This window comes from Streptomyces sp. NPDC002884 (genome assembly GCF_040295245.1).
Taxonomy (GTDB): domain Bacteria; phylum Actinomycetota; class Actinomycetes; order Streptomycetales; family Streptomycetaceae; genus Streptomyces.
On record NZ_JBEOVB010000030.1, the window covers coordinates 35211 to 92881 of the forward strand.

At 69.1% G+C, this 57671-nt stretch carries 39 protein-coding genes and 1 pseudogene (1 of these 40 only partly in view); 19 read left to right on the forward strand and 21 right to left on the reverse strand.

Going from position 1 to position 57671, the window contains the following annotated elements; genetic code table 11:
• Positions 1-1198: FG-GAP repeat domain-containing protein (locus ABT070_RS36615; protein WP_351767218.1), on the forward strand; the 1198-nt coding region annotated here is incomplete at its 5' end.
• Positions 1199-2081: 883 nt separating this feature from the next.
• Positions 2082-2789 (forward strand): TetR/AcrR family transcriptional regulator, encoded by a 708-nt coding sequence (locus ABT070_RS36620; RefSeq protein ID WP_351767219.1) that lies wholly within the window; start codon positions 2082-2084, stop codon positions 2787-2789.
• 27 nt (positions 2790-2816) lie between these two features.
• On the opposite strand, the gene ABT070_RS36625 is transcribed toward ABT070_RS36620, so the two are convergent.
• Positions 2817-4346: a monooxygenase gene (locus tag ABT070_RS36625; protein WP_351767220.1), complete on the reverse strand. Its 1530-nt coding sequence runs from the start codon at positions 4344-4346 to the stop codon at positions 2817-2819.
• Between the two features lie 299 nt (positions 4347-4645).
• Between ABT070_RS36625 and ABT070_RS36630 the strand changes: the two genes are divergently transcribed.
• The 3 genes and pseudogenes from ABT070_RS36630 (at position 4646) to ABT070_RS36640 (ending at position 6696) form a co-directional block, all read left to right on the forward strand.
• Complete coding sequence (locus ABT070_RS36630; protein ID WP_351767221.1) at positions 4646-5008, forward strand: peptidase inhibitor family I36 protein; 363 nt, start codon at positions 4646-4648, stop codon at positions 5006-5008.
• 275 nt (positions 5009-5283) lie between these two features.
• Positions 5284-5334 (forward strand): annotated as a pseudogene (locus ABT070_RS36635) (hypothetical protein); the annotation flags it as partial.
• Between the two features lie 426 nt (positions 5335-5760).
• Complete coding sequence (locus tag ABT070_RS36640; RefSeq protein ID WP_351767272.1) at positions 5761-6696, forward strand: Rossmann-fold NAD(P)-binding domain-containing protein; 936 nt, start codon at positions 5761-5763, stop codon at positions 6694-6696.
• Positions 6697-6815: 119 nt separating this feature from the next.
• On the opposite strand, the gene ABT070_RS36645 is transcribed toward ABT070_RS36640, so the two are convergent.
• Positions 6816-7289 carry a MarR family winged helix-turn-helix transcriptional regulator gene (locus tag ABT070_RS36645; protein WP_351767222.1) on the reverse strand — a complete coding sequence of 158 codons (474 nt, stop codon included), beginning with the start codon at positions 7287-7289 and terminating at the stop codon, positions 6816-6818.
• Between the two features lie 47 nt (positions 7290-7336).
• Between ABT070_RS36645 and ABT070_RS36650 the strand changes: the two genes are divergently transcribed.
• The 3 genes from ABT070_RS36650 to ABT070_RS36660 all read left to right on the forward strand — a co-directional run bounded on the left by ABT070_RS36650 (position 7337) and on the right by ABT070_RS36660 (position 10813).
• Positions 7337-8332, forward strand: coding sequence for an SDR family NAD(P)-dependent oxidoreductase (locus ABT070_RS36650; RefSeq protein WP_351767223.1), 996 nt, complete (start codon positions 7337-7339; stop codon positions 8330-8332).
• A 250-nt stretch (positions 8333-8582) separates the two neighbouring features.
• The gene (locus ABT070_RS36655) at positions 8583-8768 is read left to right on the forward strand and encodes a hypothetical protein (RefSeq protein ID WP_351767224.1); all 186 of its coding nucleotides are present in this window, start codon (positions 8583-8585) and stop codon (positions 8766-8768) included.
• Positions 8765-10813: an ATP-binding protein gene (locus tag ABT070_RS36660; RefSeq protein ID WP_351767225.1), complete on the forward strand. Its 2049-nt coding sequence runs from the start codon at positions 8765-8767 to the stop codon at positions 10811-10813. Before ABT070_RS36655 ends, ABT070_RS36660 begins: the two co-directional genes overlap by 4 nt.
• Before the next feature lie 443 nt (positions 10814-11256).
• On the opposite strand, the gene ABT070_RS36670 is transcribed toward ABT070_RS36660, so the two are convergent.
• The 3 genes from ABT070_RS36670 to ABT070_RS36680 form a co-directional block, all read right to left on the reverse strand.
• Positions 11257-12030, reverse strand: coding sequence for an SDR family NAD(P)-dependent oxidoreductase (locus ABT070_RS36670; protein ID WP_351767226.1), 774 nt, complete (start codon positions 12028-12030; stop codon positions 11257-11259).
• A 246-nt stretch (positions 12031-12276) separates the two neighbouring features.
• Positions 12277-24372, reverse strand: coding sequence for a non-ribosomal peptide synthetase/type I polyketide synthase (locus ABT070_RS36675; protein WP_351767227.1), 12096 nt, complete (start codon positions 24370-24372; stop codon positions 12277-12279).
• Between the two features lie 241 nt (positions 24373-24613).
• The gene (locus tag ABT070_RS36680; RefSeq protein ID WP_351767228.1) at positions 24614-25474 is read right to left on the reverse strand and encodes an SGNH/GDSL hydrolase family protein; all 861 of its coding nucleotides are present in this window, start codon (positions 25472-25474) and stop codon (positions 24614-24616) included.
• Positions 25475-26192: 718 nt separating this feature from the next.
• On the opposite strand from ABT070_RS36680, the gene ABT070_RS36685 reads away from it, so the two are divergent.
• Together ABT070_RS36685 and ABT070_RS36690 are read left to right on the forward strand one after the other, a co-directional pair.
• Positions 26193-29543 (forward strand): S8 family peptidase, encoded by a 3351-nt coding sequence (locus ABT070_RS36685; protein ID WP_351767229.1) that lies wholly within the window; start codon positions 26193-26195, stop codon positions 29541-29543.
• 83 nt (positions 29544-29626) lie between these two features.
• Positions 29627-30811: a Clp protease N-terminal domain-containing protein gene (locus tag ABT070_RS36690; protein ID WP_351767230.1), complete on the forward strand. Its 1185-nt coding sequence runs from the start codon at positions 29627-29629 to the stop codon at positions 30809-30811.
• Here ABT070_RS36690 and ABT070_RS36695 read toward each other — a convergent pair.
• The gene (locus tag ABT070_RS36695) at positions 30772-31707 is read right to left on the reverse strand and encodes an MBL fold metallo-hydrolase (protein ID WP_351767231.1); all 936 of its coding nucleotides are present in this window, start codon (positions 31705-31707) and stop codon (positions 30772-30774) included. The two genes, ABT070_RS36690 and ABT070_RS36695, sit on opposite strands and share 40 nt — an antisense overlap.
• A gap of 11 nt (positions 31708-31718) precedes the next feature.
• The gene (locus ABT070_RS36700; RefSeq protein WP_351767232.1) at positions 31719-32969 is read right to left on the reverse strand and encodes an MFS transporter; all 1251 of its coding nucleotides are present in this window, start codon (positions 32967-32969) and stop codon (positions 31719-31721) included.
• Positions 32970-33171: 202 nt separating this feature from the next.
• On the opposite strand from ABT070_RS36700, the gene ABT070_RS36705 reads away from it, so the two are divergent.
• The 3 genes from ABT070_RS36705 to ABT070_RS36715 all read left to right on the forward strand — a co-directional run bounded on the left by ABT070_RS36705 (position 33172) and on the right by ABT070_RS36715 (position 35444).
• Positions 33172-33381, forward strand: coding sequence for a hypothetical protein (locus ABT070_RS36705; RefSeq protein WP_351767233.1), 210 nt, complete (start codon positions 33172-33174; stop codon positions 33379-33381).
• On the forward strand, positions 33368-34777 hold the full coding sequence (locus ABT070_RS36710) for an amidase (RefSeq protein WP_351767234.1): 1410 nt from the start codon (positions 33368-33370) through the stop codon (positions 34775-34777). The genes ABT070_RS36705 and ABT070_RS36710 overlap by 14 nt, the downstream gene beginning before the upstream one ends.
• 106 nt (positions 34778-34883) lie before the next feature.
• A complete protein-coding gene (locus ABT070_RS36715) occupies positions 34884-35444 on the forward strand; it encodes a TetR/AcrR family transcriptional regulator (protein WP_351767235.1) in 561 nt (186 codons plus the stop codon).
• 51 nt (positions 35445-35495) lie between these two features.
• On the opposite strand, the gene ABT070_RS36720 is transcribed toward ABT070_RS36715, so the two are convergent.
• A complete protein-coding gene (locus tag ABT070_RS36720; protein WP_351767236.1) occupies positions 35496-35798 on the reverse strand; it encodes an SCO4225 family membrane protein in 303 nt (100 codons plus the stop codon).
• Between the two features lie 320 nt (positions 35799-36118).
• On the opposite strand from ABT070_RS36720, the gene ABT070_RS36725 reads away from it, so the two are divergent.
• A complete protein-coding gene (locus tag ABT070_RS36725; protein WP_351767237.1) occupies positions 36119-36832 on the forward strand; it encodes a helix-turn-helix transcriptional regulator in 714 nt (237 codons plus the stop codon).
• Positions 36833-36895: 63 nt separating this feature from the next.
• Here the strand turns inward: ABT070_RS36725 and ABT070_RS36730 are convergent, their stop codons facing one another.
• Positions 36896-37816 (reverse strand): oxidoreductase, encoded by a 921-nt coding sequence (locus tag ABT070_RS36730; RefSeq protein WP_351767238.1) that lies wholly within the window; start codon positions 37814-37816, stop codon positions 36896-36898.
• 280 nt (positions 37817-38096) lie between these two features.
• Between ABT070_RS36730 and ABT070_RS36735 the strand changes: the two genes are divergently transcribed.
• A complete protein-coding gene (locus ABT070_RS36735; protein ID WP_351767239.1) occupies positions 38097-38672 on the forward strand; it encodes a TetR/AcrR family transcriptional regulator in 576 nt (191 codons plus the stop codon).
• Between the two features lie 48 nt (positions 38673-38720).
• Here the strand turns inward: ABT070_RS36735 and ABT070_RS36740 are convergent, their stop codons facing one another.
• The 4 genes from ABT070_RS36740 to ABT070_RS36755 form a co-directional block, all read right to left on the reverse strand.
• Positions 38721-39419, reverse strand: a complete 699-nt coding sequence (locus tag ABT070_RS36740) for a response regulator transcription factor (protein WP_351767240.1) — start codon at positions 39417-39419, stop codon at positions 38721-38723.
• Positions 39420-39459: 40 nt separating this feature from the next.
• A complete protein-coding gene (locus tag ABT070_RS36745; protein WP_351767241.1) occupies positions 39460-40659 on the reverse strand; it encodes a sensor histidine kinase in 1200 nt (399 codons plus the stop codon).
• A gap of 268 nt (positions 40660-40927) precedes the next feature.
• A complete protein-coding gene (locus tag ABT070_RS36750) occupies positions 40928-41371 on the reverse strand; it encodes a DoxX family protein (RefSeq protein WP_351767242.1) in 444 nt (147 codons plus the stop codon).
• Between the two features lie 101 nt (positions 41372-41472).
• A complete protein-coding gene (locus ABT070_RS36755) occupies positions 41473-43701 on the reverse strand; it encodes an MMPL family transporter (protein WP_351767243.1) in 2229 nt (742 codons plus the stop codon).
• A gap of 332 nt (positions 43702-44033) precedes the next feature.
• Between ABT070_RS36755 and ABT070_RS36760 the strand changes: the two genes are divergently transcribed.
• Both ABT070_RS36760 and ABT070_RS36765 read left to right on the forward strand, forming a co-directional pair.
• A complete protein-coding gene (locus ABT070_RS36760) occupies positions 44034-44459 on the forward strand; it encodes a MarR family winged helix-turn-helix transcriptional regulator (protein WP_351767244.1) in 426 nt (141 codons plus the stop codon).
• 318 nt (positions 44460-44777) lie between these two features.
• On the forward strand, positions 44778-45785 hold the full coding sequence (locus ABT070_RS36765) for a formylglycine-generating enzyme family protein (RefSeq protein WP_351767245.1): 1008 nt from the start codon (positions 44778-44780) through the stop codon (positions 45783-45785).
• A gap of 195 nt (positions 45786-45980) precedes the next feature.
• On the opposite strand, the gene ABT070_RS36770 is transcribed toward ABT070_RS36765, so the two are convergent.
• Positions 45981-46727: a DUF998 domain-containing protein gene (locus ABT070_RS36770; RefSeq protein WP_351767246.1), complete on the reverse strand. Its 747-nt coding sequence runs from the start codon at positions 46725-46727 to the stop codon at positions 45981-45983.
• Between the two features lie 257 nt (positions 46728-46984).
• On the opposite strand from ABT070_RS36770, the gene ABT070_RS36775 reads away from it, so the two are divergent.
• The gene (locus ABT070_RS36775) at positions 46985-47458 is read left to right on the forward strand and encodes an acyl-CoA thioesterase (protein WP_351767247.1); all 474 of its coding nucleotides are present in this window, start codon (positions 46985-46987) and stop codon (positions 47456-47458) included.
• On the opposite strand, the gene ABT070_RS36780 is transcribed toward ABT070_RS36775, so the two are convergent.
• Positions 47430-49520, reverse strand: a complete 2091-nt coding sequence (locus tag ABT070_RS36780; RefSeq protein ID WP_351767248.1) for an AAA family ATPase — start codon at positions 49518-49520, stop codon at positions 47430-47432. The two genes, ABT070_RS36775 and ABT070_RS36780, sit on opposite strands and share 29 nt — an antisense overlap.
• A gap of 913 nt (positions 49521-50433) precedes the next feature.
• Here ABT070_RS36780 and ABT070_RS36785 point away from each other — a divergent pair.
• A complete protein-coding gene (locus tag ABT070_RS36785) occupies positions 50434-52464 on the forward strand; it encodes an ATP-binding protein (protein WP_351767249.1) in 2031 nt (676 codons plus the stop codon).
• Positions 52465-52513: 49 nt separating this feature from the next.
• Here ABT070_RS36785 and ABT070_RS36790 read toward each other — a convergent pair whose 3' ends face one another.
• The 6 genes from ABT070_RS36790 to ABT070_RS36815 all read right to left on the reverse strand — a co-directional run.
• A complete protein-coding gene (locus ABT070_RS36790; RefSeq protein WP_351767250.1) occupies positions 52514-53512 on the reverse strand; it encodes an RICIN domain-containing protein in 999 nt (332 codons plus the stop codon).
• Between the two features lie 274 nt (positions 53513-53786).
• Positions 53787-54185 (reverse strand): cupin domain-containing protein, encoded by a 399-nt coding sequence (locus ABT070_RS36795; protein WP_351767251.1) that lies wholly within the window; start codon positions 54183-54185, stop codon positions 53787-53789.
• 72 nt (positions 54186-54257) lie between these two features.
• Positions 54258-54719 (reverse strand): cupin domain-containing protein, encoded by a 462-nt coding sequence (locus ABT070_RS36800; protein WP_351767252.1) that lies wholly within the window; start codon positions 54717-54719, stop codon positions 54258-54260.
• Positions 54716-56155 carry an amidohydrolase family protein gene (locus tag ABT070_RS36805; RefSeq protein ID WP_351767253.1) on the reverse strand — a complete coding sequence of 480 codons (1440 nt, stop codon included), beginning with the start codon at positions 56153-56155 and terminating at the stop codon, positions 54716-54718. The genes ABT070_RS36800 and ABT070_RS36805 overlap by 4 nt, the downstream gene beginning before the upstream one ends.
• A gap of 38 nt (positions 56156-56193) precedes the next feature.
• The gene (locus ABT070_RS36810) at positions 56194-57252 is read right to left on the reverse strand and encodes an ABC transporter permease (RefSeq protein WP_351767254.1); all 1059 of its coding nucleotides are present in this window, start codon (positions 57250-57252) and stop codon (positions 56194-56196) included.
• Positions 57249-57671, reverse strand: partial view of a sugar ABC transporter ATP-binding protein gene (locus tag ABT070_RS36815; protein ID WP_351767255.1) — the final stretch only. 1161 nt of this gene lie beyond the right edge of the window; only the last 423 of its 1584 coding nucleotides appear in the window; its start codon lies beyond the right edge, outside the window — the gene reads right to left on this strand; it ends in the stop codon at positions 57249-57251. The genes ABT070_RS36810 and ABT070_RS36815 overlap by 4 nt, the downstream gene beginning before the upstream one ends.

Sequence of the window (57671 nt, forward strand, 5' to 3'; positions counted from 1 at the left end):
CTACCTCGCCGTGGCGAACGACGGCTCGGTGCATGCCTACATCAACAACGACAAGTCCGGCGGAAGTCCCCGTTGGACTGACTACGGGCAGTGGGCCTCTGCCACCGGCGTAACCAGCGCCGACCAGGTCCGCATCGCCGACATCAACAACGACCGCTACGCGGACTACCTCGCCGTGGCGAACGACGGCTCGGTGCATGCCTACATCAACAACGACAAGTCCGGCGGAAGTCCCCGTTGGACTGACTACGGGCAGTGGGCTTCCGCCACCGGCGTAACCAAGGCGAGCCAGGTGCGGTTCGAAGACATCAACGGTGACGGCTACGAGGACTACCTCGCGATCAACACCGACGGGTCGGTGAAGGCGTGGCTGAACAACGACGTCAATGGCGGGAACCCGCACTGGACGGACTACGGGCAGTGGGCCTCAGGGAACGTCGCCCAGCCCGGCTCAGCCGTCCTGTTCGCTGACCTCAACGGAGACGGCCGCTCCGACTACAACCTCGTCGGCAGCGACGGATCCCTCTACAGTTGGCGCAACACCAAGGGCGCCAACGGAGCGATCACATGGTCCTACCGTGGGAAGGTCGCCGACGGATTCGGTGGCACCGCGACCCAGGTCCGCCTCGCAGACTGGAACAACGACCGCCGCGCTGACTACTTCCTCGTCGGGGTTGACGGATCTACCAAGGCGTGGACCAATACCGCAGGCAGTGACGGTGATCCCAAATGGACAACCATTGGTCAGATCGCTTCGGCAGTCGGTCACGGTGAGCGCACCCAGTTCGCCGACATCAACGGGGACGGATGGGCCGACTACCTTTCCGTCAACGACCAGAACGGCGAGACGAAGGCTTGGATCAACAACGACAAGAACCCAAGTCAGGCTACCTGGATCGACAGAGGCGTGATTTATGCGGCTCGGCAGAACAACGCCGGGGCGCGGCACCTGTTGGCCGACATCAACAATGACCTGCGGGCCGACTACCTCGTCATCGAAGCCAACGGTTCCGTCTACCTCGAGCAGAATAACTCGACCGCCAATGCTGAGTGGATCGACTCGGGAGTAATCGTGTCGGCAGGCCGAGGAACGGGCAGCCAAGTCCAGTTTAGCGACCTTGACGGAGACGGCCGCGCCGAATACCTCGTTGTAGCTGCCGATGGATCGGTCACGTCCTTCCATAACGACCGCGGCTGATGACCGCCGCAAACCGTCATCGACTGAGCCGCACAACGCAGTAGTGGCCGGGGCCTCACTGTTCGCGGTGGGGCCCTTTACCGTCAGTTGCTTGGGCGTCTCTTGTTCCGCAGGATACGCAATACAGGGGCGAAGGAGACTGGTGGTGGGGTGGATAGGGATCCTGTTGCCGGCCGGTATCGCCGACAATGCCTGTCTGTCCGTTGGTGGTACTTGCCTGACGAGTAGATTCACCTGACGAAGTGCCTCGACGGCAGGACGCCGTCGATTCACATACCTTTCGGTCAGACCGGGAATCGTCACCGGGTTCCCCGTTCCCAACGGAACCTGCAAGTCCACCACCATGCTCCTGGTCCTGGTCCTGGTCCTGGTCCTCGGCCTTGATCGGCCCAGCTCTGCGACCGCGACCGTTCACGACTGTCTCTACGCCGAACGCCGGGCGCCGATGTACGAGCTTGGTTGCCTGCTGGGAACACAGTCCTTCCTTCAGCAGCGCTCCGTTGTCAACCACCTGCGAGGGATGGCCGTCACCATTGGTATCCCGCGCCGCAGGGTCGAGGAAGCGATCGTCCTGGTAGGGCTGACCGAAGTCGCACACAATCGGGCTTGGTGCGGGGGATGTAGCTGATCGCAAGGGTCTCCACGTTTGGGATCGCCTTGTTTGCATCATCGGCGTTGGACGGGATGGGAGTTCTTGCTTATGACGCGCTACCCCTCGAGCGACTTGAGGAGACCTCAGAGCACGGGGGAGGCCAAGGGCTAGGCTGTGATCAAGTCGCCGTCACTCCACGGTCGCGTGTCGGTCCGGGCACAGTGAGCTCAGGCGGCGGTGACGAGCTGCTGGTGCTGCTTTTACTGAACGCCGTTCACTACAGTGTCGGGCATGGATACTCCGTCGACGCCCGCACGAGGGCGTCCCGCCCGCCTGGACGCAACGAGAACCGTCGAGACGGCTCTGGACCTTCTCGACGCGCACGGTCTCGATGCGTTGACCATGCGACGGCTGGCCGATGCCGTAGGCGCGCGGGCCGGTGCTCTGTACCGGTACTTCGCGACGAAGCAGGACCTGCTGACCGCGATGGCGGAGTACATGCTGGCTGACGTGCCGACATCCGCCGCTGTACCTCCGGGAGCGGCGGGGGGCTGGCAGGGACGGCTGGCTGACCTCGCGCATGGCTTGCGTGCCGCCCTGCTGGCCCGCCGCGACGGTGCTCGCGTATTCGCTGGCACCCATTCGACCGGTGTGAACACTCTCGGATTTTCCGAAGCGGTGACGGAAGTGCTGCGGGAAGCGGGGTTCGCTGACGACGATGCGGTTCGGGCCCTTCTGGCATTGGCCAACTTCACTCTGGGGCACACCCTCGAGGAGCAGGCCGTGCTTCAGGTGGAACCTTCCGAATCCGCTGAGATCCGTCGCTTGTCCGAGGCCGTGGCGGCGGGCAGGTTTCCCAACCTGGCGGCGGGTCTCAACATGCTGACCAGCACCGATTACGAGGCCCATTTCGAGTTTGGCCTGCGCCTGCTCATCCGTGGACTGGAGACGCTGGATCGCAAGGCGGAGAAGGTGAACGGCGCAGACCAGCCTTCGTAGGGGAGAGCGGTTCGGTGCGGAGCACTGTCATGAGCCGGCACCTGCTGCGGGGGTGCCTGCCCAGGTGGTCAGTGCACGCGTGCGCTCGGTGCGCCGGACCTGGAGGTCGGTGCAACGGGTGGTCCAGGCAATGTGTCCGTCGGGTCGGACGAGGACCTCGGTCACGCCGTCGAGGTCGGCGTGCTTGTCGTAGTGACTGACGGTGAAGGTGTCGAGATGTGAGCCCCAGCCCGAGGTGATGGTCTGCGCCGGATTGACTCCTCCGGTGAAGTCGAGCAGTACGAAGTGCCCGGAAGGGAACAGGTCGTAGGCCCGTGTCGCGTCCGAGCCGACCACGCTGAGATCGATGTCGGGCATGCGCCGCCCTTCCAGCGGGTCTGCGTCGGCGTGAGCGGAAGGGTAGACGGTGTCGAGGGCCGAAACCTGCCCGGCGACAAGGCGGTTGACCTCCGGCAGGCCCAGCAGCTGATCCAGGAGTTTGCGCAGGGCAGCTGCGGGCCGCTGATACTGGGGTACGAGGGTGAGTTCTGCCAGCAGCGTCTGGACCTCTGTGTTCTCGGTGACGGCCTGGCCCACCGGGCGGCGCTCGCTGTCGTAGGTGTCCAGGAGCCCGAGCGGTGCCCATCCGCCGATCACCGCGGCCAGCTTCCAGCCCAGGTTCATGGCGTCCTGCAAGCCGGTGTTCAGCCCCTGGCCCGCTGCGGGGAAGTGGATATGGGCGGCGTCCCCTGCCAGCAGCAGGCGCCCCGCACGGTAACGCTCGGCGAGCCGGGTGGCATTGCCGAAGCGTGACATCCACTGAGGCTCGGCGACCCCGCAGTCGGAGCCGGCGATCCGGATCAGTGACGTACGGAATTCCTCCAGAGTCACCGGCTCACCGGCGGGCACGCGCAGCCGCTCCGGATCCATGTAGACGATGCGAGTCACTCCGCCCTCCAGCGGGACCACGAGCACACCGCGATCGCGGGCCGAGGCGAGAGCGGCAGGATCCGGGCTGGTGACCGCGAAGTCGCCGAGGACACCGGTCAGGGATTCGTCGGTTCCGGGGAAGTCGATTCCCGCCGCCTGCCGTACGAAGCTGCGCCCGCCGTCACACCCCACCGCGTAGCGGGCCCGTATGGTCTCGACGCTTCCGTCAGGTGCTCGAACGATCATGTCGACGCCGTCGTCGTCCTGGCTCAGGCCGACGGTCTCGTACCCGCGATTGATCGTGACACCGAGTTCGCGTGCGCGCTCCTCCAGCAGCGCCTCGGTGCGCGCCTGGGCCAGGAACAGGGTGTAGCCATGGCGGCTGTCCAGCGCGGCGAAGTCCAGCCTGGTGTCGAGGGCAGCGAAGTGCCAGCCGGGCAGGGTCCGGCCGAGGGCCAGGAAGCGCGGCGCCAGGCCCCGCAGATCCATCAGTTCCACGCTGCGCGGATGCAGGGTCAGCGCGCGGGAGTCCCGTTGTGGTTCGGTGCGGCGCTCTACGATCCGTGTCCGGGTGCCTGCCAGCGCCAGCTCGCAGGCAAGCATCAAACCGGTCGGGCCCGCGCCCACGACGATGACGTCAGTGTCCATTTCAGGTGCCTCTCGCATTTAGTGAACGATGTTCACTATAACGGCATCGCGGGGCTCCGGCGCACGGGCAGCATTCCGCAGGGCCCTTTCCGGCCCGTCAGTTGGGCAGAACGGAGATGAGTAAGGACTGACCAGCGAATGGTCTGTGGCGGTGACGCCTCGGCGCGGTCACTTCCTGACGGCGCGGGGTGGACCGGGCGGACTGCTCGTCCCACCGCGCGCGTACATTCCCGATTCAGACCGGTGCTGCGACCGGCACCGCTTGGTGTGCCGGCGTCGCCGGACAGGAGAAGACGAAGATGATTCGCAGACGGCTCGCCCGCACTCTGGTGACGGCGTCTGTGCTGGTTGGAGCGCTTGCTACGCTCAACGCCGGTACCGCGCAGGCTGACTTCAGTCAGTGCAAGGCCGGACAGTTCTGTATCTGGGAACACTCCAGCTATCAGGGCATGTTCGCCTCGAGTCAGTACGACAAGCCCAACGTTGGCAGCGCGATGAACGACCGGACGACTTCCTTCTGGAACCGTACCGATCACCTGGTGTGCCTGTGTGAGCACGGCAACTTCCAGGGCGTGCCTTTCGCGTGCGTGTTCCCCAACTCCTCGTCTGCTGCGATGGAGTCGTTCAACGACAGGCTGACCGGCTTCAAGCACTTCCGCTGAGAGAGCCCGCACGCCCTGACGAGCTGACGGCTCCGGGGCGGGATCCCCGGGGCGAGATGCCTGGGCATGGACTCTGACACCGATGCAGGTCACCTTTGGTGGCCTGCATTCAGGCGTTCCGCAGGGCGTTCCGTAGGGCGTTGCGCGGAGCGAAAGGCCCCGCCAGGAGATCCACCCGCATCATGAGCACTGTCTGACCTGGTTCTGGCTATGGTCACCTCGCACTGTGGTGGGCACGAGACGTCCACCCCACGGAGTTACAAGTGCCTCACATTGTGGTTATCGGCGCGGGACCGACGGGTCTGCTGACCGCGGCGCTCCTCGCGAAACAAGGAATGCGCGTTACGGTTCTCGACCGCGATCCCGGTGACACCGCCCGTACCGATGCGGCGCCGCCGCAGCCGGGTCGACGCCCTGGGGTCGCACAGTCCGGCCTGGCGCACTGCCTGATGCCGGGTGGCGCGTTCATCCTGCGTGATGAGACCCCGACGACGCTGGATGTGCTGCGCGAGCTCGGCGGTCGGCCGCACAACGTCATCGGCGGGACATGGGGCATCGGAAATGCGGGATTCCGTCAGCCGGACGACGACCGCTTCGAAACCATCGCTGCCCGCCGATTCCTTCTGGAAGCAGCCCTGAACACCACGGTCCAAGAAATACCAGGCGTGACCGTACTCCGCGGCCCCGGCCACGCGGTCACCGCACTGGTGCCGAGCATGGAGTCGCACGGTGTGATTCCGCACGTAGCAGGCGTGACCACCGCTGACGGACGGACGCTGTCCGCGGATCTGGTCGTCGATGCCTCGGGGCGGTCCACCCGGGTCCCGGCCCTGCTGGCGGACTGCGGGGTGCGCGTGATCTCCGAGAGGGCCGATGCGGGGTTCCGCTACTACACACAGCACTTCCGCTCGCCCGCCGGATCGGTCCCCCCGCCGACCTCGTGGCCGGTCTACCACCACGACAGCCTGTCCGTGGTGGCACTGCCCGGCGACAACGACACATGGTCTCTCACCCTCGTGACGTCCCAGCGGGACCAGGAGTTGCGCGTGCTCGGCCAGCGGGACGCATGGCGACGCGTGGCCGCCCTGTATCCCCGGGTGGGTCACTGGATGGACGGCGAGCCCGTGGACGGTGTCCTCGCGATGGGGAGCACCGCCACCTCGCACCGGCGCTATGTACGGGACGGGCGGCCGGTCGTGACCGGTCTGGTCCCGGTGGGAGACGCCTCCGCCACCAGCAACCCGCAGTTCGGTCTCGGCATGACGCTGGGATTCCGCCAGGCCGTGCTGCTCCGGGACTCCCTGCTGGCCGTTCCGCTCCGTCGGCCGGACGAACTCGCGCTGCACTTCGCCGCGGAAACCGAAGCGAAGATCTCGCCGGTGCTCGCCGGTCTCGCGCAGTGGGACCGGGAACGGCTCGCCGAGGTGGACGCCTCGATCAAGGGGCAGACCCACCGGTCCACCGATCCGCAGTGGCTCTTTCGCGTCGCACTGGACACTGCCCGCTGGAAGGACGGCAGGATCCTCCGCGCCATGGCGGCCGTCGGCTGCGGCCTGTCCACCACGCAAGAGGCGTTCGGAGACGCGGATCTCATGTCGCGTGCGATGGAACTGGGAGCGGACGCACCGCGCTACAGCGACCCCGGGCCCACACGTGAGGAGTTGCTCGCCGCCCTGGACTCTCACTGAGGCGCCCGAGTCACTCGGTCCGAGCCTGCCCGCTCTGCCCGCGCCGGGCTGTCGTCCCGACGCGGGCACCTTCACGTACCGCGTTCATGGCACGGCCCCCTCGGTGCACGGCCCCTCGGTCAGGTGTGAGGCTCTGCCCGGCCGGCGCCGCCCTGGGGGGCGAGACGCTCCAGCAGCTCCACGAGAGAACTCAGCTGGGTGGCTGAGAGCGAAGCGAAGATCGACCGTTCGACGAGGTAGGTCATGAGTTCCTGCCGCTTCTTCTCGCCGTCGGGCGTGAGATGCACTGTCTTGGAGCGCCGGTCCTGTGGGTCCTCCCGCCGTTCCGCGAGTCCGGCTTTGACGAGGCGCTCGACCAGCGGGGTCACGTTTGAGCGATCGCAGTGCATGGCGGTGGCCAAGTCCTTCATCGCAGGTGGTTGCTGCCCCGGAACGAGATGCCACATCAGCTCGGCAAGAGGAAAGGTCAGCCCGGTGGCGCGCACCACGTCCTCCATGCTCGCGGCCACGGTCCGTGAACCGGCCGCGAAGGCGATGGCCAGTCGGCGCATCAGCTCCGCGGATGAGTCTTGATCGTCGGCGTGTGTCGCCACGTGACCCTCGTCTCTTTAAGTGAAGGATTCTATAGTTGAGTAGCTAAATGATTTGCTGGTATCTTCATTCTATGACCACCTCCAAGCAGTCCCCCGATGGCTGGACCCCTGCCGATGTGCCCGACCAGACCGGTCGGACCTTCGTCGTGACGGGCGGCAACGCGGGCATCGGCTACTTCATCAGCGAACATCTCGCCCGTGCGGGCGCCTATGTCGTCATCGCCTCACGCAACGCGAAGAAGGCGGCAGCGGCTCAGTCCGCGATCCGCCACGAAGTGCCAGGGGCTTCTCTGGGATACCTGCACCTCGACCTCAACTCGATCGACGAGGTGCGAAAGGCGGCTGACGACCTCGCACGACTGCCGCGCATCGACGCGCTCATCGAGAACGCGGGAGTCATGTCGCCGCCCGGCAAGGGCGAGCTGACCGCGGACGGGCACGAACTGATCATGGGCGTCTCCCACCTGGGCAACTTCGCCCTCACGGCGCTCGTGCTTCCCGTTCTGCAGCTCACGCCGGGCAGCCGCATCGTGACCACGAGCAGCATGATGGCCAAGCGCTTCAATACGCCGGTCGACGATCTGGAGTCGCCCGCCCGCAACGCGGTCCTGGCCTACGCCCGGGCCAAATCCGCCGTCGAACTGTTCTCCTACGAGCTCGACCGGCGGCTGCGTGCCGCGCGCTCGCCGGTCAAGGCCGTCATCACGCACCCCGGAATGGGGCACGACTCGCTCAGCCCGGACCGCCCGGGCGTCCATGTCCACCGGCGCTTCGAACGGTTCAGGGAGCCTCTGTTCGCATGGGTGGGTCAGGGCAAGGACCTCAGCGCATGGTCCGCCGTGCGGGCGGCGACGGACCCCGCCGTCGAAGGCGGTCAGTACTGGGGCCCGCACAAGCGCGTCACGGGAATGCCCAGCCTCGTCGAAGGTGCGGCGCGCAACCGTGACCGGGCCACGGGCGAGCGTCTGTGGGCCGACTCCGAACGACTCACGGGAGTCACTTTCCGGGTGCCGGGCGCGGCGCACATGGATGCCATGTCCTGAGCCACGTCACCCCCCCCGTCGAGGTCGGCAAGGTGGTCGGCCGACCCGCTCGCCGGGGCCAGCCCGTGCTGGCCGGCCGGCACGCCGATCAGCGGCGAGAGCCAGGAGGCGTGGAAGCCATGCAAGGCATCTGACTGCTGAGTGCGCGGGTGAATCGTGGTAGACGTCCTTGCTCAGCTCTGCAGCGCGGAAGGCCAAAGGTCCGTACCGGCGCTCTTTGCCTTGCTGTGATCTCGCGTACCTTACGGTCATGAAGGAACTCGCCCACTCGGCCCACGGCCTGGGGTGCATCCCCTACGTCTCCTGCGGCCTCGGTGCCATGGTCCGTCCGCTGCAAGTGATCGCCGTGGGACGCCAGGTGGACGCCGGAAAGACCGCCGCTTCACCAATGGCCCTTCGGTATGTGTGCATCGCCGTTGGAACAGGCGCGGCATGAGTGAGGCGAACGACGAGAGTGCCGGCGAGCGGATGGCCGATCGGCTGGACAGTGCTCACAGCCGCAACTTTGTGGGCCGGGCCGAGGAGACGACTCTCTTCCGGGCCGCTCTGCGAGGGGGGCCGGGAGAGCCTGTGCTTCTCCTGGTGCACGGGCCGGGTGGCATCGGCAAGACCACCTTCCTGCAGCACTGTGTGGTACTGAGCCGGGCAGCCGGGCGCCCCGTCGTGTGGCTCGACTCCAGAAACATCGTCCCCCGGCCCGACGCGTTCGCGGAAGCCGCAGCGGAGGCGGCGACCCTGACCCGCCCGGTCCTGTTCGTGGACACTTTCGAGCGACTGCAGGATATGCAGGGCTGGCTGCGAGATTCGTACCTGCCGCAACTACCCAGCGGCGCCCTGATCGTGCTCGCGGGCAGACTGCCCTTCGAACCGCAATGGCAAGTGGGCCTGGGCTGGGGAGAGTTGACACGCACCCTCCTTCTGCGTGACCTGGCGCCGGGCGACGCGATGGCACTCCTGGAGAGACGAGGCGTCGAGCGGGAACGCCGTGCACCACTGCATGCCTTCGCCGGCGGGCACCCCCTTGCGCTCCGCCTGGCCGCCGCCGTGTCGTTGCGCGCGGAGGCGAACCCCGACCCGGCCATCTGGGCACCGACACCGGAAGTCGTGGAGACGCTGCTGGCCGAGTTGATCGGCGAGGTGCCCAGCACGGCTCACCGGCGGGCACTGGAGATCTGCGCCTACGCACTGACCACGACGGAAGGACTCCTTCAAGCGGTACTGGGGGAGGAGGGCCCTCAACTGTTCGCGTGGTTGCGGCAGTTGCCGTTCATCGAGGCGAGCTCGGACGGGCTCTATCCGCACGACGTGGTGCGGGACATCCTGGAAACGGATCTGCGCTGGCGCAACCCCGAGCAGCGCGCAGCCATGGACGCCGCCATCCGCTCCCACATGATCCAGCGGGCGCGCACCGTCACAGGGAGCGACGGGCTCCGTGCCGCGGCGGCCTTCAACCATCTGCAGTCGAAGATCGACTGGGTCGGCCGGTACCTCTCCGACCCGACGGAGCCCGACGTCTTCGAGGCGCCCTACACACCTGCGGACAGGGACGCACTGCTGCGCATCACGGAACAGGTGGAGGGGGTGGAGTCGGCGCTCTTGGTCGAGCACTGGCTGCGGCGGCAGCCTGAGGGTTTCCACGTGCACCGGCGCACCGGCACCGGTGAGCTGATCGGCTTTCTGGGCTGGCTCCGCCTGCACCTGGACGAGGACGCGGAGAACAGTGCCGACCCGGTTGTCGCGGCGGTGTGGGAACACATCGCACGGCACGGCCCGCTGCGGTCGGGTGAACACGTGGCCGTAGCCAGATTCCTCATCAACTCCGAGGCGTATCAGCGCCCTTCGCGTTCCTGGGATCTGCTGAACGCACGGACCGTCGCCGAGATCCTGCACGCCGAGAGGTGCGGCTGGACCGCCACTGTCCTCGCGGACCCCGACTTCTGGCAGCCGCTGATGGACTATTGCGACCACCCCCGCTCACCCGTGGACGCCAAGGTCGGCGGTCGCTCGTACGCCCTGTTCTGTCACGACTGGCGTGCCGTCAGGGTGGACGAGTGGTTGGAGAGGATCAAGGACCGCCTGCAGCCTGGACAGAAGCAGCGATCGGATGCCGGTGCGACACTCCTCGTGCTGTCCCGCGCCGACTTCGGCGACGCCGTACGCCACGCGTTGCGCTCCTGGCACGACGACAGCGCATTCGCCACCACCCCGCTCGCGCGAAGCAGACTGGTCGCGACGAGGGAGGGCGACGACCCGGTCAGGGAGCTGAGGTCTGTTCTGTCCTCCACCATCGATGCCCTGAGCCGGAACCCCCGCACGGTAGACGTGCACGCTGCCCTGAAGGTGACCTTCTTGGACCGCACCCGTACACAGGAGGACGCTGCGCGGCGCCTGGCAGTGTCGTTCAGTACGTATCGCCGCCACGTCGCCCGAGGGCTGGAACTGGTGTCGGATCGGCTGTGGGAGCTTGAGATGCGGGGGTGACACGGCCGTGAACGCTGACCATGAGGACGCGCCCTTCGCGGTGCGAGGCATGTTTCCGGACGTACCGCGTAGCGGCCGACTCGGCCAGCGGCCAAAGGGCGATGGGCGAGGGGTGTTGTGATGTGACAGGAGAGAGCCACGAATGAAACGGCTCTCTCCTGTCACATAGCAGCGCCCGGCGTGCACGCGACACCTGCGTTCCATGAGATCCGGAGCGGCAGCGATTTCCGCCCGCACGGACAACAGTTTTCCAGGAGCCGACACTACTGCTACGAGGGCCAGGACAAGCACATCGAGATCTACCCGTTCAACGACCACGAAGGGGGAGGCCCGACGCAGGAAGCAGCTCAGCTGGCCTGGCTCGCCGGGCGCCTGCGGCCTGCCTGAGACGAAACCGGCCCCAACCGCGCTTCGAGGCACATCGGCTGGTCCGACATCGGCGCTCACCGCACCTGTACGGCTCCGCCGTTGACGGAAATGATCTGTCCCGTGATGAAGCGTGCGTCGTCGGAGACGAGGAACTTCAGCACCGGAGCCAGGTCGCCGGAGGGGTCTCCAAGCTTGCCTCCGAGGGGGATGACGTGGACCTGCTGCGCGTCGTGCGCGGCCAGTTCGTCGGGGCTCATGCGGGCACGGTAGTTCTCATAGCCGTCGGTCCACATCATGGGGTTCACCGCGTTGACACGGATGCCGTATCCGCCCCACTCCGCCGCCAGGGTTCGGGTGAGGGAGTGGACGGCACCCTTGGCGGCGGAGTAGTGGGCACCGTTGGGGTAGGGGACCAGGGCTACGTCGGAGGCGAAGTTGATGACGCAGCCGCCGTGCACCTTGAGGTGGGGGAGTGCCGCCTGGGCGGTGAAGAACGTGCCCTTCGCGTTGACCGCGAAGACGTGGTCCCAGTCCTCCTCGCTCAGTGACTCGGCCGGGGCGTGCATTTCGACGCCGGCCACGTTCACGAGGGCGTCCAAGCCGCCCATCGCCTGGACGGCCAGATCGAGTGTCTGCCGTGTGCGGGCGACGTCGGCGACGTCGGCCCGGTAGTAGGTCGCTGTACCGGGCCCCTCCGCCGAGGCCTTCTCTGCGAGCCGGCGGCCGGGTTCCTCGCTCACTCCGAGCACGGCCACCTGGGCCCCGGCTTGGGTGAAGGCTGCTACGGAGGCTGCGGAAATGCCCCGCGAGCCGCCCGTCACGATGATGCGCTTGCCTGTGACAGTCACGAAAGATCCTCTGCGAACATGCTCGGCCACTCCCTTCATGGGCGTGGCCCTTACTCCGGCGATGATCTGCGGCCGGGTGACCGTCGACCAGACCAGACTCTGCTCATTTGACTGTCACCTCGCTGGGGGACCGGACCCGCGGTGCGTATGGTGACCCTCGGTGCGAGTCCAGAGACATGTGCGTGAAGAGGCATGTGCGGGACGGTGCGGAGCGTAGTCGTCGGTTCCGCACCGTCACCTGTTGCGTCAGGTAGTTGTACGTGCGCCTGCCAGAGGGTCCGGTTCGACGGTGTGGCCCAGTAGGTGCAGGGGGCCCGCTGTCACCCCCGCACGTTCAGCAGCCTCCCAGTAGGCGTGGGCGGTCGTTTCGTCCACCAGGCCTTGCACTGGCGGTAGTTGGGGGTCTGCCGCGTGCAGGAGGGATTCCACCCGGCAGGAGGCTAGGGTTCCCTTCAGCCATGGTTGTGCCAGGTATCCGGCGGCTGCCGCAGCCGGCAGCCCCTCGGCGGTCTCCCGGCTGAGGTCGCCGAGGTGCAGGAGTCCGCCGCCCAGGACGAGTATGTCCCGGTGCTCCCTCATCCGGGCCAGTGCCCGGTTGGTGTCGAAGCAGTGGGGGAATGAGTCGTCGACCACGATGGTTCCGGGTGTCAGCTGGTCGACATCCAGGAGTGTGACGGGGCTGCTCACCGCGGTCACCAGCAGATCGGCCGCGTACACCGCGTCGGGCAGTGCGGGCCGGGATTCCAGCACCTTCACCTCACCGGCCCGGCCGCGCTCCTTCAGTTGTTGTGCCAACTGCCGCAGCCGGGGTCCGCTGCCGGGTACATCGCAAAGCAGCAGTCGCCGGGGCGGCCGGGCCGCCCGGGAGAGCAGCAACTCCAGGGAGGAGGCACCGATCGACCCCAGTCCGACGAACGCGACGTCGAGGTCCGCAAGGTCCTGCCCTGTGGCGTCGAGCGCGGCGTGCACCGTGCGGACGACGGAGACGACGGTGGCTGCATGTCCGGTCGTCACGGTCGCCGTTCCCTCGATGGGCGTGGACCGCAGGACGTCGAAGCCGTAACCGGTCAGCGACGGGATCATGCCGGCCAGTGAGACGCACTGGGCTCCGAGCGAGGAGGCGAGCGACACCGCGCGGCCAGTGTGTGCGACGAGTTCGCGGTCGCTGCCGAGTTCGTCGGAGAACAGGGGTACGGAGACGAAGCCCGACCTGCCGAGGGGTGTGCGGACGGTCTCCAGCAGGCGGGGTGCGCCTTCGGGGAACAGCATCCGGCGCAGGTCGTCCCGTGGCAAGGCGTCCTCGGGCAGGCCTGCCAGTCGGGCCAGGTGGGCGGGGGCGGGCAGGTAGCCGACCAGGGCGGCGTCCATCGTTTCCCGCGTTGCGCGGAGGCCTGACGGGCGGCTCGCGCCATGCGGGATCACGGCGTGTGGGTGCACGGCCTCTGTGAGTCGTTCCCGGAGCGCCCGCGCGAAGTCCTCCAGCGCGGACGGGGAGAAGGCCGCGGCGGACCCTCGTACCGTCACGCGCAGTTCGGTGCCCTCCGGCCGCACGGCCAAGAATACGTCCGTCGCCGACGACGGTGGCGCGAACGCGCTGTCCCCGTCGTCCCACGACACGGTCAGCGACTGCCCGTGCGGAGACGCCAACACGGAGAAGTCGAGGAAGGTGAAGAAGAACTGTGAGGTCAGCGGGAGTCCGTCGCCGTTGCGGGGCACGATGTCCTCGAACCTGCGTGCCTCCTCGACCTCGGCCACGATTCGCCGTAGGGCGGCACCGAAGTCCTCCGCCTGTTCGCCGACCTGAGCGATCGCCGGCCGTACGGGTACGGCCGTGGCGAAGGGGCCGAAGATCCGGTGGACGTCGGGCAGCGGGCGGTCACGGCCGCTGACCGCCAGGCCGACGATCAGATCCGACTGCCCCGCGAGCTGCGCCAACTGCTGGTGATACGCGGTCAGTAGCGGCGCGTAGAGGGTGGCCCCCGCCTTCGCCGCGAGCGCCCGCAGCGCTGCCGTCCGACCGGCGCCGAGCACGAACCCCGCCGACATGAATCCCGCGCCATCCTCCCTGTCGGCGGCGCGCAGCACGGGCTGCCGGTAGGGGGCGTCGAGCCGGGCCCGGCGCTCCGCCGTACCGGGTGTCGAGTCGGGCTCCGCCTCGGCGGGGAGCAGCGCGTAGTCCCGGAAGGTGGCGCGCGGCGTGGGCAGGTGGGCGGCGCCGTGGCCTGCGGCCAGCCGGTCGTAGACCGTCGTCAGTTCCTGTACGAGGAGTGCGGCGCTGTAGCCGTCGCCGATGAGGTGGTGTGCGTGGACGAGGAGGATGTGCTCGCGTTCTCCGAGGGTGAGGACCCGGAGCCGTAGCAGTGGCCAGGCCCATAGTTCGAAGCGCCGTTGCGCCTCGGCTGCCGCGTGTTCGTCGATCTCGGTCGGGTCGGTGAGTGTCTCGAAGGTGACCGGTAGGCGCAGGGAGGGCGGGAGTTCCTGTTGGACAGGGGGTCGGGCGCCGGCGGGGAAGACGGTTCGCAGCATGCCGTGGCGTTCGACCAGCAGGTCCACCGCTGCCTGGAAGGCCTCCGGATCCAGTGGGCCGGACAGCCGCAGCCGCGCGGGCCAGGAACCGCCGCCTCCCGGTGCGAGGGCTTCCGCGAGGAGGAAACCGCGCTGGGCCGGTGTGACGGGGAAGGGTGTCGCATGGTCGGCCGTCGTCATGGGCTCGGCTGGCGCGGGGTGCCGTTGCGTGGCGGTCGCGTCCACCGCGGCGGCCAGCTTCGCGAGCGTGCGGTTGTCGTAGATCACTGTGGGTCGGGGCAGCGGCGCCTTGGTCTCGGCGAGCCGGGCGAACACCTGGAGGACGAGGAGCGAGTCGCCGCCCAGGTCGAAGAAGTCGTCCTCCCGGGAGACGGAGTCGAGGGCGAGCAACTCACGCCAGATGAGGGCAAGTTGCTGCTCGGTCGGAGTGTTTGGCGTACTCGGATTGCTCGGATCACTCGGAGTGCTCGGGGGCGTGGTCCCAATGGTGAAGACTGCCGTGTCGGCGGGCAGTCCGGTGAGTGCACGCCGGTCCACCTTTCCAGTGGCGCTGAGGGGCAGCCGGTCCAGCACCGTGATCCGCGCCGGAATCATGTACGGCGGCAGAAGACCGGCCAAGTGGCGGCGAAGCTGGGGCGGTTCGGGCTGCGCGGCGCCGGACCGGGCCGTCACGAACGCCAGCAGTCGCCCCTCCCGCGCGACCACCGAAGCCTGCGCGATCCCAGGATGGGTCTGGAGGGCTGCCTCGACCTCTCCCGTCTCCACCCGGTTGCCGCGGATCTTCACCTGGTCGTCGATGCGTCCGAGGAACTCCAGGACACCGTCCGCGCGGAGCCGGACCCGGTCGCCGCTGCGGTACCAGCGGTGGCCGTCCCGCACGGTGAACGCCCGCGCGGTCAGCTCGGGTTGGCCCAGGTAGCCGGGTGTCAGACCGACCCCCGCGATCAGCAATTCACCTGGCTCCTCCGGGCGGCAGGGCGTGCTGTCGGCGCCGACCACCGCCAGGTCGGTACCGGTCACGGGTCGGCCGATCGGCAGGGTCTGTACCTCGTCGGCCGGACGTGTCGTGATGATGTGGCAGGTGGCGTTGATGGTCGTCTCGGTGGGGCCGTACAGGTTGGCGATGCGCTGTCCGTCTATGTGTCGTCCGTCGCCGAACAGGTCGAACCACCGGCGTACGTGCGCGGCGGGCAGGGCTTCACCGCCCACGTGCACCCAGCGCAGCGCCGACAGGTCCGGGCGTCCAGCGCCCCGTCGTACGCGCTCCTCGGCGGCCGACAGCACCTGCTCCCACAGGGTCGGCACGGAACTCCACACGGTGATCCGAGCCCGTTCCGCGTACGCCAGCAGCAGCTCGGGATCCCGCAGCAGCTCCCGCGGTACGGTCACCACGGTGCCGCCGACCAGCAGGGGCGCGAGCAGTTGACGTACCGAGGCGTCGAAGCACGGCGAAGCGGTCTGCGCTAGGCGGTCATCGGCGTCGTAGCTGAAGGTCCCGATGGCCCAGTCGAGGTAGTTCTCCATCGCCCGGTACGTGATCGGGACCGCCTTGGGCCGGCCGGTGGAACCCGAGGTGAAGATGACGTACGCGATGGCGTCGGGTGTGGGGACGGGGACGCGTGTCTGTCCGGTCGTCTCCCTGTCCGGAAGGACGTCGCCGCGTATCGCGCGTACCCCGTCGAGCAGTCCCGCGGTGTTCAGGGTCGGGGCGTGGCACACCACGGTGGAGGCCTTTACACGCTTCAGCTGGTCCGCCAGCCGGGCGGGCGGATACGTCGGGTCCAGCGGGACCCAGCCGGCGCCGGCGCGCAGGATGCCGACCAGGCCGATGAGGGTGTCCGGGCCGGGCTCGGTGAGCAGCCCGACCAGCCCGCCCGCACGCACGCCTTCGGCGCGCAGCCGTGTCGCCAGCAGGTGGGAGGCGCGGTCGAGTGCCGCGTAGGTGAGTGTCGTCCCGTCGGCTTCCACGGCGGTCGCGTCGGGTGTGGCACGCAACTGCCGGAGCAGTCGGCCGACCACACCGACCACATCGTGCGCGGCGTCGGGCTTGTGACAATACGCGGGGGCCGCGGGAGCGGCGGGCTCCGGGAACGGCGTACACAGAGCGCTCAGTTCGTCGCGGTACTCCCTGTCCAGACGCGCCACCGTCTGCGGTTCGAACAGCGGCAGCGGGAAGTTCCACGACATGCGCAGTGTCGAACCGTCCGCCCAGCACAGCAGGCTCAGCCGGGTCGCTGCCGTGCCGGTGCCGGCCGCGTCGGCCCGTACCTCGACCGGGCAGTCGGCGGCCAGGTGTGAGGGGAAACGGGCGAAGCTGAAGCCCGCTGGGCTCGCGGTGCGGGGACCTCCGCCTCCGCCTGGCAGGAGAGCGGCCAGGTCCAGGCTGCTCAGCCCCGCGTGCTGTTCGCTCTCCAGCCAGCTGCGGCGCAGCCGTTGTGCCAGCGCGACAAGCGGTTCGTCGGGAAGCGTGTCGCACAGCAGCGGGAGGGTGTCGGCGAGCGGGCCGACGAGCCGGTCCACCCCGGCGAAGCGCTCTTCGCGCCGGGCCCGGGCCACGTTGACCGCGATGTCCCGCCGCCCCGACCACCGGGACAGGCAGCGCACATACGCGGCGAGCAGCAGATGGAACAGGGACACGTCGTGTGCGGCGGCCAGCCGTTCCAGGTCGGTGGTGAGGGTCGCGTCGAGGGAGCCGTGGTGGTGCACGAGGGGACCCGACGGAGGTGCCTCGGGGTCGCCGTCGTAGGGCAGTCGCAGCGCTTCGATCCGCCCGGCCCCGTGTTTTGCCAGGCGCTCGGCCCAGTAGCGGCGGTCGGCTTCCGGCGCGGCGGTGGCGGAGGACCGGGCGGTCAGCGCCACGTACGCCGCGAAGCTCGGTGCATCCGGCGCCGGGAGGGGGTGTTCTCCCCGCCACAGCGCGGTGTACGAGGACCACAGCTCCCCGGCCAAGACGTTCAGGCTGTATCCGTCCGCCGCCGCATGGTGGACCACCAGCAACAGGTATGCGACGCACGCTTCCTGACGGAGCAACAGGGCTCGTACGGGCGGTTCCGTGGTCAGGTCGAAGGGCTGGTTGCAGAGGGTCGTTTCGAGGTCGGTGACCTGCTCGGGACCGCAGTCGCGGACCTCGTACCAGGTCGAGAGTGGAGCGGCGGGTGCGATGCGCTGCGCAGCCTCCGTGCCAGAATCGTCGATCCGCAGGCGCAGCATGCCGTGCCGTTCGGCCAGGCCTGCCAGCGCCTGACCGAGCACATGCGTGTCCAGGGGGCCGCGGACCGTCATCCGTAGATGGCCGCGGGCCGGGACGGCCGGGTGCAGGCGGCTGCTGGTGTGGAGGGCCAGTTGTACGGGAGTCAGGGTGAAGGGCGTGTCATCCGCGGCAGGCGCGCGCGATTCCGTCTTGGCCTCCGCTGCCTCCTTCGGTGGGGACCCGGCGTCGAGCTCGGTGTCCAGGTGGATGGCCAGCTCCCGCACGGTCCGGTACTCGAAGAAGAGCGTGGCAGGCAGGGACCTTTCCACCTTGCGTTCGAGTCGCTTGACGAGGTCGACCGCGCCTAGCGAATCGAGCCCCAGCGAGAGGAACGGTGCCTCGTCGTCGACGGTGGACGCCGGGATGCCCAATGATTGTGCCAGCAGTTCGCGGAGGACCGCGGCGGTGCCCGACACGGAGGGCTCCCCGTTCGCCTCGGTAGAACCGTCTCCTGACGCGGACCGTGGCGCGGGCAGGGGTCCTCGCGCCGGTGGTCGGGTACGGGCCCGCTTCGGCCGGACCGCCGTCCGGTCGGCGAGGACGAGTTGGGCCAGGTCGGTTTCGCACGCGGACCGGAGTGCGGCCAGGGCCGGTGCGGTGGCCAGTGGCCGGTCTCCCTCATACGTGAGGGCATCGGCGGCGAACGCGGCGGCGAGGCCCGTCTCGGCGAACGGCCCGAAGTTCACCGACAGCCACGGCCGCCCCGCCTGTCGTTCGGCGCCGGCGAACGAGTCCAGGAAGGCGTTGGCGGCCGCGTAGGCGCCAAGTGCCCCGGCCAGTCCGGGCAGTACCGAGGAGACGGAGGAGAACGCCACGCATACCCGGGGGTTGTGGCCGTGTCGGACGAGGGCCTCGGACAGGAGCATGGTGCCGAGTGTCTTCGCGCCCAGCGCCTCCATCGTCTCCTGCACCTTCGTCCCGCGCAGGCTCCCGGGTTGTACGACTCCGGCCGCGTGGAAGACGGCGTCCGGCGTAGGCAGTTGGGCGATCAGTGCCTCGACGTCGCCTGGTGAGGTGAGGTCGGCTCGGTGGTAGCGGGCGTCGGCGCCGAGTTCGGCGAGTTCCTCCAGCAGGCCCGCTGGTGGATGCGGGGAACGGCCCGTTAGCCACAGCACCGGCCGCCCACGACCGGCGAGTTCCCGGGCCAGGGCCGAACCGAGGCCCCCGCCGCCGCCCGTGATGAGGAAGGTGCCGTCGGCGGGCAACCGGTCCGGAACGCCGCGCAGGTCTACCGTCTTCGGCGCGACAGCCACCGCGGGTACGACTGTCCGTACCAGCCGCTGTCCGCCCCGCCAGGCGACGGCTCCGGCCGCCTGGGGTGCCGCCGCCTCGGCGAGTACGGCTTGAAGCCGTTGCTCGGCGTTGTCGAGTGAGGAGAGGTCGACCCAGGTGGCCACCGCACCGGGAGACTCCGATGGCACGGCGAGGGTCAGGCCCCCGAGTACCGCCTGCATCGGGTCGGGGCGTTCGCGTCCGTGCCCGGTTGTATGCACGTCCTCGGTCACGACCAGCAGACGGTCGGCCTCGGTGAGGTCGAACAGGGTCAGGGCCTCGTGGAACGCTGTGACCAGTGCACGCTGGAGCCGCTCGATGTCGGCGGCTGTGCCACGGGTGGCGGGCCCGGCCAGCAGAAGCACCGTCTGCGGACCCGTACCGGTCGTGCCCACGGTTGTTTGCACTCCCTGGTCCGAGAGTCGCCGCGTGAGGTCGTGCGCGGCCGTCGCGCCCGGGCCCGTCATCAGCACTGATCCACAGCTGTCCGTCAGCAGGGGTGAGGCCCGCCAGGTGATGTGGTGCAGCAGCCCGGGCTCCGTGGCGTCAGCCCAGTAGTGGCGTCGCTGGTACGGGTAGGGCGGCAGGGCCACTCGGCGCCGACCTGCGTCGGGTTCTCCGCGGTCCAGTCTCGCGCCGCGTGCCCACAGGCGCGCCACCGTCTCCAGCAACTCGTTTGCCCCGCCCGGGACATCGTCCTGTGAAGTCCCGGAACGCCCCGGGCCGCGAGGCGCGGAGACCACGAGGACGTCCCTGCCGGTGCCGTCCGCCGGTTCCTGCGCGGCGGCGGCTGCCCGGACGAGGCCGCCGAGGCTCTCCGGTGACCCCACTTCTACGAACGTGTCGTAGCCCTCGTTGAGCAGCCGGGTCACGGCCCGCCCGAACTGCACGGGGCGCAGGGCGTGTTCGCGCAGGTGGTCCGGGTCCATGCGCGGCTGCCACTCGGCGGTGAGTGTGCTCATCACGGGAAGGGTGCCTGCCAGGGCTTCCAACTCACCTGCCGTGTCGGCCAGTTCGTGAGCGATCGGCTCCATGAGTGGCGAGTGGAAGGCCCGTGGCACCTCCAGCGCGCGTACGGACGCCCCTCGAGCGGAGAGGTCCCGGGCCGCCCGCTCGACCTCGTCGGGGTTGCCGGATAGCACGAGCCTGCCCGGTCCGTTGTACGCGGCGACCGCGAGTTTGTCGGGAGCCGCCGCGATCAGGGCGGCCACGTCCTTCTCGTCGGCTCCCTGCACCGCCACCATCGCGCCCTGCGGGGTCGACGTGCCCATGAGCCGTCCACGTTCCGCCGCGAATGTCAGCGTGTCCGCGAGCGACAGCATCCCGCCGACGCAGGCGGCCGTCAGTTCGCCGACGCTGTGCCCGACGAGCGCGTCCGGCCGTACGCCCCAGGCCATCAACTGCCGCGCAAGCGCCACCCCGTGGGCCACCAGCAGCGGCTGAGCCACCTCAGTCGCGGACTGGGCCCGCGCGTCCACGTTGGGATCGACGCACCAGGCCGTCAACTCCCTTCCGTGCACCGCGCCGACGTGGGCCGACGCCTCGTCGAGCGTGTCCCGGTACACCGGCGCCGTCGTATACAACGCACGGTCTTGGCCCGGTCGAAGCGAACCCTGTCCCGGGAACACGAAGACGGTCCGCGGCCGGTTCACCACCGTCCCGGTGACCACACCCGGCAGTCGATCAGGGACGGGACCAGGACCGGGTGCGGTGGCGGCAGCCAGGCGTTCCCACAGGTTGCCGTCGGCCACGACGGCGAGGCGGTGCGGGCCCTCGTCGCGGGCGGTCGCCGCCGCCCGACACACGTCTCCCTCGTCCAGCTCCGGGTGCGCGTGCAAATGGTCGCGGAGACGGGACGCCCAGGCGTCCAGCCCGGCCGCGCTGTTCGCCGACAGGGTCAGCAGATGCGGTCCGCCGTTGCCCTCACGCGATTCCCGCCCCGTGGGCGGCGGTGCCTGTTCCAGTACGGCGTGGGCGTTGGTGCCGCCGAATCCGAAGGCATTGACGCCCGCCCTGAGCGGAACGGACGAGCCAGTGGAGGGCCAAGCAACCGCCTCGGTGACCAGCGCGAAGCCGGAGCGCTCGACGGCGGGCGAGGGCGGTGTGTGATGGAGGGAAGCGGGCAGCCGGCCGTGCCGCAGCGCCAGCACCACCTTCACCAGTGAGGGCAGAGCGGCGGCGTTCAGCAGATGCCCGACGTTCGTCTTCACCGAGCCCAGCAGCCGTGGCCGGCCGTCCTCGCGCGCGGGGAAGGCGTGGGCCAGGGACCGCAACTCGATGGGGTCACCGACGGCCGTACCCGTCCCATGCGCCTCGACATACGTCACCGATGCCGGATCGACGCCGCAGACCTCGTACGCGCGAGTGATCACCTCACGCTGGCGTAGCGGGTTGGGGGCCATCAGGCTCAGCGAGGTGCCGTCGTTGTTGACCGCGGTGCCGCGCACGACGGCGAGTACGTCGTCGCCGTCCTGGTGGGCGTCTTGCAGGCGTCGCAGGACGAGGGCCGCTCCGCCCTCGCCGGGTACGAACCCGTCGGCGACTGTGCTGAAGGCGCGGCTTCGTCCGGTGGGGGAGAGGGCCTGCGCGGCCTCCAAAGCCTGGTATCCGTCGGGAGTGAGGTGCAGGTTGACTCCGCCGACGACGGCGATGTCGCACTCCCCGTCCGCGAGGCTGCGCCGGGCCAGGTGCAGCGCGACCAGCCCCGACGAGCACGCGGTGTCTACCGCGAGCGCCGGGCCGTCCAGGTCAAGGCAGTGCGAGACCCGGGCGGCGATCAGGTTGGGGAGGTTGCCCGTCAGGGTCGTCGCGGACGGGGGGAGGGTGGGGGAGGCATCGGTGAGGATCTGGCGGTAGCCGCTGTCCCCGACGGCTGCGAAGACACCGACCCGCAGGCCGCGTCGGCGGGGTCCGGCGTAACCGGCCCGCTCCAGGGCCTCGTGGGCGAGCTCGAGGAAGATCCGCGCTTGCGGGTCCAGCGTGCGGGCCTCTTCGTCGCCGATGCCGAAGTGGCCGGCATCGAAGGCGGCCGGGTCGTCGAGGAAGGCACCCCAGCGGCGGCGGGAGTCGGCCGGCGGTGGTCCGTCCGCCGCTGACTCGGGCAGCGCGGTGTTCCAACGGTGCGCCGACACCTCGGTGACGACGTCACGGCCGGCCGTCAGCAGCTCCCAGAACTCCTCCAGCGTACTCGCGCCGGGGAAACGGCAGGCCAACGCGACGACTGCCGTCGAGGGCGGCACGCCGTCCACCTCGGACAGTGACGGCGGTGACGTCTGTCCGCCCGGGGCGGGCCTCCTCGGTGCCGTGGACTCCTCCGCCGTGGCCAGCAAGTGATCGGTGAGCGCGGTGACGGTGTCGTTGCGCAGCACGGCGGGGCCCAGCGTGACCTCCAGGGCCTCTTCCAGCTCGCCGAGTGCCTCCATCGCCTTCAGCGAGGTACCGCCCAGCTCCGAGAACCGGTCCCCGTCACCGAAGGAGCCCTCGGGCAGCCCCAGCACACGGGCCCAGACACCGCGCACGACCTGCCGCACATCGCTGCGCGAACGGGGTGCATCGGACCGTCGTCCGTCCGGCTCGGCCGACGTCCCCGGTGCCTCCGAGGATTCCTCCGAATCGGTCGGCGCAACGCCTTGTACGGGAGAGGCGGGCATCCCGGACGACACGGCGGGCCTGTACGCCCCCTCCTCGAAGCGGGCCCGCATCCGCTGCCGTTGCAACTTGCCGCTCGTGGTGCGCGGGAAGGCCGACGGCGGCAGCGCGAGCACACGTACGTCGTCGTGGCCCAATGCGGTACGGACCCGTCGCGCGACCCCGTCCAGGACCTCCGCCGCACCACGTGGCGGTCGGGCCCAGGGCACGAAGACCACCACGCGCTCGCCGCCGGTCACCGGGTCCGTCGAACCGACCACCGCCGGGCTGCCGGGCGGCAGCCCGGGACTCGCGCTCGCGACCTCCTCCATGTCCGGGGCATGGAAGGTACGGCCGTTGAGGAAGAGGACATCCTTGTGGCGGCCGGTGACGCACAGCCGGCCGTCCCGCAGGAACCCCAGGTCCCCGGTCCGCAGCCAGCCGTCCTCGGCGAAGGACAGGGCTGTCGCCTCCGGCAGCCGGTGGTAGCCGCGGGCGAGCTGAGGGCCGCGTACCTCGATGTGCCCTGCTCGCCGGTCACCCAGTGGCCGGCCGGTGTCGTCGGTGATCCGGACCGAGCAGCCCGGCACCGGCAGGCCCACGTCCATCACTTCCACGGCGTCACCGTCCGCCGCGTGAAGTTCCACCGCCACACCCCTGCTGAGAGCCGCCCGCTCCAGGGCGACGGGGACCGCCACCTCACCGATGGGTGGGCAGGTGACGCCCAGCGTCGCCTCGGCCAGCCCGTACACGGGCGTCGCGGCCCGCGGGTCCAGTCGGGCGGGGCTCATCTTGGCGGCGAAGTCCCGCCACACGGTCGCGGAGATCGGTTCGGCACCCACCAGGATCAGGCGCACCATACTCAGCTCCAGTCCGGCGACCACCTGGTCGGACACGCGGCGGACCGTCAGCGCGAGCGCGAAGTTGGCGGCCGACAGGACCGTGGCCCGGTGCCGGGCGGCCACGTCCAGCCACAGGCGCGGGCTCTTCGCGAACGAGAGCGGGCCGATCTTCACCTGCTTCATCCGCGCGGCGAGCGGTGCCAGGTGGGTGCCGATGAGGCCCATGTCGTGGAAGTAGGGCATCCAGCTGACCATGACGTCCTGCTCGGAGAGGGCCGAGACGGCGATCATCTGCCGCAGGTTGGCGACCACGGCGCCGTGGGTCAGCTCCACGCCCTTGGGCGCGCCGGTGCTGCCCGACGAGAACTGCAGGAACGCCAGATCGTCTGGGGCGGGCTCGGCGGGTGGAAACGGGGTCCAGCACTCACGCAACGAGTCCAGCCGCAACACCTCGACCGGGCTCGGCAGTTCGTCGGCCACCTCCGCGCAGGCCGCGTCCACCATCACGGGCGGGCGGCCGAGGTGTTCCCAAACCGGGCCGACCCGTCTCGCGTCGGGCGCGAGCGGCACCGGTACCAGGCCGGCCACCAGCGCACCCCAGAACATGGGCTGGAAGTCCTCACTGCGGTCCGCGAGCAGCGGCACACAGGTCCCCGGGGCGATCCCGGCGGCACGGAGGCCGCCCGCGACCCGCAGGGACTCCTCAAGGAGCTGCCGGAAGGTGACGGCGACCTCGCTGCCGTCACCGCGGACGTGGACGACGACTTGTCCGGGGGCCTGGCGGGCCGCGTCCAGCAGTACGTCCAGGAGTGTGTGAGGAGTCATGGGTCCGTTCGATCGTGCGTGGGCGAATCGTTGGCGAAGGGTGGGTGCGGATGCGTCGTTGGTGCGTGAGCGAACCGCGTGCGCGTGGTGAGACGGAGGCGGCGCGCTGCGGGGCTCCAAGTATGAAGAAGACGTAGGCCCCTGGCCCGTTCCCCGGTTCGGGGGCTGGGCGCAGGGGCCTACGCGAACCGTTCATGGTACGTCGGGCCTACAGGGCCCCGGCGCTACCGCGGAACTGTGGTCAGTTCTTGTTTATGAACGGCTCGATGACGGGCAGGGACATGACGAACTGGCCCGTCGCGTTGGGGTGGGCCGGCGCGCCCGTGCTGGACGTCAGCGGCTCGATGAGGCGCGCGGCGGACGAGCGGCACATGTCGTGTCCGACCGTGGGCGTGTAGGTGTTCGCGTAGGTGGCGTTGGCCGCCTTGGCGGTGTCCGCGAGCATGGTATTGACCTTCTTGGTGGTGTCTCGCAGATAGGGGACGTCCTGGTCGGCGATGGGCACCGAGGGACGGCACTTCGCTCCGTCGTCGGGGACGATGGAGGGGTAGCCGACCACCACGACCTTGGCCTTGGGGCTGCGCTGTTTGATGGCTGCCAGGACGGCGGCGACCTTCGGCTTGGTGGCCGCGATACGCGTCTCCAGCTGATCGGTACCGCTCGCCTGGTAGTACGTGCGGCAGGGCGCCCCGGTCGGATTCGAACTCGCCGAGATCACACAGGTGGTGAGGATGCTAGAGAAGCCGATGTCGTTGCCGCCGATGGATAGCGTGACCAGGGTGGTCGTGCTGCTCAGGGCATTCAGCTGGGCCGGGTTGCTGCCCTGTGCCTGCGTCATCTGCGCGGTGGTGGCACCGCTGCAGCTGACGTTCCGGAAGGCGGAGGCCTTCAGGGAGTCGGCCACCACACCCGGGTAGCCCCGCTGGGAGCGGTCGCAGGCAGCGTTCGTCTGCTCGCTGAGGCCCGCGCCGGAGGCGTAGGAGTCCCCCAGCGCCACGTACTCGGCAGTGGTCGCCAGGGTGGGTGTCGCCGCGGTGGCCGACGCTCCCATCGGCACCAGGGCGCCGGTGAGAAGCGCGGTCGCCACACCGGCAGATTGCATGAATCGGGGCATTGTGCCTTCCGTAACAGCATGATCGGGGAACTGGCGGCAGGCCCGGAAAGAGTCCTTGCAGGGGACGCCGAAGCGGCCCGAGCGCCTGCGCAGCACGCATTGTCTGCGCAGGACGAGCACCGCCGACAGGTCAGACACTGTCCAATGAGTGATCAACCCGGCATGGCGTCGCGTCGGAAGGCGACTCGGCTCCACAGCGCCTACGACCGCCGCCGCTGAGACATCTCACCGACCCCCGCCGACCTCGGTCCGCGGCATCTCGCCCGGATGACGGAGAGGCCAACCGAGTTAGCTCTGTATGTAATTGGGGGCTGGCGCGATGCGACATGGCGAGGCCGTGATGACCAGTCTCTGAACAGGGATTGGCCTGGCGCACGGTCGGGGCGCCGCGAAGACTGAAGATCGGCCGCCGGTCGGCGGGCGCATCATGCCCCCGGCCGATCGGCTCGTTTCGACGACGGGCCGCTGTGACTGTCGGCGGCCACAGTTCGTCAAGGCACGCTCGAAACAACGGCGGTGACCCCGTCGGGCCCCGAAAGCCGTGCCCTTTGGGAGGCCCCGCCGAAACGGCGGGACCTCCCAAAGTCATAGCCGCCGCGCGGAGCACTCGTCGGAACACCAAGGCCTCTGCGACAGGGCACGGCCAGGGACACAGAAAGTCTTTCAAGGGGGAGAGTTGTACGAACGTTGGCACACCCTGCGCTCCGTGGCGCTCACGACGACCGCCGCCGACGCGGTGGCTGCCGGGGCCGTACTAGTCCAGGCCGAATCGGCGTCCGGCCAGCCGGAGTTCGGGGGAGTCGGCTCAGGAGTCCGGTCTGCCGGCGATCTCGGTGGTGGGACGACACCCGTCACGCTGGTTACCGGGGACACCGTCATGGTCGACGGCAAGGGAACGGTCGTCCGGGTGGACGCGGCCGAGGGGCGCGAGGACATACCGGTCAAGGTCGAGCGGGCGAACGGCCACTCCTTCGTCTTTCCCCTCGACGCGGCACAGCTGATCAGCAAGGGCATCGTCGACCGTCGCCTCTTCGACGTGACGATGCTGAGCGGACCCGAGTACAGGGACCGGGCGCGCAAGGGCCTGGGTCTCATCGTCGCGTACAGGGGGAGCCGGCCCGCCGCCAGGGCGGCGGTCCGTGACATCGGTGGCGCACAGGTGCGGCGGTCCTTCGAGCGGCTGAACGCCGACGCCCTCGTCACACCCGCGAGGAACGCCGCGAAGATGTGGGACGCCCTCATCGGCACCCCGGCCGGTGGCCGGACCACCGCCGCTGCGGGTGTCGGCAAGGTGTGGCTGGACGCCGTCCACAAGGTGGCGCTGGACAAGAGCGTGGCGCAGATCGGTGCTCCGAAAGCCTGGGCGGCCGGGTACGACGGCCGGGGCATCAAGGTCGCCGTCCTGGACACCGGTGTCGACCAGACCCACCCGGATCTGACCGGGCAGGAGGTCGCCGAGAAGAACTTCACCGACTCGGCGACCATGGCCGACAAGGTCGGTCACGGCACCCATGTCGCCTCCACCATCGCGGGCGCCGGCGCCAAGTCCGCCGGGAAGTATAAGGGGGTGGCCTCCGGAGCACGCCTCCTCGACGGCAAGATCCTCGGCGACGACGGCTACGGCAGTGATTCCAGCACCATCGCCGGCATGGAATGGGCCGTCGCTCAGGGCGCCGAGATCGTCAACATGAGCGTCGGCGGCCCCGACAGCGAAGGCGTCGACCCGGTGGAGGAGGCCGTCAACCGGCTGTCCGCCCAGACCGGCACCCTCTTCGTGGTCGCGGCGGGCAACGACGGCGAGGCCGGCGACAGCACACTCAACTCCCCGGGCACCGCGGACGCGGCACTCACCGTGGGCGCCGTCGACGCCAAGGAGCAGCTCGCCGACTTCTCCAGCCGCGGGCCCCGCATCGGGGACGGCGGTATCAAGCCCGACCTGACCGCCCCCGGAGTCGACATCGCGGCGGCCGCCGCCCCCGGCAGCTCCATCGCCGCCGACAGCCCCTCACCGGCCGCCGGATACGTCACCATCTCCGGTACGTCGATGGCCACCCCACATGTCGCGGGCGCCGCCGCGATCCTGGCCCAGGAGCACCCGGACTGGACCGGTACACAGCTCAAAGCCGCGCTGACCGCGTCCACCGAGCCCGGTGACCTCACCGTCTTCGAGCAGGGATCGGGCCGCGTCGACGTGGCCGCCGCCATTGAGCAGACCGTGGTCGCCGAACCCACCTCGCTCACCTACGCCACCCAGAGCTGGCCGCACAGCGACGACCGGGCGGAAGCCCGTACCGTCACCTACGCGAACGTCGGCACCCAGGCCGTCACCTTCACCCTGAAGCCCTCCTTCATCGGCCCGGAGGGAGACGCGGCCCCCGCCGGGTTCTTCAGCCTCGACAAGAAGACACTGACGGTCCCCGCGGGAGGCACGGCGTCAGCCACTCTCACGGTGAACACCAAGGGTGGCACGCTCGACGGCTCCTACAGCGGGTACGTCGTGGCGACCGGCGGCGGCCAGACCGTGCGCACTCCGGCCGCGGTGGAACGTGAGATCGAGAAGTACACGCTGACCATCAAGCACCTTGGCCGTGACGGCAGGCCCACCCTCGCCCACGAGACCAGCATGACCGGCCTCACCGGTCCGGCCGGTGACCTCGGCGTCCGCCTGGAGCCGTACGGCGAGAGCGGGACCGCGACCGTACGTGTCCCCAAGGGCCGCTACGGGCTCAACAGCAGCATCTACACCGGCAGTGCCGAGGCACCGACAGGAGTGGACTGGATCGTCCGGCCGAACCTCACCATCACCAAAGACACGGTCATCACCCTGGACGCCCGGACCGCCAAGCCGGTCTCGCTCGGTGTCCCTGACTTCAGGGCCGCCCAGAACTCCGCCATCGCGAGCTATGCGATCAACATCGACGGTGAGACCGCGACCGACAGCCGCTGGGAGCTGAAGAACTTCAAGGGCTTCCGCGTCGCCCATTCGGGCCCGAAGACGAAGGCCGGCGAGCTGCACCAGCAGTTCCAGGGCAGTTGGGTCCATGGGGCCGCGACCGAGTACAACCTCGCCTACGGTTCCAATCCCACCGCCTTCGCCAACGGTTTCGCCAGGCGCGCCAGAATTAAGGACCTCGCCGAGGTCACCACGACGGTCGGTGCCCCGGCCGCGGGCAAATACGGCGAGGTGGTGTTCACCCCGGTGACCCCCGGAGACGCTGCTGGATTCCCCAAGGCCGTCAAGGTGAAGCTGCCGACCGTTCGCACCGTGTACGTCAACACGGCCGGAGTGAAATGGGACGTCAACCTTTACCAGTACGACGGGAGTACGCCTCCCGACCCGGACGCGGAGAAAGCGGGCGAGGCCCGCTACTGGCTCACCACCCAGAACTTCAAGGCGGGCAAGTCGTACAAGCGCAAGCTCAATGTCGGTGTCTTCGGCCCCAAGACCGGCGGTGACTACGGCATCTTCCGGTACGACAACAACATCCAGGCCTACCTCCCGCTGGTCGCCGACGGAGTGGGCAACGAAGGCAGCTCGGCCCCGTACGACACGGCGGTCACTACGATCTACCGCAACGGTGTCAAGATCGCTTCCAATCAGCAGGCCGTCCAGGGCGGCCTGCTCACGGTCCCGAGTGGCAAGGCCGATTACCGGCTCACGACCACCCTGACCCGTAGCAAGGCGGCGGGCGTCTCCACCAAGGTCTCCGCCGCCTGGACCTTCTCCTCCACGAAGGTTCCCGACTACACGAGGCTCCCTGCGTCCGTCGTGCGTTTCACCCCGGCGCTGAGCAGCCGCAGCACCGCCAAGGCGAAAGCGAAGATGCGGATCCCGGTCGCGGTCAGCGGCACAGGGGCCGGGAAGAACCTCGAGTCGCTCTCGGTCTCCGTCTCCTACAACGGCGGCAAGACCTGGAGGAAGACCACCGTCAAGAATGGCGGCTTCACGGTCCGCAATCCCAGTGCGGGCAAGGGAATCTCCTTGCGTGCCACCGCGCGCGACAAACAGGGCAACACCGTCACCCAGACCATCGTCAACGCCTACCGCGGGGCGTAGGGCCACCTGACGGACTCTCCGGACTCGGAACTCGGGTCCGGAGAGTCCGCGTTTCGATTCGCACAACCGAACGGACCACTTCGATGCACAAGCAGCCGAAACCCGCAGCAGACGAGAGCACCACAGAGTTCGCGCCCGATGTCACGGAACTGCTGACGCAGAGCGTCCGGCGTGCCCTCGTCTTCGAAGACCACACTGCGGGCACGGAACACCTGCTCTTCGCGCTGGTACGCGGTGACACCGACGCCGGCGCCGCGCTCGCCCCCGGCACGACCGACGCCGGCGGGCTGAGCGGTCTCATCGTCTCGCGCACGGACGGAGGTTGGGCACAGCCCGACGACGGTGACCATGCCTCCGCGGACGCGAACGCCGAGGACCAGGACGAGATCCTCGCTACCTGGAGGGAAGCCCAATGGCAGACGGCCCGGCGCTACCCACGCGCACAGCCGCAGGGTGAGCATCGCCTGCCCGTACCGTCCGGAGCGCTGAGCGGGTGTCTGACGCGGGCCCTTCGACTTGCCCGCCAGGAGGAAGGCACCAGCAGCGTGCGGTGCCGACATGTGGCCCGGTCCCTGCTGAGCATGACCGACAGCCGGGCCGTGGAAGCTCTGCTGATACGCGGGGTGGACCTGGGGCGGGCCGCCGCGGCGCTGCGAGCGTCGGCCAAGGCGGAGAGGACCCGCACCGGGCCGGAATCCGCGATGGTGACACTGCTGAGGCAGGCGGGACAGCTCGGGGAACCCGCCAACTGGTGGACGCGGAAGGTCTCCGCATGGGTCTCGAAGAGTTCCGGTGACGGAACACCGGTGCTGCTCGCGATCTGCGGCGAGGCCAAGCGTCAGGCCGTACGGTGCGGCAGGGACGTGGTGGAACCGGTTGACCTGCTGCTTGCCGTGCCGGGCCTGGACAGATCACTGACTGTGGCGGGGCTCTCCTTTCCCGCGGAGCCGGCGGCCAACTCCGGCGCGCAGCTGTTGTATGCGTGCGGTGTACGGCCGACGGCCCTGGCCGCGGCCACCAGGACCGAGGTAACCGTCGCGGCGCCGGTTCCGCGTGACGTGCCCTTCACCGCCGCTGCTGAGCGCACGGTCGCCCGGGCACGCCTGGCGGCCTCGAAGACCGGTAGCGGCGAGGTCGGCACGGTGCACCTGCTGAGCGCGTTGCTCGAGGACCCCGAAGGGCCGATCACGCGGTTGCTGCGCGAGCAGGGCACGGACCTGGCCGTGCTTCACACACGGCTGTCCGGTGCGGCGGGGATCAGCTTGTAGGTGTCGCCCTGGGGGACGACACGGCCTGCGGTGGGCGGCGGGAAGTGGCTGCCGAGGAGCAGTGTCTCGGTGCCGGAGAGCGAACCGAGGATGCTCTGCCGGGTCCGGGCGGCGGCCGTCGGGTCGATGTCCACGCAGCTGCCCAGGTCGGGGTGGACCAGCTGGACGGGGTGGTGGATGCAGTCGCCGGTGATGAGGGCGGTCTCACCGTGGCTGCGCAGTTCCACCGCTACCTGGCCCGGCGTATGGCCCGGGGTGGGCAGGAGGCGGACGCCCGGCGCGATCTCCGTACCCTCGTCCGGGACATCGACGAGGTCGAGCAGGCCCGCGTCCCTGATGGGGTGTACGGAGTCCCGGAACATCTGACGCCGGGCCTCCTCCATGTCGACGCCCGCCCAGTAGTCCCACTCCGTGCGGGTTGTGAGGTAGCGGGCGTTCGGGAAGGTCGGTACCCAAGCGGAGCCCTGCGCGCGGGTGTTCCAGCCGACGTGATCGGTGTGGAGGTGGGTGAGAACGACGAGGTCCACTGTCGCTGGGGCGAAGCCGGCCTCCGTGAGCCGCTCGAGGAAGTCGCTGTCCAGGTTGTCCCAGGCCGGATTGGCGCGCTGCTTGCCATTGCCGATGCCGGTGTCGACGAGCACGCGCAGACCGTTCACCTCGATTGCGAAACTGTGGCTCGCCAGGCGCAGGACACTCTGTTCGTCCGCGAAGTCCGGCTGCAGCCAGGGGACCTGTCCGACGACCTCCGGGGTGGCTCCGGGCAGCAGCCAGGGACCGGTCTGCGGGGGAAGGTGCACCTCGTCGACGCGGTGGATCGTGAGGTCTCCGACCGTCCACGTCGGGATGTCAGTGCCGGTGGTGGTGCCGGTCGTGCGGGGGAGGGGTGTGGTGGGCATCGGGTGTTCCTTTACTTGTGGTGAGTGAGGGGCTGAGGTGTGATCGCAGAGGCTGTGCAGCCGCTTGATCGGGTTGGTTGCAGCGGTTCCGGTGATTCCCGGGAGCGGTTGCGCAGGGTTTTGGCGAGTGCTCCCACGGCCGCGAGGGCCAGCAGGGTCACGGCAGCCGCGTACAGGTGTGCCGCCGTTCGTAGTCCGTAGCGCACGGTGAGGACCCCGGCGCCGATGGCGGGCAGGCTCATCGCCAGGTAGCTGAGGACGTAGTAGGAAGCGAGCGTGCCGCTTCTTTCGTTCTCGAGGACCGGGGCGAGGACCATGCGCAGGGCGCCCTGGGACACGGCCCCGAAGCCGAACCCGGCCAGCGCGGCGCCGGCGAAGAGCAGGGCCAGGCTGGTGAAGTGCATGGCGCCCACCGACAGCAGTACGGCCGGGATCACTGCCAGGGAGCCGAAGGCGGCGGCGGTGATGGCGCGCAGTGAGCGAGTCGCCCACACGGTCAGGGCCGCACAGAAGGTAAGCGTGAAGAACACCAGGCCGCCGACCGCCTGGGGAGCGGTGGGGGAGATGAGCCGGGTGAAGGCCGGGCCCAGTGAGGAGTAGAAACCGCCCAGGGCCCAGACGGCCACGACCCCCGCGCCGGTGAGTATGAGCGCGCGCCCCGCCGCCCCGGGCAGCGCCAGGTGTGGCCGCATCGACCGCAGTGCCCCGGCGTGGGGGTGGGCGGTTTCGTCCGTGAAGGCGAGAGCGACTATCTGCACGGCGAAGAGGGCCATCAGCAGCACGTACACGGTGACCGTCGGGCCGGGCGCGAAGTGCACGAGCAGGGTGGCGCCCATGACTCCGGCGGCCATTCCGGCGACCGGCGAGACGCTGTTGGCCAATGCCGAGCGGCCGGGACGGGCCGGGTTCTCCAGGTCGAGCAGGGCGGCGCCCGCGGCACTGGTGGCCGCGCCGGTCGCGAGGCCTTGCAGGACACGGGCGGTGATCAGTGTTCCCACGCCGTCGGCCGCCACGAAGACGCCCATCGATACGACCTGCAAGGTCAGCGCGCCCATGAGGACCGGGCGTCGTCCGATGTGATCGGAGAGTGCGCCGGTGGTCAGGAGGGCGACCAGCAGCGCCAGTGCGTACGCGCTGAAGACGATGGTCACGGTCAGGGCGGAGAGCCGCCACTGGTCCTGGTAGAGGGCGTAGAGCGGGGTTGGCGCGCTGGACGCGGCGAGGAGCGCGATCAGGACGGAGGCGTTCAACGTGAAGGGCAAGCGCCTTGAAAGAGGAGTGCGTCGCGTGGCCGGGCCCGCGGAGGCGCTCTGCATGAGCTTCCTTCCCTGAGCTAAAAGCAATGGGTTTGCGTTTAGCCACCGTAGGCCCTAACGTCCACTAAAGCAAAAAGTTAGCGTTTGGTTGTCTCGGGGTCGGATCACGGCCCGGCACGGCACGACGTACAGAGCCGAAAGGGCACTCATGAACACCGACGAACTCACCCCCCGGGAAGCAGCCCGATGGGCGCTTCGGGCAGGGCTTCCGCTGAGCGACGAACGCCATGAGGCAGTGGCAGGCACTGCCGAGTACATCCAGTCCGTCATCGCCACCCTGCGGGAACTCGACTTTGGGGACATCGCGCCGGCGGCCGTATACGTCACTGGACAGGAGCACGTCGATGCAGCCGTTTGAGTTGTCACTGGCCGAGGCTGCCCGCGCCGTGCAGGCGAAGGAGCTGTCGCCCGTCGAGCTGACCGATTCCGTCCTGAACCGCATCGGTGCGGTGGAGGAGCGGCTCCAGGCCTACGTCACCGTGGCCGCGGACGGCGCCCGTCACGCGGCGGCGCTGGCCGAGCGGGAGATTGCCGCCGGACGGTCACGCGGTCCGCTGCACGGCATCCCCATGGCGCTGAAGGACCTGATCGACGCCGAGGGGATGCCGACCACGGCCAGCTCCCGCGTCCGGGCGGACCATGTGGCCGACGGCGACAGCGCGGTGGCCGCACGACTGTCCGAGGCCGGCGCGGTCCTGCTCGGCAAGACCCACACCCATGAATTCGCCTACGGGCTGACGACACCCCAGACCAACAACGCGTGGGACCACAGTCGTATCGCCGGGGGTTCGAGCGGCGGTTCCGCCGTGGCCGTGGCCGCGGGGGAGGCCACCTTCGCGCTGGGCACGGACACCGGGGGATCGATCCGCGTCCCCGCCGCGCTGAACGGCGTGGTCGGACTCAAGCCCACGTACGGCCTGGTCTCCCGACACGGCGTGACCTCGCTGTCCTGGTCCCTGGACCATGTCGGGCCTGTCGCCCGCACCGTCGAGGACGCGGCACTCGTGCTCGACGCACTGGTGGGGCGAGACCCGCGTCACGCCGAGAGCAGTCACTGCGCGGCGAAGGGCCGGCCGGGGGGCGAGCTGTCCCGCGACGACACGGATCTGACGGGACTGCGCGTCGGAGTCCCGCGCAACTACTACTTCGAGCGGATCTCCCCCGAGGTCGACGCTGCAGTTCGCCGGGCCATCGGGCAGCTCCAGAAGCTGGGGGCCGAGGTCGTCGAGGTCGAGATCCCGCTGACGCGCTACGTGCAGGCGATCCAGTGGGGGCTGATGGTCCCGGAGGCGACGGCCTACCACGAACAGACACTGCGCTCGGTCCCCGAGCTGTACGCGGCGGACGTACGCATCCTGCTGGAAGCCGGTGAACTCGTCCTGGCCGGTGACTATCTCCGTGCCCAGCGTGCGCGGACCATGATGCGCGACGCCTGGACACGGATGTTCCGCGAGGTCGACGTCGTCGCGGCTCCCGCGGTGCCGATGACCGCCGCCAAGTCGGGGCAGGAGACCGTCGAATGGGCCGACGGAACGGTGGAAGCCGTCTCCGACAGCTACGTCCGTCTCTCCGCGCCGGCCAACATTACCGGGGTTCCGGCCCTCACCCTGCCCGTCGGTCATGATCACGCGGGCATGCCGATCGGCATGCAGCTGATGGGCCGCCCGCTGCACGAAGCGACTGTGCTGCGGGTGGGCCGCGCCTGCGAACTGGCGGGCACCGACGCGGGAAGGCTCGCCCCGATCGCGGCCTGAGCGTGCGATGGGCCCTGCCCGGCCGACGAACAGGTCGGCCGGGCCGACCGCCGGGCCCGGGAAAGGGCTCGGCTAGAAGCAATGGAATTGCATTAAGGTGGATCTCATGAGCCCCAAGCCCATGGTTCGCCCCGGAGGGCGCAGCGCACGCGTGCAGGAGTCCGTACATGCGGCAGTCCGTGAACTCGTGGCCGAACTGGGGCGCGAGGCCTTGACGGTCCCTCTGGTAGCGGCACGGGCCGGCGTGACGCCGTCGACCATCTACCGCCGGTGGGGCGATCTCCAGGAGTTGTTCTCCGATGTCGCCGTCGAACGACTGCGCCCTGAGGTGCTTCCGGCCGATCTCGGCAACCTGCGCGACGATCTCGGCGTATGGGCGGAGCAGTTCCTGGAGGAGATGGCTTCTCCTCCAGGGCGCGCCTACATCCGCGACGCGCTCCTCGGCGACCCGGACGGCAGCAATGCCGGCCAGTGCTCGGAGTACGCCGCCGACCAGATCGACATAGTGCTGACCCGGGCGTCGGAACGCGGTGAGGCTGTGCCGGGAACGGAGCAGGTCATGGACCGTGTCGTGGCTCCCATGATGTACCGGATCCTGTTCCGCCCCAGCCTGCTGGACGCCGCGTACGCGCGTGAACTCGTCGACAACGCCCTGGACCGGCCCTGAGGCCCTCGGAAAACCGAGGATCGGCTCAAGTCACCCGCACGGCAATGGGTTTCACGCGCTGACCGTGCTGCGGCGCTTGGCACCCACCACCTTGCCGATGAGCCACGCGTTGACGACGGCGCCGACGGCGCTTGCGACGAAGAGGCCGGCCGTCCAACCGTCGGGCAGGGCGAGGGCCGCCATGCTGACCGGGGCTGTGGCGAGCAGCGGGATCACCGCGGCGAAGGACCCGTCCGCGTGATCCACCAGCGTCGCGTCACCCACGGCCCAGAGCAGCAGGACGGCGCTCACGACGAGGTACCCGATCGAGTACCGGTTTCCCGCGATGGCGCCGACCAGCTTGTTGTTCGACATGACTCTCTCTTTTCACCCGTTGACCACTTGCTTGCGGTCCCAGCTTGTCCGCGACTGCTGTGTCGGGGCATGAGTAGTTGTGCTCATCCCTGACTGGAAACGGAGGCAGGGAGGCTGCCGCTTGCGGCACACCCGCTGGTCGGGGCGGGGTGGCGCAGGCACGTCGGCCGTACCGGACGTCGCACGCGCGGAACGTGACCGGCGTTTGGACATCTCTTGATCTGTCGGGAGGGCTGGCGGCCCCGGCATGCTCAGAACACTTCACGATGGCGCCCGGTACTCGCACGAGGGAAACCGGGCCGAACGGGCCCAGGAGCACCGTGGAACAACCGAACAGCGCTTCGGCTGATGTCTCCGGCGTGGACCGGATCAGGATCGTCGTCCACGCGCCGGATCCCATCAGCCGGGCCGGCGCGATGACCCTGCTCGGAGACAGGGCCGCGGCCGTGATCATCACGGGCGCACAACAGACTCCGGCGTTCCGCACGGGGCCGCAGCACACTGACCACACCGTGGTCGGACTCGTGGTGGCCGATGCGCTCGATACGCCGACTCTGCTCACGTTGCAGGAGCTGAGCCGGGACGGTCTACGGGCGGCACTCGTGGTGACCGCACTCCGGGACGACGAGCTGCCCACCGTGGTCGCGAACGGAGTGAAGGTCATCGTTCATCGGCACGAGGCCACCGCACAGCGGCTGTGGCGGGCTGTTGAAGCGGCCTCCCGCGACGACGTGGACCTGCCTCGGAGCCTGCTGAGCCAGGTGATCGGCCGACTGGCCCGGCGTGCGCCCGGCTCGGGCGGGTCGAGGGTACAGGCGCCCGCTGCCGGGGCCGCCGGCCCCGACCGTCCGTCCGAGCGGGAGCTGGACGTGCTGCGGCTCATCGCGGACGGCCTCAACACCGAGCAGATCGCCGCACAGCTGTCCTGCTCGCAGCGCACCGTCCGCAACGTGGTCCAAGGGCTCACCGAGCGCCTCGGCCTGCACAATCGCCCCCACGCCGTGGCCTACGGCTTCCGTGCCGGACACCTCTGAACGCCTGCCCGGCGCCGACCGTGCGGCGGTGGCCGACGCCGCTCCCCTAGGGGACGGCAGGCTTCAGACGGAATAGCGGACGCCTGTCAGCTCCTCCGAGAGCGTCCACAGCCGTCGCTGGGCCTCGACGTCGTGCGAGCGCGGGTGGGAGTCGGTGCGACGGGGGTCTCCGCGCATCTCGCCGGGGCCTTTCGGGCCGTAGTACTCACCGCCGAGAGCGTTCGGATCCGTGGCGGCGCGCAGCGCTGGCAGTGCGCCGCGTTCCGCGCTGTGGGTCAGCAGTGGCCCGAGGACGGTGTTGAGGAGCCGCATGTGCGCAGGCGCGTTGCGGGTCAGACCGGTGGATGCGCCGCCGGGATGTGCGGCCAGGGCCGAGGTGGGAGCACCCGCGTCGGTGAGCCTGCGGTGCAGTTCGTAGGTGAAGAGGAGGTTGGCCAGCTTGGACTGGGAGTAGGCGGCCTGCCGGTCGTACGACTGGTGCGAGTTGAGGTCCTCGAACGCGATGTGACCGCCCCGGTGGCTGTTGCTGCTGATCGTGACGATCCGTGAGTCGGCGGTGGCCAGAAGGTGGGGCAGGAGGAGGCCGGTCAGGGCGAAATGAGCCAGGTGGTTGGTGCCCATCTGTAGCTCGAAGCCGTCGCTTGTGCGGGTCAGCGGTGTCCACATGACACCGGCGTTGTTGATCAGCAGGTCGATGGTGGAATGCCTGGCGGTGATGTCCCGCGCCGCCTCGTGGACGGACGCGAGGGAGGAGAGGTCCAGGAGCTGTACCTCCACGGAGGCGGCGGGCGTGTCGGTGGTGATCCGGTCGGCGGCCCGGGCTCCGCGCTCGGCGTCGCGCACGGCGAGGACGACGTGCGCCCCGTGCTCGGCAAGGGCGGTCGCGATGGCTAGGCCGAGTCCTGAACTCCCTCCCGTGACAACGACGTTGCGTCCGGTCTGGCTCGGCATGTTTCCCGGTGTCCACGCTGTGCGCTGGTGCATGAGGTATCTCTTCCGTGGTCGTGACGATGGGGCGGGGTGGTGGTTGGGTGTGTGTCGGCATCGCTGCTCAGCTGCCGGCGGATGCCCACGTCGGTGGGGCGTGTCCGCCACTGGTCGGCTGTGGCATGAGATCGTCCCTTCAGGCGGTCGGCGTACCGACCGAGCCGCTGAAGGTGCCCACGCGCTACCCCGGTGACCGGCCTGCAGGGTAAGGTGAACTTTGGTTCATTTTTATCATGAACCATGATTCATCTTTTCGCAAGCGCCCCTTGGAGGGTTCATGACACAGGCCCGAGCGCCGCGAGCCGATGCCGTCCGCAACCGCAAGAAGATCCTTCTCGCAGCCAGGGACCAGATCACCCTGCACGGGCCCGGCGTCGGCATGGACGAGATCGCCGCGGCGGCAGCGGTGGCCGTGGGGACGCTCTACCGTCATTTCCCCACCAAGACCGACCTGGTGGGCGCCGTGATCGCCGAGAGCATCGGAGAGGTGGCGGACGACGCGGAGGCCGCCCAGGAGCGGGTGGAGTCCGGGGCCAGTGCCATGCGGGAGGTCGAGGCCTTTCTCGGCCGGACGGTGGAGGCGTCCGCCAGGGACCGAGTGGTCAAGACAGCCGCTCAGGCCCTAGGCGCCGCCTCGACCGACACGGCGGAGGAGGCCAGGGCGCGTGCCGCGCTGGCCACACTGATCACTGCGGCGCAAAGCTCCGGGGACCTTCACCCGGATGTCACGGTCGAGGACTTCTACCTGCTCCTTTCAACCGCACCCTCCGACCGGTCGCCCGAGGCGCGGGCCCGGTGGCTGACCTTGACTCTGCCGGGACTCACCAGTCGGGGGCGTGCGCATCGCCTCTGATCAACGCTGTCGCCCCGGCGTAGTCCGCGTGGCCGCGAGGATCCGCCGTCATGGCGTGGTGGGGTGGTGCCTCGCCGGAGGAGTGGGTGCTCCCACCAGGCCGCTCTGGTACGCGATCACGACGAGCTGTGCCCGGTCTCTCACGTGGAGCTTCGCCATGGTCCGGTTCACATGTGTCTTGACCGTGACGGTGGCGACGAACAGGCGGGCGGCGATGTCGTCGTTGCTGAGGCCTGCGGCGACCAGGGTCAGTACTTCGGCCTCGCGCGGAGTGAGGGTGGCCAATTGCTCGGGCGTCGCGAGCTGCTCGGTCTCGGGTTGTGACAGGAGCCGGGCGATGAGACCCCGCGTGGCGGTGGCGGACAGCAGGGCGTCGCCGCGCGCGATGGTCCGGATGCCTTCGATCAGTTCCCTGGGGCCGGCCCCCTTGCCGAGGAATCCGCCGGCGCCGGCCCGCAGCGCCTCCAGGACGTAGTGGTCGACTTCGAAGGTGGTCAGGATGAGGACCTTGACACCGGCGAGGTCCTCATCCGCGCTGATGGCACGCGTGGCCTCCAGCCCGTCCATGTCGGGCATCCGGATGTCCATCAGGACGACGTCTGCGCGGGTGGCCCGGACCAGGCGCAGGGCCTCCCGGCCGGTGGACGCCTCGCCCACGACTTCCAGTTCGGGGTCGGACTCGATGAGCGAGCGCAGACCCGCGCGGATGAGTGCCTGGTTGTCGGCGATCAGGATGCGGGTGGTCATGGTTGCTTCCCGGGAGGTCGAGAGGGACGGGGCGGGGTGGTCATGCGTCTGTGCCGCCGGTGAGACCGGTCAGCGGGAGGGCGGCGTGGACGTGGAAGCGCTGGTCGTCGTCGAGGCCGGTGCGAAGGGTGCCGCCGACCGCGTGAGCGCGTTCGCGCATGCCGATCAGGCCGAGGCCGGTGCCACCGCGTTCCGGGAGGGTGGGCCTGAGCGGGGTGGGGTTGGCGATGTCCAGGGTCAGCGCTGTGCGGGTGCGCGCCACGGTGAGCTCGGCCGTTCCGGTGCCGTGACGGTGGGCGTTGGTGAGCGCTTCCTGAATCAGACGGTAGGCGACGAGGTCTGTGGTGGCGGGGAGCGCGGGTATGTCGTCGGCCGGTGTCCAGTGCACCTGGAGCCCGGCGGAACGGTAGGTGCCGATCAGCTGCGGCAGTTGGGCCATACCGGGTGCGGGCTCGATCGGTGGTCGGCCGTCATCCTGTGAGCGCAGGACGCCCAGCAGTCCGCCCAGCTCCTTCAGTGCGGTACGGCTGGCTTTACGGACCTCTCCGAGCGCCTCCGTCGCGGTGGCGGGGCGGGTCGACAGCAGGTGCTCGGCGACCCCTGCCTGCAGGTTTATGACAGCGATGTGGTGGGCGACGACGTCGTGCAGTTCGCGGGCGATGTGCAGACGCTCCTCCGCCACCCGGCGGCGTGCCTCCTCCTCGCGGGTGCGTTCGGCGCGTTCGGCGCGTTCCTTGATCGCGGCGATGTAGGCCCGGTGGCTGCGAACGGCGTCGCCCACCGCGGCCGCCATGCCGATCCAGCCGAACCGCCCCAGCGGATCCCTGGGGTCCGACTGTTCAGGGCTGAACAGGACGGCCACCGCGGCCAGTACGACGGCGACGGGGACGGCGCAGGCCCAGACGGTACGCCGGTCTGTGCGGACGGCGACGGTGTAGACGGCGAACACCACGGGGGCGACGAAGGTCTCCAGGCCGGAGCCGCACGCGACGGCGATCATGGCGATGACCGAGGTGACGGCAAGGGTGTGCAGGGGCCACCGGCGGCGGACGGCGAGCGCGGCACAGGCGAGCGCGAGCATGAGCAGCGCAGGCAGGCTCTTGGTCGGTGCCGGCTGGTAGTCGTCGGGGGAGAGGGCAAGCGGGAGATAGAGCGCCGCGGCGGCGAGGGCGTCGAGTACGCCGGGCTGCCGCCAGGCAAGCAGACGCAGCCTGTCGAAGGCGGCTCCCGCGAAGTCCACTACTCCTGGCTGCCGTTCAGGAGCAGGCGGTTGGGACGTGGTCCTGGCGGCCGGGGTGTCGTGCGTCGGGCGGCGGGGTCCCTTGAGGAAGGTTCGCATGCGGGTCACAGGGCACCTCATGTCGGCCGGGTCGGCGGCTCGGGACGGGGCGGGATATCGACATACGGCGAGCGGGCACGGCAGCGGCTCCGCCGCAGCGCGACTGCGCTGCGGCGGAGCCGACCGGGGTCCTTCGGTGGACGGGCGAGTGGCACCGCCCACGGACGGGTCAGCCGACGGGAGTGCGCGCGGCGTTCGGCCGGCCGAGCCGGGCGGTGTACTCGCTCAGGCTGCCGCGGCGCAGCCAAGCCAGGACGCCGCACAGGGCGAGGACTGCGAGGGGAATCACCGGGTTTCCGTCGTCGACGAGGACCGTCTCGCTCACTGCCGCTCCGACCATGACGCCGGAGAGGGCGAGTGCGGCGAGCGCGGCGAGAAAGGGGACGAGCAGACCGACACCTCCGGCGATCTCGACGGCGCCGGTGACGTACCGCAGCCATTGGCCGGCTCCCACCTCCTCGAAGGTCTGGCGGGTCTGCTCGCCGCCGAGCCACTTCGTGACGCCGCTGAACAGGAAGACGGCCGCGAGCAGGGCCTGCATGACCCAGGCCGTGATGTGCGCGGGCCGGGAGGTCGCGGTGGGCGGTCGGTGGGAGCTGATGTGCTGGTTCATGGAGTCACCTCGGGTGAGGGCGCTGAACTGCGAGCGCCGGTACGGCTGTCGGGATGCGTGGTGACCGGAACGGACGACCGGGTCACCGGTGGGTCGGACGGTCAGACCTTGGTCAGGCCGGAGGTCGGGTCAGAAGTCGAGCCGGTGTCGGCGTGTGCAAGCTCCGGCCGGTCCGCGCCGAGTCGCCCGCGCAGCTTGCCGCCCTCGATGTCGACGTCCGGCAGGAGCCGCTCCAGCCAGTCGGGCAGCCACCAGGCGGAGCGCCCCAGGAGGGTGAGCACAGCTGGTACGAGAGTCATACGGACGATGTACGCGTCCACGAGGACGCCGACGGCGAGGGCGAAGCCCATCATCTTGACCATGGCGTCGGCCGACATCACGAAGCCGAGGAAGACGCTGATCATGATCGCGGCGGCAGCCGTGACCACGCGCGCGCCGTGGGTGAAGCCGGAGACGACGGCCTCGGTCGGCCCGGCGCCGTGCACGTACTCCTCCCGCATCCGGGCCACCAGGAACACCTGGTAGTCCATGGCGAGGCCGAAGACGATGCCGATCAGGAAGACCGGCATCATGCTGACGATCGGCCCGGTCTGGGCGACCCCCAGCAGTCCGGCGAGCCAACCCCACTGGAAGACCGCCACGACGGCACCGAAGGTCGCGGCGACGGTGAGGAGGAATCCCAGGACGGCCTTGACGGGGACGAGCACCGAGCGGAACACCAGCATCAGGAGCAGCATCGCCAGGCCCACGACGACCGCGAGGTAGGGGATCAGCGCACTCTGCAGCCGGTCGGACATGTCGATGTTGAGCGCGGTCAGGCCGGTGACGGCGATCGTCGCCCCGGTCGAGGCGCGCAGGTCCTGACCCTGGTCGCGGATGGCCTTGACCAGGTCGGTGGTGGACTGGGCATTGGGGCCGCCGTCGGGAACGACCTGCAACAGGGCGGTGTCGCCTGCCGGGTTGACGTTGGCAGGGGAGACGTTCTTCACGTCTGGCAGTGTCTTGACGTCTTCGCTCACTTGCTGTGCCGCGGTCTTCGGGTCGGCGCCCGACTCCGTGCTGACCACGATGACCAGCGGTCCGTTGAATCCCGCCCCGAACCCGTCGCTCACCAGGTCGTACGCCTTGCGCTGAGTGGTCTCCCGAGAGGCCATGCCGTCGTCGGGCAGCCCGAGGCGCAGGTCGAGAGCGGGCAGCGCGGCGACTCCCAGCCCCAGGGTCGCCACGATGAGTACGGCCACCGGGCGGCGCGTCACCAGGGTCACCCATCGGCGTCCCATGGTCGCGCTCTCCCCTTCCCTTTGTTCCTTCCCTTCCGCGCTGTGCGGGGTGACACGGCGGCTGGCGAAGCCGAGGAGTGCGGGGAGCAGGGTGATCGCGATCAGGACGGCGACCGCGACGGTGGCTGCGGCACCCAGGCCCATCTGTGTGAGGAACGGAACGCCGACCACGGAGAGTCCGGCCAGGGCGATGATGACGGTGAGCCCCGCGAACACGACCGCGGACCCGGCGGTGCCCATGGCGCGGCCCGTCGCCTCCTCGCGGTCGGAGTCCTCGGTGAGTTCATTGCGATAGCGGGAGACCACGAGCAGCGCGTAGTCGATCGCGACCGCCAGGCCGATCATCAGGGACAGGGTCTCGGTCGCAGGGGAGAGTTCGACGAACCCGGTCAGTGTCATGATGCCGGTCAGCCCGATACCCACGCCGATCAGCGCGGTGGCCAGCGGCAGGCCCGCCATCAGCATGGACCGGAAGGTGATGAGCAGGACCAGGGCGGCGATGGCGACACCGATGATCTCAGTGAAGCCGCCGGGCTCCTCGCCCTCCATGGCGTCCCCGCCGATCTCGACGGTCAGCCCCGCTTCGCGGGCTTCGTCGGCGGCCTTCAGCAGGGCGTCGTGGGAGCCCGTGCTCACCTCCTCCCCGGGGACCTTGTATGTCACCTCGCTGAAGGCGATCGCCTTGTCGGGGCTGACGGTGCCCGCGTCGAACGGGTCCTGCGCGCCGACGACCTGCGGTCCGTCGGCGAGTGAGGCCACCGTTCGGTCGAGGACCTGCCGGTTGGCCGGGTCGGCGAGCGTCGAGCCGTCAGGGGCGGCGAACACCACGCGAGCCGTGGCGCCGTCGGCTGCCGCCTGCGGGAACTTCTCCTCCAACTGGTCCAGTGCGCGCTGGGCCTCCAGGCCGGGGATCCGCTGGGCTTCCGAGGTGGGACCGGACAGGGTGACGGCTCCCGCCACACCCGCTGCCAGGAGGACGAGCCACATCAGCAGCACAAGACGTCGTCGCCGGAACGACCACCGGCCGAGTTGGTAGAGCAGGACAGCCATGAAGAACTCCAAGACATGAAACGAAGAAGGGCGTACGGGGTCGCGGCCAGGGGGTACCGGCCGCGGACGGGGCGCTGATCACGCGGTGACCGGGGGAGACCAAGGGGAGAGCTGGCGCATTTCGGACGGATGCCGGAGAGTGCTCCGGCGCCGCCGACCGGCGGCGGCTGAGATGTTGGCATCGGCCGAGTTGTCGACCGGACGGAAAGCGTCGAGGCGGGTGTACCGCACGACGCGGCCGGGCCGGGGCCCGGAGGGCCTTTCTTTTATTGAATGACTCAAGGTTATTCTTTGAGCTACTCAATGAGTTTGTCAAGCGATACTCTATGGACATGCCTTCGCAAGCCGACACGGCCGTTCTCGCCCACCAGGTCGCCACCCTGTCCCAGCTCATCAGGGAACACATGAGTGACCTGCTGCAGGAGCTGGACATCACCGAACCGCTGGCCAACCTTCTGTGGTACGCCGACGCGCAGGCCGACCCCGTCCCGCTGCGCAGGCTTGCCGTGCGGCTGCACTGCGATCCCTCCAACGTGACCCTGATGTGCGCCAAACTGGAGGAGAAGGGGCTGGCCCAGCGCCAGCCGCACCCGAAGGATGGCCGTGTACGCACGCTGGTGGCGACTGAGGCGGGCCGCGCGGTTAGGGACCGGCTGCTGGAGCGAGCCCATGCCACGCCGTCGCTGAGTGCACTAGACACCGACGAACGCACCGCCCTCCAGACTCTGTTGTCGAAGGCGCTCGCCGCAGGAAAGTGAGAGCGAGTGCGTCGCGTCGCCAACCCGGCTCCCATGGCGCGCGGTTGCTGAGATCGCGGCGCTCGCGGCGGGCGGGCGGCGTCCTCTTTCCTGGTCAGACATGAGGGCGTACATGAGTGTCTCCAAGGAGCGGGAAGGTGTTCCGATGCCGCCAAGACTGGCCCGGGCGCCCGTGTCGCACGTCCTCCAACTGCAGACACTTGAGGCACCGGCTTGTACTGCGGTCGCAGCAGAGGGCGTTGTCTGCGAGGGGCTGACGCGGACGTTCGGGCTGGGAGCGAGGGTTGGTCGGACCCCCGGCTCATTTCAGGAGCGTTCATGACCCCAGCCGAACCGACCTCGCTCTCGGGCTCGGGTGCGAGCCGACCGGACCGCAACGGTGGCCGACGGCCACTGCGTGCCCTCCTGCTCGGGGCCACCGCGGTCGCGGTGCTGGCCGCCTGCCAGACCGGGCCCGAAGGGTCCGGGGTGAGCGGCCGCGTACCCGATCCGGCAGCCACCCGTACACCGGCGGGAGCTCTCGGGACGGTCCTCGTGCCGACTGGCGACTACCGCCTCGGCGCCGACGCCGGACCCGCCGACGAACGCCCCGCCCACACCGTGCACCTGGACGCTTTCCGTCTCGACCGTTATCCCGTGACCAACGCGGACCTCGCACGCTGGGCGAACGGCAACAAGGACCGGCTGCACAATGCCGCAGGAGGCCAACAGGTCCCGGCCGACCCACGGATGCCCCGCGAACCGGACGCCGTACGGGACAGCGACGACCGTGACCTGTTCGTCCCCGCCGACGCGGACGGCAACTCGCACCTCACGCGCAGCAACGGCAGTTTCGACGTCGAGAGCTCGTACGCCGATCACCCGGCCACCGAAGTGACTTGGTGGGGGGCCTACAGCTACTGCCGTGACCGCGGAGCACGGCTGCCCACGGAGGCGGAGTGGGAAGCCGCGGCCCGGGGTGCGAATGGCCGGACCTATCCGTGGGGCGATCAGGAACCGAACGACCGTCGAGCCCGGTACGGCCGCGACTCGGGCGGCACATCCCCGGTGGGCGCCCATCCCGACGGGGCAACCCCCTCCGGCATTCATGACCTGGCCGGGAACACGTACGAATGGACCAGCACCCTGTATCGCCCGTACCCCTACGAGGCCGACGACGGCAGGGAGGAAGTCACCTACTCCGCAGAGGAACGCGTGACCCGCGGTGGCGCCCACGACGACGAGGTCGCCGCACTGCGCGGCGCCTACCGCACCGGCTACTCCCGTGAGCCACAGGGCGGACATCACCACATCGGCTTCCGATGCGCCGCCGACCCTCGCTCCTGAAGCGACCACTGGTGGTCGAGGAGCTCTGGGCCTGTCCCGCATGAACGTGTCTCTCCCGATGAGGCAGGGCGCACCGGACTGCGCCCTCGAAGGCCGGCACGGCAACCTCCGCACGAGCCACCGGTCAACTCCAGCCCGATCCCTGGTCAATTCCTGACCGGAGATCGGGCCGCGGACGTTCCCCTGGGGGTTGGCTCAGCCTCTCCCGCGCAGAACTTCCTGGGCGGTCGGCGATCCGGAGGCACGGACAGCCCAGACGCCGACGACGAGAACGGTGACGGCCTCGGCGCCGACCAGCAGGCGCTCCACGATTCCGATCGGGAGGATCTCCCACCACGGCGTTCCCGTGCGGACCATCTGGCCCACCGCATAGAGGATCGGGGCGAAGGCGAGAGCGGACAGCAGACCGAGCCGACGGATCCGGCCGGCGTAGGAGCCCCAGGTGGCGGACCGCCTCCACGGACGGGCGAGGAGCTGTGCCGCGATCGGCAGACTGACGAAGGCGATGAGGCTGGCCACTCGGTGTATCTCGCCGCCGAGCGTGTCCTCCACGAGTGCCCGGTCCTCCTTGGGCACCAGCGCGACCACTGTGAGCCCGGCCGACCACAACACGGCGGCGATCGCCGCGCCGGATCGCCACCGTGCGATCCGGCTCGACACGAGCGCGGCGACGACGGCCAGCGAACCGAACGCGAGCGATAGCACCGCCGCACCGAAGAGCCACCGCTGCGGCCCCAACCCGTACTCACTGATCGTGTGACGGAGCATTCCGGGCGACACGATCGCGAGCCGCACATCGAGCGCGACGATCGTCAGCACAGTGAAGACGGCAGCCGCCGTACCGCTCACAGCCAGCACACGTGCGGGTGAGGTGAGACGGTCGGTCGACCTGCGGGGGAGAGTCCCGGGGGCGGGTGGGACGACGGTCGGTGCCTTTTCCATGCGTCGAGACTGCCCGTCGATCTGCGCCGGGTCGTCGTCCCGGCGCGGACACGTGGTCGTACCGCGAACGCAGTATGCAGGTGAAGTGAGCAGGCTTTGACCTGTGGATGAGCATCCGGCGGACCGAACATGAGAGGCAGGGAGGCGGATCCGCGCGTGCTTGCGCCGAAGGGCCGCAAACACGGCGGCACGCAACTCCCGTACCGGGACGCCGCAGCCGTGTCCGGTCTACTTCATTGGGTTCATCAGGAGAGAACATGAGCAACAACGACACCGCCGAGCCCGGTATCGCGCCCACCGACGGCCACCACCAGTCGGTCCCGGTGCACTTCGGTGACCTCGACTCCTTCGGAATGGTCCACCACGGCCAGTACGCGGCACTCTTCGAACGAGGGATCACCACCTACTGGATGGAGCGCGGAGTGTCGTTCGACCGGGCGAAGTCGCATATCACCGATGTTCTGCAGGTCGTGCGCAAGATGGAGATTACGTACGACATGCCGATCACGGAGGTCGGTGAGGTCCAGGTGCACTTCTGGATCGACCGCATGGGGCGGACTAGCTACACGTACGGCTTCCGCGTGTTGTCGGCGGACCGGACCGTGGTGCACGCCACCGGTCAGCGCGTCCAGGTCAATCTGGACCCCGTTACGCTGCGTCCCTTGCCGTTCGGCGAGGACGCGCGGGCCGCGGCCCTTCCTCTCATGCCGGCGTCCGGGTCAGGAGCCTGACCGCGGCTGCCCGACGGGGGGGAGTTCCATGGATCTCCAGCTGCCACAGCAGACCGCAGATCCGTTCCAGGGCGGCGGCGAGGTGCCTGCGGTAGGTGCTGAACGAGATGTGCAGCCGCTCGGCGACCGCCTCCTGGTTGGGTACGCGCTTGAAATAGGTGGTGGTGACGACCTTGTGCAGCTGCTCGTCACGGGCGGTGCCGTGCAGGGTCTCGATCGACATGGCGACGGCGTCGCGCAGGGCGTCGACCGCGTCGGTTCCGGGATGCTCGACCACCAACCTGCTGCGCACCAAGGGGTTGGCGAGCAGCTCATCCGGGCGGTGCCACGCGGTGAGCGCCGCCCGCACGGCCTCGTCAAACTCCTGGCGGGTGAGGACCACACAGCCGCCGGTCCGGTGCGCCGTCCTGCCCGCTTCTAGACCGCCCAGTTCCAGCGTGACGCTGAAGTCGAGCCAGATCCGCGGCGGGATGACCCGCCAGTCGTGGGCGTAAAGGGACTGGATCCGCTCCCCGGTGCGAACCGGATCGGTCAGCAGATGCTGGTCCATGTAGGCCATCAAGGGGTGCCAGAAGGAGTTCTCCGCCATCGCGATGTAGGACCACGCCAGACGGTCGGCCAGCACGAACTCGTACACCGCACGGTGCAGGAAGAGATCCATTACCGGCGAGGGCCGCTCGCACTCCTTCGGCTCCAGCAGGAACCGGACGATCTCCAGATGTTCCCCGTCCCTCATCGGAGTGCTGCCGCGGCTGTGTTCCCAGGCAGCCGACACGACGGGGTCGGCCGCGAGTTCCGCCGGGTCCGGCCGGTCCATCGTCAGACAGGCCCATACAGCCACGATCCGGCGGGAGTCCGTCCTGCGGCAGACACGCAGTGCCTGGGGCCGCCTGCCGATCCAGAAAGCGGTCAGGTCTTCCGCATCGGGTCCCTCCGCGTCCCTCACCAGCGAGAGCACCTCGTCGGCGTCCTCAGGTACGAAGGTGTCCTCGTGAACATTGCCGTCGGCCTGCCAGGTCACGTATTGAGACAGGAAGCCGTTGGTACGGTGGAGATAGGTGAGGGCCGCCATGGCGGGCAGCACTGCCGTGCCCTCTGCCGCTTTCGCGCGGGTCAGGAGGTGGGCGTGCAGTCCGCGGTGCATGGTCTCGTACGTTTGTGGGTCCCGCCAGCGCAGGTCCGTGTCGAGGACCTCTCTGACGACGTCGTGCGGGAACAGGCCGTGCCGGCCGGTCTCGACGAAGGGCAACTCCCGCAACCAGGAGAACAGTTCGGCCGCCGGGGCGTCGGGCAGCGCTTCCCTCAGCAGTTCCTCGGTCGTGGCGAGCGCGTGGGCGCACACCTCCAGGGCCCGGCGGTGCGCGATGTCCGGTAGCGCGCCCACGAGTTGACCGAGCAGTGTCTTGATGACGTTCGAACTGGCGGCGGAATGGGTGTGCATGCGTTCGCCGTGCAGCGACACGTCGGCCGCGAGCCGCAGGGCCAACGGGTGACCGCCCGCGAACGCGATCAGGGGGGCCTGCTCGTCCGCGGGAATCCCGCGTGAGGTGAGCAGGGTCCCGGCATCCTCGGAGGGCAGGTCTTGGAGCCGTACGACGTGCAGCAGACCGTCCCAGCCGGGGTCGGTGTGCCAGGGGAGAGAGGGCGGCCGCCGCCCGGCGACGACCGCGACCGTGTCGCCGGGCAGAGCGGGCAGGTAGCTCTCCCGCAACCAGCGTTCCAGGCCCTGGCACCGCTCGAAGGTGTCGACGAGCAGAACCACCCGCTCGTCGGCTCCCACCGGACCGGCCTCTGCCTCGAAGTCTTCCTCCCGCGCGGTGAGGTCACGGCCGTCGACCGTGATCACCCGGCGGCCCTGCGCGCGCGCCTCATCGGCAAACCGGGCGAGCAGTGCCGACTTACCCACGCCCCCGGGCCCGTGCAGGTACAGGACACCGAAGGCACCGGGGGCGCCGCTCAGCGCCGCCGTGAACTGAGCCAGTTCCTCGGAACGGCCGACGAACGACGCGCCGCGCGCCGATCGGAGACGCTCTGCCAGCCGACCGTGCGGAAGTTGAGACATGAAGCAAACTTAAACGATGGAGGCGCTTGCTCAGGCCACCTGGGGCAGTCGGCAGCCTGATCGCCCTGCGATCGTCGTCCGTGAACTGCTCGAGCTCGTAGCGGGCACCGTCTTCACTGCCCGACCGTCACAGCCCCGACAGGCAGAGTTGTCGACAACTGCGCGGTCAAATCCGTCGTGGAGTACGACCCGGTGTCCAACCGCCTGGTCCGACCTGCCCCGACTCGGCACTCCCGTGCTCCGGGCGGGTGGCGGCTGCGGCATCTATCGGATCGGGGGAATGTCCTCCACGGGCTGGCCTCAAGGTCCGCTGCACCTGGGCTACCGGGTACCGGTCGACCTGCCGCTGACCGCGCCCCGACGGTTCGCCGTCGACCTGCCCCCCGACACATACCGCCCCCCGGTCTCCGGTCCGGGGGGCGGTGTGTGTCGGCGTCCCCTGATCGGGGTGTCCGGCCTCGAGGTCGCGACGACCGCCATTTCCTGACGCCGCTTTTGCGATCCGCCCCTCGCCGAGGCCTGACAGTCCTCGCGGCCGTTCCTGTTGCGTGCGCTGTGGCGTTGGGACCCGGCATCGTCTGTCTTGACGCGTTGCCGCGGGAGGCCTCGGCCTGACTGATCGCCGTCGCCCCTGCTGGCCCGCCTACCTCGATCGTCCTGCGGTCTCGCCGAAGTGCTCGTGGTACGGCGCTCTCCTGACCGTTGTGGCAATCGGGGACCCTGCACAGCTGACGGATGAACCCTGCATATCGTGTTTTGCGTCCCAGGATCCGTGGGGCTGTGCATGGAACAGGAACGCTACGCATGTCGCACGCCCATGTATGTGGATGCCACATAGCGCAGACCGACGCAGGAGGAGTGAGTCTTGAACGCCGCCCCGTCCAGGGATGGAACGACGGTAGGAACGGAGCCCTTGGCAGGCGGCTTGAGCGCACGGCTGCGTGCCGCACGTGAAGGTGCTTTCGTCGGACGGGCCGCCGAGCTCTCGCTCTACCGACGGGCGCTCGACGCCGAACCGGGCGCACCGGTGGTGCTGCACGTCCACGGTCCCGGCGGCGTCGGCAAGTCGACGCTGTTGCAACGCTTCGCCGACGAAGCCGAAAAACTTGGGCGCACGGTCGTGCACCTCGACGCGCGCACCTTGCGTCTCACACCCGCAACCTTCAGCCAGGAAGCGTCGTGTGTCACGACAGCGTGCGGTTCGGTGTTGCTGGTCGACACGTTCGAACGTTGTCAGGGCTTGGAGGACTGGCTGCGTGAGACCTTCCTGCCCCGCCTGGCCGACACGGCCGTCGTGGTGTTGGCCGGCCGACAGCCTCTCGGCTCCCGCTGGCGCACGGATCCCGGCTGGCAGCAGGCACTGCAGAGCCTCGGGCTGCGCAATCTGACTCCCGAGGAAGCGGAATCCATGCTGATCGCGCGAACCGTTCCGGTACAGGAACGGGCGGCGGTCATGGCTTTCGCGCGAGGTCACCCTCTGGCCCTCGCCCTGGCTTCGGACAGGTCCGGCAGTGCTTTCACGGCCGGGGTACGGGAGAATCCGCCGCACGATGTCATCAGCGCGCTGCTGGCCAGGGTTGTCGACGACGTTCCTTCACCACTTCACCGGCAGGCGCTGGAGGTGTGCGCCCACACCAGGACGACGACCCAGGACCTGCTGCGGGCTGCTCTGCCCATCGAGGATGCGGGGCCCCTCTTCGACTGGCTGAAGAGACTTCCCTTCGTCGCGGCGGGCAACGCGGGCCTGTACCCTCACGACGTTGTCCGCGACGCTCTCGACCACGACCTGAGATGGCGTGACCCCGCTGAGTTCGTGGCCATGCATCACCGTCTTCGCTCCCATCTCCTGCGGCAGGCCGCGACCGCCACCGGCGACGCCGTGCTTCCCGCCATGGACGCGCTCAAGTACCTGCACAGGGCCGGAGGGATCACTCGCCGCTTCTTCGTCTTCGACGATCAGGCGGAGGCCTACGAGGACAGGTGCACCGAGGCCGACGCGCCGACGGTGCTCCGCCTGGCACACAAGGCCGAGGGCCCCGAAGCCGCGACCGCTGTCGAGTACTGGCTGCGCAGACAACCGGAAGCCTTCTACGTGCACCGGGACCCCGCCACCGGTGAGGCGGTCGCGTTCCTGGCCTGGCTGACGCTCGAGGAACCACTGAGCGAGGACGTGGAAGCCGATCCCGTCGTGGCGGAGGCCTGGCGGTACGCCCTGCGCACCAAGCCGGTGCGTGAAGGCGAGCACATCGTTCTGGCCCGGTTCATCGTGTACCCCGAGCAATACCAGCGTCCCTCACCGGTGATGGACCTGATGATGCACCGGGTGCTCGCAGGGTTCCTCCATGCCAAGCGACGCGCGTGGTCGTTCATCGTCCTGGAGGACACCGCTTTTTGGGAACCGCTCATGTCATTCTCCGAGCACCAACTCGTTCCGGAGAAAGCAACGCTCGGCGACCGCACTTGGAGCCTTTTCGGCCACGATTGGCGCAGCGTGCCGGTGTCCACGTGGCTAGACAGCACCGCGGAGGAGGAACTGTTCGGCCGGGACGTACGTCGCCCCCCGGCCGAATCGGAACTGATCGTTCTCTCGCGACCCGAATTCGACGCGGAGGTGCGCAACCTGCTTCGGTTGTGGCACCGAACGCATGACCTGAATCAGAGCCCGCTGATCCGGAGCAGACTGGTGGACCACAGGGGACCCGCCCCCGTCGAGGGGCTGCGCTCGGTCATCATGGAAGCAGTCGACCTGATGACCAACGATCCGCAGGAGCGGAGATACCACCAGGTCCTCACCAAGACCTACTTCGACGCCGTGCAGTCACAAGAACGTGCGGCGGAACTCCTGCATATGTCCTTCAGCACCTATCGCAGGTATCACACCCGGGGCCTCGAACTGGTCACCGACCGGCTCTGGGAACTGGAGATCGCAGGATCCGGCGCGTGAGCCGACCTCTCCTCCGTAACACGCTCAGGGCCTCCCGGATGGACAGCCGTCATGAGGTGCTCCACCGCTGGTTGTCGCGGCCGTTACATTCCCAGAGCACCACCTGTGTGCCGCTCGCGCCTCCGAAGACGTCCAGACACTTTCCGCTCGCCGCGGACACCAGTGAGCTCCCGACCAGACCGAACTCCTGCTCAGCCGACTGGTCACACGGTCTGAGTATCACGGGAGCCCGGTCCTTGGTGCCGGTGATGGAGGCGCAGAGTCCGCCCTGGTTCAGATTCCTGTCCGAACTGATACTCCAGGACTGGGCCGATGCGCTGCCACAGGCCGCGACCGAGAGTTCGGAGCCTGCTTCGGATCCGGTCAGGCATGTGCCTCCGGACTCGACGACAAGAGCCGTCTCCGGTTGGGTTGCGGCGTCGCCGTCTTCGCTGTCGCCGCCTTCATCCCGTGCTCCGCCTTCGCCAGCCGCTGTGCCCGCCCGAGGTGAGTTCTTGGCGTCGTCGGGATGTGTCTCAGTCTTGGACGCAGGGCCGGAGACCGAGGCGGACGCGGTGTCGGAAGGCAGCAGGGCAGCGTCCCCAGAGGCGCCGGCTGAGTGGCCTGCACCGAAGCTCTCCCCGTCGGTGACACTCGACCGGCGAAGCTCATCGGCCAAGTCGTAGGGTGGACGCCCGGTTTGCTCAGCGCCACTGCGGCCCGAGACAGCAATGGTGGTAGCCACCGCCGCGACGATCAGGACTGCGGCCGAGGCGATGATCCACCCACCGGCCCGCCTCGGCCCTCGTCTCTGGGCGTCGTTCGTCGCCGGAGGGGCGGTCGTGGGCTCTTCGAGGCGGCCGGGGCGTGAGCGGGGTCGAGGATGGGTCGTTCCGTCGACTACCTCGGCGCTGGAACGATGTGCTGCGGCGGCGCGGGCGAGCGCCGCGCGGGCAGCGGTCAGTTTTGCCGCGTCGCTGTCTCCAGAATGCCTCTCCGGCTGTGACTTGACGCGTTGCGCTACGTCCCGTTTGGGCAGCTCTGGCATCCTCTTGTGCTCCTCGTACATGCATGGCGCTCAGCCGAATGCGCGGTTCCGGGTGGTGCGGCAACTCGGGGGGGGGGGGGCTCGGAAGGCCAGGCCGCAGGAAGGGCATATCGCGCCGCCGCCCCCTGTTTCCATCCTGGTGCGCCGTGCGGGCCCGTGAAAGAGCAGTCCCTGTTCATTCGGTGCCCATCTCTGGACCGGTGGTCCGGCTCCGCCGCATGTCGCAGAAGCGCCCCCCGTCGCGACACTCGTGTCTGGACGGGGGGCGAGGTGGCCCCGTTGTGGGGCCGGTCGGTCAGGCGGGTTCGACGGTGTCAAGCTCGACGTCGATGTGCTGGGATCCCTGTCCGGGATAGCCAAGGGCGAAGGCCAGAGCACGGAACGTCTCGGATGACGAGACGCGGATCTGGTGCGGTGTGCCGGGCTCGGTGTAGATCAGGTCGCCGACCTTGATGACGCGGGCCTCGTCCGCGACCTGCATGACGGCCTCGCCCTGGACGACGAACCAGAATTCGTGCGTGGGGTGGTGGTGGGCGGCCATGGTGGTACCGCCCGCGACTTCGAAGACCGAGACCAGGGCGAGGTAGGTGCCCGCGGTGGCCTTCTGCAATGCCTCTTTGGGGATGAGGTACTTGCTGCTGGCGGTGCCGAGATGCTCGGGCACGGCCTCCATGTCGACGGACCGGACGTCCATGTGTGTTCCCTACTGGTGGGTGGCACGCTGTCGGATGTATCGGAGGGGTTGTGGCAGGGGTGTGGTGTCCTGTCAGAGGCGTACGCCGTGGCGCTCCCACAGTTCCTCGGCCCACCCCGGGACGCCGGTCACGCCGTAGCGCTGCTGGAGGGCGGCCCGGGCGTCGTTGTCGTCCGGGCCCAGGGCGGAGAGGGCGAGGAAGTAGTCCTCGAAGGTGGCCGGGGTACTGATCTCGAGGATCCGGATTGTCGTCGTACCGGCGTTCCAGACGGTGTGGGGGATCATTCGGGGCTTGACGATCGTCTCCCCGGCTGCGGCGTTCCATTCCCTGTCGCCGATGCGGACGCCGAGTTCGCCGTCGAGGACGATGTTGACCTGGTCGTGGTCGGTGTGGACGTGCGGCCAGAACAGTGTGCCGGGGGCGATGGACTGTTCGACGATGCTGAGCGCGCCGCCGCTGTCGGAGCCGAGCGCGCGGAACAACGTCGGGATGCCGCCGATGGTGACCTGCTGGTCCTGCCGGGGTGTGTTCATGAGCGGTCCTTGTACATCGGGATCTCGACCGGCGGCTGGGGGATGACACCGCCGTGGGACTCGGCTTGCTCGTAGAGGTATTCGTGGCTGTCCCGCATGGTCCGCAGGGCGGCGTCGACATCGACGTGCACGAGCTTTCCTCCGCGTTTGACGACCTTCCCGGCGACGAGGACGGTGTCCACGTTTCCGGAGTTGGTGTGTCCGATGACGGCGCCGATCGGGTCGTTGCGGTACCAGCCGGCCTGGCTGATCCCGCGCATGTCGAGGAGGACGATGTCGGCCTGCTTGCCGGGGGTCAGCGAGCCGACCCGATCGCCGAGGCCGGCGGCGTGGGCGCCGTTGACGGTCAGCCAGGTCATTGCGTCCCGGGCGGTCCAGGTCCTGGTCTGCGGGGCGGTCCACTGCTGGTAGCCCGGCTCGTCGGTCTTCCACCGGGTGACCTGCAGCGTGAGCCGGGCCATGCCGATGAGGTCGCCGCCGGTGCCGATGACGCAGTCGTTACCGATGCTGGGGCCATGGGTGAACCGGGTGGCCTCGGCGATCGACGGGAAGCCCATGCCCATCTGCATCTCGGTCTCCGGGCAGATGGACACCGAGGCCCCGGCGTCGTGCAGCAACTGCCATTCGTACTGGCTCATGAAGCTGCAATGCACGAAGAGCATGTCGGGGCCGAGGATGTCAGCCTTGCCGAAGTGGGCGATGTCGGCGTACATCTGGCGGACGCAGTGCTGGTTGGCGTGTACGACGATCCGGGCGCCGAGTTCGCGGGCGTCGACGACCTCGCGGGCGATCTCCTCCATCGGGGCGATCGGCAGCTCCTGGGGACAGATTCCGAAGGTGAGCAGCTGATCTTTGCTGGAGAAGTACTTGTCGCGGATCTGTGTGGCGAGGGCGAGCCGTTCCGCGTAGTGGCCGAGTTCGCCGACGGGCATGCCGTCGGGCGGTGACTCGTCCCAGCCGTTGGAGGTGACCGGGGTGAGCGCGTGTCCGTAGAGGGCGCGCACGCCGGAGTCGCGGAGTCCGGAGACGGCTGCATGGGCGTGGTCGGCGGTGACGATGTTGTGGCAGTAGTCGACGACCGTGGTCACGCCGCAGTTCAACGCGTCCAGAGCGCCGAGATAGTTGCCCGCGTACATGTCCTGCGGGCGGTAGAGCTCGGCGAACTGCAGCCGGATGGCGCGGATGTAGTCGGGGACGACCCAGTCGACGCCGACACCGCGCAGCGGGGTCTGCCAGAGGTGGCGGTGGGTGTCGACCATTCCCGGCATGGCGATCATGCCGTGGGCGTCGATCACTTCGGCGTCGATACCAGTGTCGGCCAGGCCGGGGCCGACGGCGACGATCTTTCCGCCCTCGACGAGGATGTCACTGTTGCGCAATTCTCCGGCGGCGGGATCCATGGTGATCACGTCAGCGCCCTTGACCAGCAGTTTCATGAGAGGACTCCTTTGGCTCTCCGGAAGGGTGGGGCGGCTCAGCTGCCGATATCGAGGAAACCGGTGCGGCGGCGCTTGAGCTGGGCGGAGAAGACGATCGCGAGGACGACGGCCCCTCCGTTGAAGACATCGGTGACCCAGGGCTGCACGCCGAGCAGTGACAGTCCGCTGATGGCGGTGCCGAGGAAGAACAGCCCGAGAATCGTGCCGGGGACGTTGTAGGTGCCCGGGTGCCAGGTCGTGGCGCCCAGGAACACCGCGGCCAGCGCGGGCAGGATGAACGGGAGTCCGCCGATGGTCGGATCGCCGTTGCCCTGCGCGCCCACCTGGAGCACACCGGCGACGCCGGCGAGAACTCCGGATCCCACGAAGCTGAGCAGCACCAGTCGGTTGACCCGCAGTCCGGTGAGCCGCGACGCTGCGGCGTTGGAACCGACCGCGGTGAGGTGCCGGCCGAAGGGTGTCTGGGTCAGCAGGAACCAGGTGACGACCGCCAGGACCAGCATGATGACGAACAGCACGGGTAGTTGGGCGACCAGCCGGGTGCTAATCGTGGCGAGGGCAGGCGAGAGCCCTGAGCTGATCGGTACGCCCTGGGTGTACGCGGTGATGGCGCCGCCGATGATGGTGCCGACGCCGAGGGTGGCGATGATCGAGTTCACGCCGAGGTAGGCGACGACCGCGCCGTTGAGGGCGCCGATCAGTCCTCCGACCAGGAGAGTACCGATTACAGCCACCGGCAGGGAGAGACCGGCGCGGCTCATGAGGGCGGCGCAGACGATGGAACAGAGCCCCAGGGTCGCGCCGACGGAGACGTCGAACCGGCCGCCGACCAGCGGCAGCATCAGCGCCAGCGCGGCTACGGCGAGCACCGACTGCGATATCGCGATGCTGCGGAAGTTCGCGCCGGTGGCGAAGGTTTCCGGACGCAGCGCGGTGAAGACGGCGATCAGTACGACGAACAGTGCCAGCAGCCCGAACCGCTCTAGTACCAGGCCCGGTGCGGGAGCCGAGCGGCGGCGCGGCGCGGAGCCGGCCGGTGGCTGGGGCACGGCGGGAGACGCACCGCTGCGGGGCGCGGCCGACGAGGTGGTCATGGTGTGCTCTCCTTGGTGAAGACCAGCTCGGTGAGGTGGTGGCGGTGGAGGTCCGCCCCGCTCACCTCGGCGGTGATCCGGCCGTCGCGCAGGACCAGTACGCGGTCGCAGGCGTGGGCGAGTTCGTCGAAGTCGGAGCTGACAACCAGCGCGGCCATACCGTCGGACACGGCGGCGCGAATGGCGGCGTAGACGTCGGCGCGGGCCCCGACATCGACGCCCTGGGTGGGTTCGTCGAGCAGCAGCAGCCGCGGGTTGCGCCGCAGCCAGCGCGCGAGCACCACCTTCTGCTGGTTGCCGCCCGACAGCGAGGACATCAGCGCGTCCTGCCCGGAGGCACGGATCCCGAAGTCGGTGATCGCGCGGTCGGCGTCGCGGCGCTCGTGACGACGGTCGAGCCGGCCCTTGGACCAGTATTT

What these genes read in the sequence shown, in the direction of transcription:
- ABT070_RS36625 (WP_351767220.1), bottom strand. Translation starts at nt 4,346, where the DNA reads ATGGACACTGACGTCATCGTCGTGGGCGCGGGCCCGACCGGTTTGATG.
- ABT070_RS36770 (WP_351767246.1), bottom strand. Translation starts at nt 46,727, where the DNA reads ATGGAAAAGGCACCGACCGTCGTCCCACCCGCCCCCGGGACTCTCCCC.
- ABT070_RS36675 (WP_351767227.1), bottom strand. Translation starts at nt 24,372, where the DNA reads ATGACTCCTCACACACTCCTGGACGTACTGCTGGACGCGGCCCGCCAG.
- ABT070_RS36680 (WP_351767228.1), bottom strand. Translation starts at nt 25,474, where the DNA reads ATGCAATCTGCCGGTGTGGCGACCGCGCTTCTCACCGGCGCCCTGGTG.
- ABT070_RS36695 (WP_351767231.1), bottom strand. Translation starts at nt 31,707, where the DNA reads ATGCCCACCACACCCCTCCCCCGCACGACCGGCACCACCACCGGCACT.
- ABT070_RS36795 (WP_351767251.1), bottom strand. Translation starts at nt 54,185, where the DNA reads ATGGACGTCCGGTCCGTCGACATGGAGGCCGTGCCCGAGCATCTCGGC.
- ABT070_RS36755 (WP_351767243.1), bottom strand. Translation starts at nt 43,701, where the DNA reads ATGGCTGTCCTGCTCTACCAACTCGGCCGGTGGTCGTTCCGGCGACGA.
- ABT070_RS36730 (WP_351767238.1), bottom strand. Translation starts at nt 37,816, where the DNA reads ATGCACCAGCGCACAGCGTGGACACCGGGAAACATGCCGAGCCAGACC.
- ABT070_RS36810 (WP_351767254.1), bottom strand. Translation starts at nt 57,252, where the DNA reads ATGACCACCTCGTCGGCCGCGCCCCGCAGCGGTGCGTCTCCCGCCGTG.
- ABT070_RS36620 (WP_351767219.1), top strand. Translation starts at nt 2,082, where the DNA reads ATGGATACTCCGTCGACGCCCGCACGAGGGCGTCCCGCCCGCCTGGAC.
- ABT070_RS36790 (WP_351767250.1), bottom strand. Translation starts at nt 53,512, where the DNA reads ATGTACGAGGAGCACAAGAGGATGCCAGAGCTGCCCAAACGGGACGTA.
- ABT070_RS36800 (WP_351767252.1), bottom strand. Translation starts at nt 54,719, where the DNA reads ATGAACACACCCCGGCAGGACCAGCAGGTCACCATCGGCGGCATCCCG.
- ABT070_RS36650 (WP_351767223.1), top strand. Translation starts at nt 7,337, where the DNA reads ATGATTTGCTGGTATCTTCATTCTATGACCACCTCCAAGCAGTCCCCC.
- ABT070_RS36630 (WP_351767221.1), top strand. Translation starts at nt 4,646, where the DNA reads ATGATTCGCAGACGGCTCGCCCGCACTCTGGTGACGGCGTCTGTGCTG.
- ABT070_RS36805 (WP_351767253.1), bottom strand. Translation starts at nt 56,155, where the DNA reads ATGAAACTGCTGGTCAAGGGCGCTGACGTGATCACCATGGATCCCGCC.
- ABT070_RS36750 (WP_351767242.1), bottom strand. Translation starts at nt 41,371, where the DNA reads ATGAACCAGCACATCAGCTCCCACCGACCGCCCACCGCGACCTCCCGG.
- ABT070_RS36760 (WP_351767244.1), top strand. Translation starts at nt 44,034, where the DNA reads ATGCCTTCGCAAGCCGACACGGCCGTTCTCGCCCACCAGGTCGCCACC.
- ABT070_RS36705 (WP_351767233.1), top strand. Translation starts at nt 33,172, where the DNA reads ATGAACACCGACGAACTCACCCCCCGGGAAGCAGCCCGATGGGCGCTT.
- ABT070_RS36660 (WP_351767225.1), top strand. Translation starts at nt 8,765, where the DNA reads ATGAGTGAGGCGAACGACGAGAGTGCCGGCGAGCGGATGGCCGATCGG.
- ABT070_RS36765 (WP_351767245.1), top strand. Translation starts at nt 44,778, where the DNA reads ATGACCCCAGCCGAACCGACCTCGCTCTCGGGCTCGGGTGCGAGCCGA.
- ABT070_RS36655 (WP_351767224.1), top strand. Translation starts at nt 8,583, where the DNA reads ATGAAGGAACTCGCCCACTCGGCCCACGGCCTGGGGTGCATCCCCTAC.
- ABT070_RS36775 (WP_351767247.1), top strand. Translation starts at nt 46,985, where the DNA reads ATGAGCAACAACGACACCGCCGAGCCCGGTATCGCGCCCACCGACGGC.
- ABT070_RS36735 (WP_351767239.1), top strand. Translation starts at nt 38,097, where the DNA reads ATGACACAGGCCCGAGCGCCGCGAGCCGATGCCGTCCGCAACCGCAAG.
- ABT070_RS36780 (WP_351767248.1), bottom strand. Translation starts at nt 49,520, where the DNA reads ATGTCTCAACTTCCGCACGGTCGGCTGGCAGAGCGTCTCCGATCGGCG.
- ABT070_RS36710 (WP_351767234.1), top strand. Translation starts at nt 33,368, where the DNA reads ATGCAGCCGTTTGAGTTGTCACTGGCCGAGGCTGCCCGCGCCGTGCAG.
- ABT070_RS36690 (WP_351767230.1), top strand. Translation starts at nt 29,627, where the DNA reads ATGCACAAGCAGCCGAAACCCGCAGCAGACGAGAGCACCACAGAGTTC.
- ABT070_RS36720 (WP_351767236.1), bottom strand. Translation starts at nt 35,798, where the DNA reads ATGTCGAACAACAAGCTGGTCGGCGCCATCGCGGGAAACCGGTACTCG.
- ABT070_RS36740 (WP_351767240.1), bottom strand. Translation starts at nt 39,419, where the DNA reads ATGACCACCCGCATCCTGATCGCCGACAACCAGGCACTCATCCGCGCG.
- ABT070_RS36715 (WP_351767235.1), top strand. Translation starts at nt 34,884, where the DNA reads ATGAGCCCCAAGCCCATGGTTCGCCCCGGAGGGCGCAGCGCACGCGTG.